Origin of the sequence: Mesorhizobium sp. CA4, assembly GCF_020165075.1 — a bacterium.
Taxonomy (GTDB): Bacteria; Pseudomonadota; Alphaproteobacteria; order Rhizobiales; family Rhizobiaceae; genus Mesorhizobium.
The window spans coordinates 1-55,839 of the sequence record NZ_JAIUHK010000034.1 but is presented as its reverse complement, the minus strand read 5'-3'; the positions used below and the strand labels follow the sequence as shown (position 1 = coordinate 55,839).

General features: G+C 63.3%; 51 protein-coding genes and 5 pseudogenes (1 of these 56 only partly in view). 24 read left to right on the top strand and 32 right to left on the bottom strand.

What is annotated here, in order from left to right; all coding sequences use genetic code 11:
* Positions 1–837: the 5' portion of a LysR family transcriptional regulator gene (locus LB528_RS24015; RefSeq protein ID WP_224716559.1), read on the bottom strand. It extends 111 nt beyond the left edge of the window; only the first 837 of its 948 coding nucleotides appear in the window; the start codon lies at positions 835–837; its stop codon lies off the left edge, out of view.
* Positions 838–950: 113 nt separating this feature from the next.
* Between LB528_RS24015 and LB528_RS24010 the strand changes: the two genes are divergently transcribed.
* Positions 951–1,610 (top strand): FMN-dependent NADH-azoreductase, encoded by a 660-nt coding sequence (locus LB528_RS24010; protein WP_224716558.1) that lies wholly within the window; start codon positions 951–953, stop codon positions 1,608–1,610.
* A 451-nt stretch (positions 1,611–2,061) separates the two neighbouring features.
* Positions 2,062–2,994, top strand: a complete 933-nt coding sequence (locus tag LB528_RS24005; RefSeq protein WP_224716572.1) for a 3-keto-5-aminohexanoate cleavage protein — start codon at positions 2,062–2,064, stop codon at positions 2,992–2,994.
* A 35-nt stretch (positions 2,995–3,029) separates the two neighbouring features.
* Here LB528_RS24005 and LB528_RS24000 read toward each other — a convergent pair whose 3' ends face one another.
* A complete protein-coding gene (locus LB528_RS24000; protein ID WP_224716557.1) occupies positions 3,030–3,323 on the bottom strand; it encodes an HlyU family transcriptional regulator in 294 nt (97 codons plus the stop codon).
* 50 nt (positions 3,324–3,373) lie between these two features.
* Complete coding sequence (locus LB528_RS23995; protein WP_224716556.1) at positions 3,374–4,015, bottom strand: TetR/AcrR family transcriptional regulator; 642 nt, start codon at positions 4,013–4,015, stop codon at positions 3,374–3,376.
* Positions 4,016–4,207: 192 nt separating this feature from the next.
* On the opposite strand from LB528_RS23995, the gene LB528_RS23990 reads away from it, so the two are divergent.
* Both LB528_RS23990 and LB528_RS23985 read left to right on the top strand, forming a co-directional pair.
* Positions 4,208–4,864 carry a PspA/IM30 family protein gene (locus LB528_RS23990; protein WP_224716555.1) on the top strand — a complete coding sequence of 219 codons (657 nt, stop codon included), beginning with the start codon at positions 4,208–4,210 and terminating at the stop codon, positions 4,862–4,864.
* A 59-nt stretch (positions 4,865–4,923) separates the two neighbouring features.
* Positions 4,924–5,184, top strand: a complete 261-nt coding sequence (locus LB528_RS23985) for a YiaA/YiaB family inner membrane protein (RefSeq protein WP_224716554.1) — start codon at positions 4,924–4,926, stop codon at positions 5,182–5,184.
* A 78-nt stretch (positions 5,185–5,262) separates the two neighbouring features.
* Here the strand turns inward: LB528_RS23985 and LB528_RS23980 are convergent, their stop codons facing one another.
* From LB528_RS23980 to dnaG, 5 genes and pseudogenes are all read right to left on the bottom strand, one after another.
* Entirely contained in the window at positions 5,263–5,934 is a 672-nt protein-coding gene (locus LB528_RS23980; protein ID WP_224716553.1) for a PadR family transcriptional regulator, read from the bottom strand.
* 138 nt (positions 5,935–6,072) lie between these two features.
* Positions 6,073–6,431 (bottom strand): annotated as a pseudogene (locus LB528_RS23975) (thiol-disulfide oxidoreductase DCC family protein).
* Positions 6,432–6,491: 60 nt separating this feature from the next.
* Positions 6,492–6,785, bottom strand: coding sequence for a GYD domain-containing protein (locus tag LB528_RS23970; protein WP_224517578.1), 294 nt, complete (start codon positions 6,783–6,785; stop codon positions 6,492–6,494).
* A 207-nt stretch (positions 6,786–6,992) separates the two neighbouring features.
* Positions 6,993–9,020 carry an RNA polymerase sigma factor RpoD gene (gene rpoD, locus LB528_RS23965; protein ID WP_224716552.1) on the bottom strand — a complete coding sequence of 676 codons (2,028 nt, stop codon included), beginning with the start codon at positions 9,018–9,020 and terminating at the stop codon, positions 6,993–6,995.
* 419 nt (positions 9,021–9,439) lie between these two features.
* Entirely contained in the window at positions 9,440–11,386 is a 1,947-nt protein-coding gene (gene dnaG, locus LB528_RS23960; RefSeq protein WP_224716551.1) for a DNA primase, read from the bottom strand.
* A 442-nt stretch (positions 11,387–11,828) separates the two neighbouring features.
* On the opposite strand from dnaG, the gene LB528_RS23955 reads away from it, so the two are divergent.
* The 3 genes from LB528_RS23955 (at position 11,829) to LB528_RS23945 (ending at position 15,106) form a co-directional block, all read left to right on the top strand.
* Positions 11,829–13,493: a Na/Pi cotransporter family protein gene (locus LB528_RS23955; protein WP_224716550.1), complete on the top strand. Its 1,665-nt coding sequence runs from the start codon at positions 11,829–11,831 to the stop codon at positions 13,491–13,493.
* Positions 13,494–13,587: 94 nt separating this feature from the next.
* Positions 13,588–13,797, top strand: a complete 210-nt coding sequence (locus LB528_RS23950; RefSeq protein WP_095766624.1) for a DUF2061 domain-containing protein — start codon at positions 13,588–13,590, stop codon at positions 13,795–13,797.
* Between the two features lie 127 nt (positions 13,798–13,924).
* Positions 13,925–15,106 (top strand): MFS transporter, encoded by a 1,182-nt coding sequence (locus LB528_RS23945; protein ID WP_224716549.1) that lies wholly within the window; start codon positions 13,925–13,927, stop codon positions 15,104–15,106.
* 1 nt (position 15,107) lies between these two features.
* Here the strand turns inward: LB528_RS23945 and LB528_RS23940 are convergent, their stop codons facing one another.
* Both LB528_RS23940 and LB528_RS23935 read right to left on the bottom strand, forming a co-directional pair.
* Entirely contained in the window at positions 15,108–15,665 is a 558-nt protein-coding gene (locus LB528_RS23940) for a GNAT family N-acetyltransferase (protein ID WP_224716548.1), read from the bottom strand.
* A 45-nt stretch (positions 15,666–15,710) separates the two neighbouring features.
* Positions 15,711–16,421 carry a DNA helicase gene (locus tag LB528_RS23935; protein ID WP_224716547.1) on the bottom strand — a complete coding sequence of 237 codons (711 nt, stop codon included), beginning with the start codon at positions 16,419–16,421 and terminating at the stop codon, positions 15,711–15,713.
* 283 nt (positions 16,422–16,704) lie between these two features.
* Between LB528_RS23935 and LB528_RS23930 the strand changes: the two genes are divergently transcribed.
* Positions 16,705–17,703, top strand: a complete 999-nt coding sequence (locus LB528_RS23930) for a murein L,D-transpeptidase catalytic domain family protein (RefSeq protein WP_224716546.1) — start codon at positions 16,705–16,707, stop codon at positions 17,701–17,703.
* A gap of 9 nt (positions 17,704–17,712) precedes the next feature.
* Here the strand turns inward: LB528_RS23930 and LB528_RS23925 are convergent, their stop codons facing one another.
* Positions 17,713–18,162 carry a GatB/YqeY domain-containing protein gene (locus LB528_RS23925; protein ID WP_112126870.1) on the bottom strand — a complete coding sequence of 150 codons (450 nt, stop codon included), beginning with the start codon at positions 18,160–18,162 and terminating at the stop codon, positions 17,713–17,715.
* Between the two features lie 271 nt (positions 18,163–18,433).
* Between LB528_RS23925 and carA the strand changes: the two genes are divergently transcribed.
* Positions 18,434–19,639 carry a glutamine-hydrolyzing carbamoyl-phosphate synthase small subunit gene (gene carA / locus LB528_RS23920; RefSeq protein ID WP_224716545.1) on the top strand — a complete coding sequence of 402 codons (1,206 nt, stop codon included), beginning with the start codon at positions 18,434–18,436 and terminating at the stop codon, positions 19,637–19,639.
* A 14-nt stretch (positions 19,640–19,653) separates the two neighbouring features.
* On the opposite strand, the gene LB528_RS23915 is transcribed toward carA, so the two are convergent.
* The 3 genes from LB528_RS23915 to mntR all read right to left on the bottom strand — a co-directional run bounded on the left by LB528_RS23915 (position 19,654) and on the right by mntR (position 22,574).
* A complete protein-coding gene (locus LB528_RS23915; protein WP_224517596.1) occupies positions 19,654–20,922 on the bottom strand; it encodes a TCR/Tet family MFS transporter in 1,269 nt (422 codons plus the stop codon).
* Between the two features lie 149 nt (positions 20,923–21,071).
* Positions 21,072–21,968 (bottom strand): neutral zinc metallopeptidase, encoded by an 897-nt coding sequence (locus tag LB528_RS23910; protein WP_224517598.1) that lies wholly within the window; start codon positions 21,966–21,968, stop codon positions 21,072–21,074.
* Positions 21,969–22,118: 150 nt separating this feature from the next.
* The gene (mntR, locus tag LB528_RS23905; protein ID WP_224716544.1) at positions 22,119–22,574 is read right to left on the bottom strand and encodes a manganese-binding transcriptional regulator MntR; all 456 of its coding nucleotides are present in this window, start codon (positions 22,572–22,574) and stop codon (positions 22,119–22,121) included.
* Positions 22,575–22,869: 295 nt separating this feature from the next.
* On the opposite strand from mntR, the gene LB528_RS23900 reads away from it, so the two are divergent.
* From LB528_RS23900 to LB528_RS23885, 4 genes are all read left to right on the top strand, one after another.
* Positions 22,870–24,228, top strand: coding sequence for an Nramp family divalent metal transporter (locus LB528_RS23900; protein ID WP_224716543.1), 1,359 nt, complete (start codon positions 22,870–22,872; stop codon positions 24,226–24,228).
* A 36-nt stretch (positions 24,229–24,264) separates the two neighbouring features.
* Complete coding sequence (locus LB528_RS23895) at positions 24,265–25,107, top strand: protein-L-isoaspartate O-methyltransferase family protein (RefSeq protein ID WP_224716542.1); 843 nt, start codon at positions 24,265–24,267, stop codon at positions 25,105–25,107.
* Positions 25,108–25,218: 111 nt separating this feature from the next.
* Positions 25,219–25,869: a dihydrofolate reductase family protein gene (locus tag LB528_RS23890; protein WP_224716541.1), complete on the top strand. Its 651-nt coding sequence runs from the start codon at positions 25,219–25,221 to the stop codon at positions 25,867–25,869.
* An 81-nt stretch (positions 25,870–25,950) separates the two neighbouring features.
* Complete coding sequence (locus tag LB528_RS23885) at positions 25,951–26,628, top strand: glutathione S-transferase family protein (protein ID WP_224716540.1); 678 nt, start codon at positions 25,951–25,953, stop codon at positions 26,626–26,628.
* On the opposite strand, the pseudogene LB528_RS23880 reads toward LB528_RS23885, so the two are convergent.
* Positions 26,522–26,746, bottom strand: a pseudogene (locus tag LB528_RS23880) (LysR family transcriptional regulator); the annotation flags it as partial. The gene LB528_RS23885 and the pseudogene LB528_RS23880 sit on opposite strands and share 107 nt — an antisense overlap.
* Positions 26,747–26,844: 98 nt before the next feature.
* Here LB528_RS23880 and LB528_RS23875 point away from each other — a divergent pair.
* Positions 26,845–27,444: a LysE family translocator gene (locus tag LB528_RS23875; protein WP_224716539.1), complete on the top strand. Its 600-nt coding sequence runs from the start codon at positions 26,845–26,847 to the stop codon at positions 27,442–27,444.
* A 93-nt stretch (positions 27,445–27,537) separates the two neighbouring features.
* Here LB528_RS23875 and LB528_RS23870 read toward each other — a convergent pair whose 3' ends face one another.
* Positions 27,538–28,716, bottom strand: a complete 1,179-nt coding sequence (locus tag LB528_RS23870; RefSeq protein ID WP_224716538.1) for an MFS transporter — start codon at positions 28,714–28,716, stop codon at positions 27,538–27,540.
* A 192-nt stretch (positions 28,717–28,908) separates the two neighbouring features.
* Between LB528_RS23870 and LB528_RS23865 the strand changes: the two genes are divergently transcribed.
* From LB528_RS23865 to carB, 4 genes and pseudogenes are all read left to right on the top strand, one after another.
* Positions 28,909–29,265 carry an ArsR/SmtB family transcription factor gene (locus LB528_RS23865; RefSeq protein ID WP_224716537.1) on the top strand — a complete coding sequence of 119 codons (357 nt, stop codon included), beginning with the start codon at positions 28,909–28,911 and terminating at the stop codon, positions 29,263–29,265.
* A gap of 37 nt (positions 29,266–29,302) precedes the next feature.
* Positions 29,303–30,113: pseudogene (locus LB528_RS30470) on the top strand (metallophosphoesterase family protein).
* Positions 30,097–30,924, top strand: coding sequence for an SH3 domain-containing protein (locus LB528_RS23850; protein WP_224716534.1), 828 nt, complete (start codon positions 30,097–30,099; stop codon positions 30,922–30,924). The pseudogene LB528_RS30470 and the gene LB528_RS23850 overlap by 17 nt, the downstream one beginning before the upstream one ends.
* A gap of 262 nt (positions 30,925–31,186) precedes the next feature.
* A complete protein-coding gene (gene carB / locus LB528_RS23845) occupies positions 31,187–34,690 on the top strand; it encodes a carbamoyl-phosphate synthase large subunit (protein WP_224716533.1) in 3,504 nt (1,167 codons plus the stop codon).
* A gap of 24 nt (positions 34,691–34,714) precedes the next feature.
* On the opposite strand, the gene LB528_RS23840 is transcribed toward carB, so the two are convergent.
* The 10 genes and pseudogenes from LB528_RS23840 to LB528_RS23790 all read right to left on the bottom strand — a co-directional run bounded on the left by LB528_RS23840 (position 34,715) and on the right by LB528_RS23790 (position 43,466).
* On the bottom strand, positions 34,715–35,734 hold the full coding sequence (locus LB528_RS23840) for a P-loop ATPase, Sll1717 family (protein WP_224716532.1): 1,020 nt from the start codon (positions 35,732–35,734) through the stop codon (positions 34,715–34,717).
* Positions 35,731–36,186 (bottom strand): hypothetical protein, encoded by a 456-nt coding sequence (locus tag LB528_RS23835; protein ID WP_224716531.1) that lies wholly within the window; start codon positions 36,184–36,186, stop codon positions 35,731–35,733. Before LB528_RS23835 ends, LB528_RS23840 begins: the two co-directional genes overlap by 4 nt.
* Before the next feature lie 141 nt (positions 36,187–36,327).
* Positions 36,328–36,719: pseudogene (locus LB528_RS30465) on the bottom strand (RidA family protein).
* Positions 36,720–36,940: 221 nt separating this feature from the next.
* Positions 36,941–37,495: a DUF4142 domain-containing protein gene (locus LB528_RS23820; RefSeq protein WP_224716530.1), complete on the bottom strand. Its 555-nt coding sequence runs from the start codon at positions 37,493–37,495 to the stop codon at positions 36,941–36,943.
* 114 nt (positions 37,496–37,609) lie between these two features.
* Complete coding sequence (locus LB528_RS23815) at positions 37,610–38,365, bottom strand: DUF899 family protein (RefSeq protein ID WP_224716529.1); 756 nt, start codon at positions 38,363–38,365, stop codon at positions 37,610–37,612.
* Positions 38,366–38,482: 117 nt separating this feature from the next.
* Entirely contained in the window at positions 38,483–39,301 is an 819-nt protein-coding gene (locus LB528_RS23810) for a carbohydrate ABC transporter permease (RefSeq protein ID WP_224716570.1), read from the bottom strand.
* 7 nt (positions 39,302–39,308) lie between these two features.
* Positions 39,309–40,223: a carbohydrate ABC transporter permease gene (locus tag LB528_RS23805; protein WP_224716528.1), complete on the bottom strand. Its 915-nt coding sequence runs from the start codon at positions 40,221–40,223 to the stop codon at positions 39,309–39,311.
* A gap of 23 nt (positions 40,224–40,246) precedes the next feature.
* Positions 40,247–41,503: an ABC transporter substrate-binding protein gene (locus LB528_RS23800; RefSeq protein WP_224716527.1), complete on the bottom strand. Its 1,257-nt coding sequence runs from the start codon at positions 41,501–41,503 to the stop codon at positions 40,247–40,249.
* A 423-nt stretch (positions 41,504–41,926) separates the two neighbouring features.
* Positions 41,927–42,423, bottom strand: a pseudogene (locus LB528_RS23795) (GNAT family N-acetyltransferase).
* A 35-nt stretch (positions 42,424–42,458) separates the two neighbouring features.
* Positions 42,459–43,466, bottom strand: coding sequence for a lytic transglycosylase domain-containing protein (locus tag LB528_RS23790; protein WP_224716525.1), 1,008 nt, complete (start codon positions 43,464–43,466; stop codon positions 42,459–42,461).
* Between the two features lie 165 nt (positions 43,467–43,631).
* Here LB528_RS23790 and LB528_RS23785 point away from each other — a divergent pair, with 165 nt between their 5' ends.
* Positions 43,632–44,201 carry a methylated-DNA--[protein]-cysteine S-methyltransferase gene (locus LB528_RS23785; RefSeq protein WP_224716524.1) on the top strand — a complete coding sequence of 190 codons (570 nt, stop codon included), beginning with the start codon at positions 43,632–43,634 and terminating at the stop codon, positions 44,199–44,201.
* Positions 44,202–44,212: 11 nt separating this feature from the next.
* On the opposite strand, the gene LB528_RS23780 is transcribed toward LB528_RS23785, so the two are convergent.
* Positions 44,213–44,539: a hypothetical protein gene (locus LB528_RS23780; RefSeq protein ID WP_224716523.1), complete on the bottom strand. Its 327-nt coding sequence runs from the start codon at positions 44,537–44,539 to the stop codon at positions 44,213–44,215.
* A 384-nt stretch (positions 44,540–44,923) separates the two neighbouring features.
* Here LB528_RS23780 and LB528_RS23775 point away from each other — a divergent pair, with 384 nt between their 5' ends.
* Positions 44,924–45,136 (top strand): cold-shock protein, encoded by a 213-nt coding sequence (locus LB528_RS23775; protein WP_027168154.1) that lies wholly within the window; start codon positions 44,924–44,926, stop codon positions 45,134–45,136.
* Between the two features lie 452 nt (positions 45,137–45,588).
* Here LB528_RS23775 and LB528_RS23770 read toward each other — a convergent pair whose 3' ends face one another.
* The 3 genes from LB528_RS23770 to LB528_RS23760 all read right to left on the bottom strand — a co-directional run bounded on the left by LB528_RS23770 (position 45,589) and on the right by LB528_RS23760 (position 48,071).
* On the bottom strand, positions 45,589–46,197 hold the full coding sequence (locus tag LB528_RS23770; RefSeq protein ID WP_224716522.1) for a glutathione S-transferase family protein: 609 nt from the start codon (positions 46,195–46,197) through the stop codon (positions 45,589–45,591).
* Between the two features lie 126 nt (positions 46,198–46,323).
* Positions 46,324–47,184 (bottom strand): EAL domain-containing protein, encoded by an 861-nt coding sequence (locus LB528_RS23765; RefSeq protein ID WP_224716521.1) that lies wholly within the window; start codon positions 47,182–47,184, stop codon positions 46,324–46,326.
* On the bottom strand, positions 47,181–48,071 hold the full coding sequence (locus LB528_RS23760) for an EAL domain-containing protein (RefSeq protein ID WP_224716520.1): 891 nt from the start codon (positions 48,069–48,071) through the stop codon (positions 47,181–47,183). Before LB528_RS23760 ends, LB528_RS23765 begins: the two co-directional genes overlap by 4 nt.
* Positions 48,072–48,761: 690 nt before the next feature.
* On the opposite strand from LB528_RS23760, the gene LB528_RS23755 reads away from it, so the two are divergent.
* Positions 48,762–49,964, top strand: a complete 1,203-nt coding sequence (locus LB528_RS23755) for a pyridoxal phosphate-dependent aminotransferase (RefSeq protein ID WP_224716519.1) — start codon at positions 48,762–48,764, stop codon at positions 49,962–49,964.
* 62 nt (positions 49,965–50,026) lie between these two features.
* Here the strand turns inward: LB528_RS23755 and LB528_RS23750 are convergent, their stop codons facing one another.
* Together LB528_RS23750 and LB528_RS23745 are read right to left on the bottom strand one after the other, a co-directional pair.
* On the bottom strand, positions 50,027–50,422 hold the full coding sequence (locus LB528_RS23750; RefSeq protein ID WP_224716518.1) for a cupin domain-containing protein: 396 nt from the start codon (positions 50,420–50,422) through the stop codon (positions 50,027–50,029).
* A gap of 41 nt (positions 50,423–50,463) precedes the next feature.
* Positions 50,464–51,015, bottom strand: coding sequence for a methyltransferase family protein (locus LB528_RS23745; RefSeq protein WP_224517649.1), 552 nt, complete (start codon positions 51,013–51,015; stop codon positions 50,464–50,466).
* A 151-nt stretch (positions 51,016–51,166) separates the two neighbouring features.
* Between LB528_RS23745 and LB528_RS23740 the strand changes: the two genes are divergently transcribed.
* The 3 genes from LB528_RS23740 to LB528_RS23730 all read left to right on the top strand — a co-directional run bounded on the left by LB528_RS23740 (position 51,167) and on the right by LB528_RS23730 (position 55,699).
* Positions 51,167–52,024 (top strand): alpha/beta fold hydrolase, encoded by an 858-nt coding sequence (locus tag LB528_RS23740; RefSeq protein WP_224716517.1) that lies wholly within the window; start codon positions 51,167–51,169, stop codon positions 52,022–52,024.
* A gap of 343 nt (positions 52,025–52,367) precedes the next feature.
* Positions 52,368–54,416: an elongation factor G gene (locus LB528_RS23735; protein ID WP_224517653.1), complete on the top strand. Its 2,049-nt coding sequence runs from the start codon at positions 52,368–52,370 to the stop codon at positions 54,414–54,416.
* 785 nt (positions 54,417–55,201) lie between these two features.
* On the top strand, positions 55,202–55,699 hold the full coding sequence (locus LB528_RS23730) for a methyltransferase family protein (protein ID WP_224716516.1): 498 nt from the start codon (positions 55,202–55,204) through the stop codon (positions 55,697–55,699).
* The last annotated feature ends 140 nt before the right edge of the window (positions 55,700–55,839 follow it).

The window sequence follows — 55,839 nt, the reverse complement described above, 5'->3', positions numbered from 1 at the left end:
GGGGCTGCGGTCGTTGCGGTGCATGGCGTACATCGGTGAACGGACTTCGCGGTAAGGCTCGAGATCGAGCTCGACCAGCCGGCCGCTGGCCAGGTCGTCGGCGATCAGCCAGCGCGGCAGGCCGCCCCAGCCAAGCCCCTCGCGCATCAGCGCGTGCTTGGTGCGCAAGTCCGTCAGCCGCCAAGTGCGATAGGCAAACACGCCATAGTCGCGGCCGCGCGTCCGCTCCGACTGGTCGGTGACGACAAGCTGGATATGCTCGCGCAGATCCTCGAGCTCGACCGGCTTCGGCAGTTTCGCCAGCGGATGATCGGGTGCGGCAGCCGGCACCAGCGAGATGAAGCCGACGCGCAGCAGATTGACATCGGCATCGCCTTGCAGGCCGCCGAAGCCGAGATCCGCCTGGCCGTTGACGACTTGGTCGACGATCAGGCCAAGCGAGCCGATATAAAGCCGCAGCATGACCGCCGGGAATTGCGCCTCGAAGGCCTTGAGCACGCGCACTAGCGCCGGTGAGGGCAGCGCCACGTCGACAGATATCGCCACTTCCGCTTCCAGCCCTTGCCGGTAGCCGTCGGCACGCGAACGGATGCGCTGCAGCACGCCGATCATTCGCCGCGCATCTTCCAGCATCGCCTTGCCGACGTCGGTCAGCTGCGGCTCGCGCACGCCCTCGCGCTCGAACAATTTCAGGCCGAGCTGCGCTTCGAGATTGGCGATGCCATAGCTTACCACCGACTGCGCCCGGTTGAGCTTGCGCCCCGCGGCAGAGAAGCTGCCGGTGTCGGCCACCGCCACCAGAATTTGGAGCTGATCCAATGTTGGGTTCGGCTGCATGCTTCCCATCCATATTGTTGATGGATTGTATGCACATTATACCCATTATCCTGATGAGGCAGCAATCCCATATTGGCGGGGAAGTTTCAATCCAACCCCAAGGGGACACCGCCATGTCTATTCTTCTCGTTACCTCCAGCCCGCGCGGCGCCGCTTCGCACTCGACCCGCGTCGCTACCGACCTTGCCCGGAAGCTCGCTGCCACCGATCCGTCCAACACGCTCGTCGTGCGCGATCTGGTCGCCAACCCGCTGCCGCATATCGATCCCGACTACGCCACCGGCATCTACACGCCCGCCGAAGCCCGCACCGCGCGCCAGGCCGAGGTCGTCGGCGTTTCCGACGCCGTGCTCGACGAGCTTTTCGCCGCCGATACCGTGATCCTTGCCACCGGCTTCATCAACTTCAACATCTCCTCGACGTTGAAATCTTGGGTCGACCACGTAGCCCGCTCGGGCAAGAGCTTTGCTTACGGCGAGAACGGCCCGAAGGGCCTCGTCAACGGCAAGAAGGTCTATATCGTGCTCGCTTCCGGCGGCATCTACTCCGAAGGCGCCGCGGTGCAAATGGACCATGCAGTTCCCTATCTGCGCAGCGTGCTCGGCTTCCTCGGCATGACCGATATCGAAGTGATCCGCGTCGAGGGTGTCGGCATGGGCGCCGACGCCGTCACCGCCGCGCTTGCCAAGGCCACCGCCAAGGTCGACGCGATCGCCGCCGCCACGGCTGGCCAGGTCGCCGCCACGGCTGGCCAGGTCGCCGCCGCGGCCTGACCGCCGATGCCGGAAATAAAAAGAGGCAGGCGCCCGCCAGCGCCTGCCTCCTTTTGCATTTTCGCCCGCGCTATAGCGGCGGCAGCACCACGGCTGGATGGCGCTCCTTGCGCAGGACCAGCCTCACGGCGCCGGGCGCGATCCGATATCCTCCTGTGCCGACAGCGATCCGCCGGCCGCCAGCGCAAACAGCTGGAGCGACTTTTTCTTCCCCCTGGTCCTGACCACCTCCGACAATTTGAAGACACTGCCGCAAGGGCTGACCGTGTTCGTCGGCGAATTCACCACCGACTGGGGGGTGCTGTTCACCGGGCTGACACTGGCGGCACCTGCCGACTACCTTGCTCTATATCGTGCTGTCGAAGCAGTTCATTTCCGGCATCACGCAAGGCGCGGTCAAATAGGCACGGTCAAACAGGCGCAGTCCAACAACGAAGTCAGGGCATCAAAAGTGGCGAACCAGAACAAGATCATCATCACCTGCGCGGTCACAGGCTCGATCCACACGCCGTCAATGTCGCCGCATCTGCCGGTGACGGCTGAGGAAATCGCCACTGCCGCGATCGAAGCGGCCGAAGCGGGTGCCGCGATCGTCCATCTTCACGCCCGCAACCCGTTCGACGGGCGCCCCGATCAGTCGACCGAGGCGTTCGCCCCGTTCCTGCAGGTCATCAAGCAGCGCTCCAACTGTGTGGTCAACATCACCACCGGGGGTGCGGCGACGATGAGCGTTGAGGAGCGCGTCAGGCCGGCCAAGGTGTTCGCGCCCGAAGTTGCGTCGCTCAACATGGGCTCGATGAATTTCGCGCTGTTCCCGATGCTGGAGCGCTTCAAGACCTTCGAGCATGACTGGGAGCGGCCCTATCTGGAATCCTCGCGCGACCGCATCTTCCGCAACACTTTTGGTGACATCGAGCACATATTGCGCACCTGCGCCGACAACGGCACGCGCTTCGAGATCGAGTGCTATGACATCGGCCATCTCTACACGCTGGCGCATTTCGTCGAGCGCGGCCTGGTCAAGGCGCCGTTCTTCGTCCAGAGCGTGTTCGGCATCCTGGGTGGCATCGGTACGCACCCGGAGGACGTCGCGCACATGAAGCGCACGGCCGACCGCCTGTTCGGCGATGACTATCAATGGTCGGTGCTGGGCGCCGGCCGCCATCAATTGCCGATCGCCACGCAAGCGATTGCGCTGGGCGGCAATGTACGTGTCGGCCTGGAGGACTCGCTATGGATCGGCAAGGGCAAGCTCGCCCGCTCCAGCGCCGAACAGGTGACCAAGGTGCGCCAGATCATCGAAGGCCTCGGCGCATCGATCGCCACGCCCGACGAGGCGCGGCAGATTCTCCAGCTCAAGGGCGGCGACAAGGTCTCGTTCTGAGCTAGGAGAAGCTGGCCGGCGCAGCCGAAGTACCTTCAGCCGAACATCCGCTCGCCCTGCTCGTCGACGAGCTGGATGCCTTTCTTGATCGAGATGTCGACGGCGTCGTCCAGCCCGGCGAAGCGGTCGGCGCGGATGAAGCGATGCTCTTTCATCACACCATCCACTTCCTTCGAGACGACGCCGCAGGTCTGGTACTGGCCCTCGGCCTTGTAGGGCGTCGCGCTGATCAGGAATCCCTTGTGCTCGACCTGCTTGGCCGGCTTGGCGGTGCCGGTCTCCGTTGCTTCGCCACCGCCGCCGCCAAAAAGCTTCTTCAGAAAAGACATTTTTCAAAACTCCCATTCACGTGGGCACCAAGGATTCGCGGCGCCCCTTGTTACGCAGGCTTTGTCTCAGCATGCGCGAATGCGCCGCCGTGTTCCAGCCCCTTGACGAAAACGCCGACCAGAAGCTCGATCTGATGCCAGATCTCTTCGGCCTGCCTGCTGTCCGAATTCGCCACATAGCCGCTGGTCACAATGCCATGCACGCTTGACCACAAGGTCCGTGCCGCAAGCGCGCGGCGGTTGTCGTCGAGACCGAAATCACCTGCCTTGAGCACGCCGGCGACGATGTCGAAGAGTGCATCGAGCAGCGCGTCATAGGCATCGGGGCCAGGCTGCGTCGCGCGGCGGCGGTTGAAGGCAAGCACCGCCGGCCAACTGCCGGGATGCGCCTCGACGAAGCGCACATAGGCCGCCGCCATGGCCAGGATGCGATGCTGGACATCGGTCACCCCTTGCCTTTCGAGATCGGCCATGGCCGCCAGACCCGTCGCGCCGAGCCGGTCGAGCAGCCGCATGTTGACGGCGCGGTGCACCTCGTCGAGATCGGCAAAGAGGTTATAGACGGATCCGACGGAGATGCCGGCCTGCTCGGCGATGGTGCGCGCCTTCAGATTGTCGGCCCCGCCCTCGTTGAGCAGCGCCTCGGCAATGGCGAGCACCTTCTCGCTCATCTCTTCCTTGTCCAGCGCCATGCTCTTGCCTGTCCTTATATCCGGAGCCGCTCGTCGGCCCGGATTCATTCCATTTGCCTGCATTTACCATGTCCTGCGTCTCATGAACAGCGTTCAAAGTATCTCTTGAACAATGTTCATTTCCTGTTATTTTGAGTTGTGAACAACGTTCACGTAAACAGGGAGAAGACCATGCTTAGCCTGATCAAGACATTGCTGGACGGCGCCAGCGCACGGGCCGAGGACAATCTGAAGGATCGTTTTGCGATCGACCTTCTGGCCCAGCGCATCCGCGACGCGGAGGTGGGACTCGCCGCCGCCAAGCAGACGCTCGCCTCGCTGATCGTGCGCCAGCGTACCGAGCAGACCAGCCTCGACCAGCTCGACCGCCGCATCGCCGATCTGGAAACCCGTACCCTCAGCGCGCTCTCGGCCAACAACCAGGCGCTTGCCGAAGGCGGCGCTTCCGCGATCGCCGAGCTCGAGAACGAGCGCGAGGTCCGTCGCGCCACGGTCAAAAGCCTGAGCGAGAAGACCTTGCGGATGCGTCTGTCCGTAGAACAGGCGCATCGACGCATCATCGATCTCAACCAGGGCATGATCTCGGCCCGGGCGATCGATGCCGAACGCAAGGCGCAGTCGCGCCTCAACCGTTCGATCGGCCGCACCGCGAGCATCAACGAAGCGGAGGAACTGCTGGCCCGCATCAAGGAAAGCAGCGACCCGTTCGAGGAAGCCGACATCCTCGACGAAATCGATGGCGAGCTGCGCCACGAGGCGATCCGTGAGCGCCTCGCCGAAGCAGGTCATGGACCGGCCACCAAGGTACGCGCTGAGGACGTCCTGGCGCGCCTCAAATCCCTGAACTGAACCCGCTATTTCCGAAACAGATCAAATCCCGAAACAGACCAAATCCAAGGAGCAATACGATGAACGGCAATCAGACCTATATTTTGTTCAACACGGTATCGGTGGGCGCAGCCTACTTCATGCTGGCGCTGTCGCTGTGGCTGGCGCCGGTCGACCTCTCGACCAAAGGCTACTGGGCGATGGGCGTGCTGCTGCTCACCGGCGGCCTGGTTAACCTGGTCAAGTACCGCACCGACGAGCGGATCGCGGCCGAGACCACCGCCAAGATCGAGAAGGCGCGCAACGAGAAGCTGATCAGCGAATATGTCGGCAAGGAATGATCCCCTGCCCTTGCGGTCGCGAACTGAATGCGAAAGCCCGGAGCGATCCGGGCTTTTGGAGCTTCCTATGAGAATGTCTTAGCGACGAGCCAAGGCCTCGATCGCCTCGGCGGCGTCTTCCAGGATGCTGATCGCCTCGGCCTGCTTGTCTTCCGGCGCGTCGGCGATGTCGCCCAGCGCGGCACGCAGCCGGTGGCGCAGCGCGCGGAACCGGTCGCGCGTTTCCGAACGGCCGCGGCGCCCCTCGTCCTTGTCGTCGCCCCAGCCGAACCATTCGCGCGCCGCGGCCATCTTGCGGCCGAAGCGCTCGAGATGATCGAGCACGCTGTCGATCATCTCGCGGTTCTCTTCGAGATGCGCCCTGCCGGCCTCGGTGATCGAAAACACCTTCTTGTTGCCTTCGCTCGAGGATACCGCATAGCCCGCCTCTTCCAGGAAGGTCAGCGTCGGATAGACCACGCCCGGGCTCGGGCTGTAGATGCCGCTGGTGCGCTCCTCCAGCGCCTTGATGATGTCGTAGCCGTGGCGCGGCGCATCGGCCAGCAGCGACAGCGTGATCAGCTTGAGATCGCCGTCGGCCAGCATGCGCCCGGCGCGGAACATGTCGCCCGGGCCGCCGCGCCCCCCGCCCCTGCCGCCATGGCCGAACGGGCCAAAGCTGCCGCCGCTGCGGCCTCCGAATTTGCCGGCCATATGCATGAACATGCGCTCGCCGAAATGGCTGTGCCCCAAGTGACCGTGTTTGTGCATGGATTGCTCCTTGAGTTATATCTTACGATATATCTTACGTAAGACTGACCGTGTTCTGAGTCAAGATATATCTTACGATGTATCGCAGCCTTGGCCAAGAGCTGCCCGTCATGCACGGAGAGGGTCGGAGCAAGCCGCCTACCAATGGCCCTTGCGGCGGTTCCAGGCATAGAGAAGGTCCGCGAAGCGGTCATAGGCGAAGCGTGCCAGGGGCAGCGCGATGGGGTTGCCGAACAAGCTCGCCAGCCATTCCTCGCGATCGCCACATCGGCGCCGACCAGCAGTCGCCCGCTGGCATCGGTCGCATGCAGACGCCGGCGGATATCCTCCAGCGAGGCGCCGAAGGCGGAGAGCGCCTCGGGTTCGAAATTGATGTCGCGGAATTCGACGCGGCCCGCCTTCATCGCCTCGATGAGCCGCCGCTTCTGTCGGTTGATGCCGGCGTCGCACACCGGACAGCGTGTGTTGTACCAGACGGTCAGCAACGGCTCGGGCATGGCGCGACTATCGGGAATGCGGCGCGGCTTCGCAACAGCCACGCCGCTCCCTTCAGCCAGTTACCCGAGCGAGCTGATGATCTCGCGATAGGCGAATTCCGGAAACGCCTTCATCGTCCGCGTTTTGACATTGCCGCCCGAAGACAACAGCAGCGCGAAGCGGGCAAGCACTGCATCGTCCGGCGCTTCGACGATGGCGACCATGTCGCATTCGCCCATGGTCAAGTAGAATGATTTGAAGGAGCCGCCCATTTCCCCCAGCAGCTTCTTGGCGGCATCGAGCCGCTTCGGCGACTCCCGAACATTCTTGGCGCCGAGCTCAGTCCAGTTGATCAATATGATATAGGTCGTCATGGCACACCTCCCACCGGGAGCCACGGAGCGCGACGCCTGGCCACTGCGACCGGCGCCGGGGCGGGCATCCGGCTTGTCGCCCACAAATGCATCCGACCCCGGAATTATCCTCCTGTCGGGCAAACCCGGCAAGGCGGCATGAGAGGCAGCCGAAAAACGCAAAAGGGCGCCGAGACGCCCTTTCGATCTCGTATGATTGCGTTCCGCTCAGCTGTCCAGGAAGCTTCTGAGCTTGCGAGACCTGCTCGGATGCTTGAGCTTGCGCAGCGCCTTGGCTTCGATCTGGCGGATACGCTCGCGCGTCACCGAGAACTGCTGGCCGACTTCCTCCAGCGTATGATCAGTGTTCATGCCGATGCCGAAACGCATGCGCAGGACGCGTTCCTCGCGCGGCGTCAGCGAGGCAAGCACCCGTGTCGTCGTCTCGCGCAGATTGGCCTGGATCGCCGCGTCGATCGGCAGGATCGCCATCTTGTCCTCGATGAAGTCGCCGAGATGCGAATCCTCCTCGTCGCCGACAGGCGTTTCGAGCGAGATCGGCTCCTTGGCGATCTTCAGCACCTTGCGCACTTTTTCCAGCGGCATGGCGAGCTTCTCGGCCAACTCCTCCGGTGTCGGCTCGCGGCCGATCTCGTGCAACATCTGGCGCGAGGTGCGCACGATCTTGTTGATCGTCTCGATCATGTGCACCGGAATGCGGATGGTGCGCGCCTGATCGGCGATCGAGCGGGTGATGGCCTGCCTGATCCACCAAGTCGCATAGGTCGAGAACTTGTAGCCGCGGCGGTACTCGAATTTGTCGACCGCCTTCATCAGGCCGATATTGCCTTCCTGGATGAGATCCAGGAACTGCAGGCCGCGGTTGGTGTATTTCTTGGCGATGGAGATGACCAGGCGAAGGTTCGCCTCGACCATTTCCTTCTTGGCGATCGCGGCCTCGCGCTCGCCCTTCTGCACCTGGTTGACGATCTTGCGGAATTCCAGGATCGAGATCGCCGTTTCGGTGGCGAGGTTCTGGATCTCGGCGCGCAGCTCCTTGATCGTGTCCTTCTCGTTCTTGGTGAATTCCTTCCAGCCGCGCGAGGTCAGGTTGGCGATCGAACGGGTCCAGTTCGGATCGAGCTCCGAGCCCTGATACTCCTTGAGGAATTCCTCGCGGCGCACGCCATAGCTTTCGGCGAGGCGCAAAAGCTTGCCCTCGTTCTGCACCAGGCGCTTGTTGATGTCGTAGAGCTGCTCGACCAGTGCCTCGATGCGCGCGGAGTTGAGCGACAGCGACTTCACCGCCTTTATCAGTTGGTCTTTCAGTTCCTTCAGGCGGCGGTCCTGGCTGGGCGAGAGCGTGCCGGCAGCGGCCAGGCGGTTCTCGACCTGCTGGTCCTGCAGCTTGCGGAGCTTCTTGTAGGTGTCGGCGATGACGTCGAGCGTCTCCATCACCTGCGGGCGCAGTTCCGCTTCCATTGCGGCCAGCGACAGGCTCGCCTCGTCCTCGTCGTCTTCCTCTTCCTCCAGCCCGCGCGTGTCGCCGCCGACATTGGTGATGTCGTCTTCTTCCTCGCGAGCCGCCACGCGGCCGCGCGGCTTCTCCTCGGGTTTGGCCGCTTCCTCGACGCGTTCGACCACAGGCGCCTGCTTGGCCTCGGGGCCGGCATAGGTCGCCTCGAGGTCGATGATCTCGCGCAGCAGGATCTTGGATTCGTTGAGCTCGTCGCGCCAGATGATAATGGCCTGGAAGGTCAGCGGGCTTTCGCACAGGCCCGCGATCATCGTTTCGCGGCCGGCCTCGATGCGCTTGGCGATGGCGATTTCGCCCTCGCGCGACAGCAGCTCGACCGAGCCCATCTCGCGCAGATACATGCGCACCGGGTCGTCGGTGCGGTCGGTCGGCTCTTTCTTGGTGGTCGTGGTTGCAACGGCGGTGCCGGTCTGCTCGGCAAGCTCGTTGGCGTCTTCCTCGGCGTCGGCGGCCGGCTCGGCTTCCGCCTCCTCGCCCACCTCGTCGTCCTCGACGACATTGATGCCCATGTCACTCAGCATCGCATTGATGTCTTCGATGCGGTCCGGATCCGTCTCTTCCGAGGGCAGCACCGCGTTGAGCTCGTCGAGCGTGACATAGCCGCGTTTCTTCGCGGCTTTGATCATCTTCTTGACAGCATCGTCGGAAAGGTCGAGCAGAGGGCCATCGGTGGCGCCTTCGCGTTCGGTCTCGACCTCTTCCTTTTCCTTTGTCGCCATTCTTTGTCGTCTCCAAGCGGCCGCTATCGAGGCCGCGTAAACTGTCGGACCGGTTTGCCGGATGTGCGCCGGAACGCTTTCTACCGGTCCGGCAACCGCGTCATCTCTTTTTGTTTGTGCATGTCGCCCAAAACCGGCTTCCCACTTTTGGGCGACATGCATTAAGTCCAGCTTAACCGTGATATCTGGAGCAGGCACTTTGCCTGTCCAGCCATCACCAGTACCTCACATCGCTCAAATTTCCCGCCGACGCCGGGGCACGGTTAACGTTTCGAATCGTCCTGATTCCGCCAATCTGCCAGAAGGTCAAGCGCCTCTGGCATGATTCGCATGAAAAAAGCGAATCAATTACCCGACTTAGAGGCGTCGATTCGACGCGCTGCGCATTTCATTTCCATTTCAATGGGTGGTGTTCGGCCTCAAACGCGGCCAACCCTGCCCGATGAAACGCCGAACCCTTCGATCAGCGCTTCCGTTGCCTGCACATCGTTGAATTGCGCTTGAATCTCGACGAGATGCCGGAAGTTTTCGTCCGAAGGGTCTGCATCGAGCGCCGCCTGCGCCTGTTTCAGCTCTCTATGTAATGTGCGGGCGCTACGCTGCAAGTGCATCGCCTGGTTGAAGGCGTCGCGGGCGTCGTCGAGCGCCGCGGTTTCGAGCGCCGGCCATTGCCGCGCGCGCTTAATCAATTCCACCGCCCGCTCCCAGATGCCGCTGCATCCGGCGCGCTCGATGGTGGCGATGACCGCGCCGCGCTCGTCGGCCGCGTCATGCGCCATGGCGTCGAGAATGGCCGCGTGCAGCTTGCGCAAATCCGAATTGGCGAGGTCGAGGAATTCGACATGCGCGAAATTCTCGTCGATCAGCGCCGGATGGTTGACCAGGGCCACGATGATCGTCGCCTCGCGCACCGACATGCCCTCGCCGCCACGCTTGACCAGCGCCGACTGGCCGAGGCTTTCGGTTATCGCGATGCGGCCGCTTCCGCCCTTGGCGAACTGCCCGCCAGGTGCCGCGGCCTTGCCCGGGCCGCGATCTCCCGGCCGGCCGCCATCCTGCCGGGCCTGCCTGGTGTCGCGCTGGGCGCCAAAGAAGCTCCGCACCCGTTCGCGCATCACCTGTTGATATTCGTAGCGAACACTCTCGTCCCGGATACGGCTGGCGAGTTCACCCAGCCTTTTTCCCAGCTCGGCGCGTCGCTCCGGCGTTTCGAAGACGCCGCCAGCGGTCTCCCGCATCCACAGAAGGTCGACAAGCGGTCGCGCCTCCGCCAGCACCGCCCGGAAGGCATCCGGCCCTTCGGCCTTGACCAGGTCGTCCGGGTCCTTGCCTTCCGGCAGCAGCGCAAACCGTGCCGAGCGCCCGGCCTGGACGGAGGGGAGCGCCAGATCCGCAGCACGCCATGCCGCTTTCAACCCGGCCTTGTCGCCGTCGAAGCACAGCACCGGCTCCGGCGCCATGCGCCACAGAAGCTCGAGCTGGTTTTCGGTGAGCGCCGTGCCGAGTGGCGCCACGGCGTTCTCGAAGCCGGCCTGCGCCAGCGCGATCACGTCCATATAGCCTTCGACCGCGATCACCGTGCCGCCTTTTGCCAGGGCTTTGCGGGCGCGCGCGAAATTGTAGAGCACGTTGCCCTTGTGGAAGAGCTCGGTCTCCGGCGAGTTCATGTATTTGGCCAAGGCATCGGGCGCCAGCGCCCGTCCGCCGAAGGCGATGATCCTCCCGCGCGAATCCGGGATCGGAAACATGATGCGGTCGCGGAACCAGTCATAGGAGACCGGAATGTCGTCGCCGTGCCGCACCAGGCCGCAGGCCTCGATATCGGCCTTCGGCACGCCCTTGGCGGCAAGATGTTCCTTGAGCGCGTTGCGGCTGTCGGGCGCATAGCCCAGCCGGAACGATTGCTGCGTTGCCGGCGTCAGCCCGCGGTCGCGCAGATAGGCGCGGGCTTTGGCACCCTCGGCGCTCTGCAGCCGCTCCTGGAAGAAGACCGTCGCCATTTCCATGACGTCCGTCAGGCTGGCGCGTTCCTTCTCGCGCCGCTCCTGCGCTTCGTCCCGCACCGGCATCGGCACGCCGGCCATTTCGGCGATCTTCTCGACCGCCTCGGGGAAACTCATGCCGTCTAGCTCGGTGAGGAATTTGAAGTGATCGCCCGAAACTGAACAGCCGAAGCAGTGGTAACGGCCCTTCTTGTCCTCGCAATGGAAGGACGGACTCTTCTCGCCGTGGAACGGACAGCAGGCCCAGTAGTCGCCCCGCGACGCATTGGTCTTCTTCCTGTCCCACGCGACGCGCGTGCCGATGACCTGCGAAATCGGCACACGGTCGCGTATCTCGTCGAGGAAGGCGGGCGGAAAGCGCATCGGGGAAACTCGTTTGCCCTCCATATAATCAAGCCGCCCGGCAACGGCGACTCTGGTTGGCCCATCGTACCCGCTTTTCACAGACGAAAAGAAGGCGGCCGGGTGACCGCCTTCTGAATTTCCGGGTTGTCGCGGATTACCTCGCGGTGACCACGCCGAAGATGAATAGTTTCTGAGGCTTTGCGCCGACCGCTTCAACAACGCTTCGGATCGCCCCGGCCACGCGGCCTGGCGTCGGCCGCTATGAAGCGAAGCGCGGTCGCAGGCGCATGCAACCAATGTTTTCTCCATTCATTTCCGACATGCGCTGTCGAGCCGAGACGATCATCGCATCAGAAAAATCTATTATTCGGCTAATCTTAACTGGTATATTTCGACTCGTTGAAATGAATAAGATTCGTACCCCTCTCCGCACCGCCGGTGCCAACTCGCGAGTTCGGCTGTGAGCGGCTCTGTCGTCCTCCTGCACCTTGCCGGCGCGGTGGCGCTGATGCTGTTCGCCACCCGCATGGTCAAGACAGGGGTCGAGCGCGCCTATGGCGACGTGCTGCGACACAGGCTGCGCGCCACCATGCGCAACCCGATCATGGCGGTGCTGGCCGGCTGTGGGCTGGCGGTCGCGCTGCAGAGCTCGACGGCGGTGACGCTGCTGGTCGGCTCCTTCGCCGGAGCCGGCATCGTTTCGGGCGCCGCCGGGCAATTGGCAGTGCGCGGCGCCGAGATCGGTTCGGCGCTGGTGGCCAAGCTGCTCACCTTTGACCTCACGCTTCTGGTGCCGCTTTGCCTGATCGCCGGCACGGTCATGTTCATGGCCACCGAGCGGCGCGACTGGCGTCAGATGGGCCGCATTCTAATCGGTGTCGGCCTGCTGATCCTGTCCCTGGAGATGATCGGCCAGGCGTCGGAGCCGTTGCGCAACAGCCAGTTGATGCCGTTGATCATCAATTATTTCTCGGGTGATTCCGTCACCACCTATCTGTTGGCCGCGCTGGTCACTTGGCTGTTCCAGTCGAGCATCGCCGCGGTGCTGCTGATGGCGACGCTGGCGGGCCGCGGGCTGATCACCCCGGAGCTCGGCGTGGTCCTGGTGCTCGGCGTCAACCTTGGCTCGTCGCTGATTGCGCCGATGCTGACGCGGTCGGCACCGCCGGAGGTGCGCATCGTGCCGATAGGCAACCTCTTGATGCGCGGCCTCGGCTCGCTGATCATGCTGGTCCTGATCATGACCTTCAAGCCGGATGTCGCCTTCCTTGGCAAGACCGCGCCGGATCAGATCGTCAACGCCCATATCCTGTTCAACGTGCTGATCCTGCTCGCCGGACTGCCGCTGGCCGGCGTCGTCTACCGCGCTTCCGAAAAGATCGTGGCGCTGGGCAGCAAGCCTCAACCCGCCGCTGCGCTCGAGGTCGTGGAGCTTTCCGCACTCAATGAGAGCGCCCTCGACACGCCGAGCCAGGCGCTGGCCAACGCGACGCGCGAGGTGGTGCGGGTCTGCGAGACGGTCGAGATCATGCTGAAGCGCATCATCGAGCTTTACGAGGATGCCGATCCCGCCAAGATCAAGGCGCTTGCCGCGCTCGACGACCGCGTCGACAGGAAGCACGCCGCGATCAAGCTCTACCTCGCCAAGATCACCAGGAATCCGCTGACCGAGGACGAGGCATTGCGGTGCCAGGAGCTGATCGGCGCCTGCGTCAAGCTGGAGCAGGTCGGCGACATCATCGTGCGCAACATGCTGGTGCATGTCAGGAAGAAGCTGGAGCGTTGCCTGGAATTCACGCCTGAAGGGTGGCAGGAGCTTTGCGCCTTCCATTCCTCGGTGCTGGCCAACGCGCGCCTTGCCTTCAACGTTCTGGTCTCGCGCGACCCGGAAACCGCCAGGCAATTGGTTCTGGAGAAGGACCTGCTGCGCGAGCGCGAGAAGGAAACCAGCGCCAGCCATTTCCAGCGCCTGCGCGAAGGCACCGCCAAAAGCGTCGAGACGAGCTCGATCCACCTCGACACGATCCGCGACCTGAAGCAGATCAACTCGCTGCTTGCCTCTATCGCCTATCCGGTGCTCGAGGAGCGCGGCCTGCTTGGCGGCTCGCGGCTGAAGGCGAGCTGAGGCGATCGAGCACAGCCGAAAAATTAGTCTTTGCTCATCCCCGCTGCTGTCGGCTAAGGATCGCCTGAGGACCTGTTGGGAGGACGATCGGTCGATGGACACGCATTCGCGCAGCTTCGCCAAGGCGCTTTCATGGCGCGCCACCGGCACGATCGACACGATGATCATATCGCTGGTGGTCACCGGCAGCATCAAGCTCGCGGCCACCATCGGGCTCACCGAAGTCGTCACCAAGTCGCTGCTTTACTATCTCCATGAACGGGCTTGGCTGAAGATCCCGTATGGACGCAAGACAGCCGCGTAGTCGGAGCGACGGGCCGGCATCGAACGGTCCAGTCAAGAAAAGCTAAAGCGCCATCGCCAATTTCTGCATTGCCGCAACCGCCCGAGCGTGGTTTGAGACCATACATTCCTCGCATATGTTTTGAACCATGCTGCCGCTGATTGCCCTTTTCCTTGCCGGCTTTGCCTTCGGCACCACCGAATTCGTCATTGCCGGCGTGCTGCCGGAGGTGGCGCAGGGTCTCGGCGTTTCGGTGCCGACCGCCGGCTATCTCGTCTCCGGCTATGCCTGCGGCATCGCGATCGGCGGCCCTCTGCTGGCGCTCACGACCAGCAAAGTCTCACGCAAGACGCTGCTGATAGGGCTCACGATCGCTTTCACACTCGGTCAGGTGGCCTGCGCACTGGCGCCCGACTTCACCTCGATGCTTCTGCTGCGTATTGCGACCGCCGTGGCGCATGGCTGCTATTTCGGCATCGCCATGGTGGTTGCGGTCAGCCTAGTGCGCGAGGACCAGCGCGGCCGGGCGGTCGCGGTCATTCTCTCGGGGTTGACGGTTTCCAATGTCATCGGCGTGCCCGCCGGCACCGCGATCGGCAGCCTGTGGGGTTGGCGCGCGACCTTCTGGGTGATGGGCGCGCTGGGCATCATCGCAATTGTCGCCATGCTGGCGCTGTTGCCGCGCAGGGCGGGCGCCGCGAACCGGCCTGCCGGGCTGGCGCGCGAAGTTCGTGTACTCGGCCGCCAACAGGTCTGGACGTCGCTGATCCTGATGCTGATGCTGATGATCGGCCAGTTTGCACTGTTCACCTACATCACGCCGATGCTGCTCGAAGTGACCGGCCTCGACGAGAGCCTGATCCCGTGGGTGCTTTTGCTCAACGGCGTCGGCGCCACGATCGGCGTTCTGGTCGGCGGCAAGCTCGCCGACTGGAAGCTGATGCCCTCGCTTATCGTCATGCTCGCCCTGCAGGCGGTGGCGCTCGGCGCCATCCATCTTGTCAGCCCCTACCCCGTGCCGATGATCGCGGCAATCGTCATCTGGGGCGGTCTCAACTTCGCCATCGGCGCGCCGATCCAGACACGCATCCTCGCCTGGACGGCCGATGCCTCCAACCTCGCTTCCTCGCTGATCCCGTCCGGGTTCAACGTCGGCATCGCCCTCGCCGCGTCGCTTGGCGCGGCGATGCTCAATGCCGGCCTGGGCTATCGCAGCCTGCCGCTCGCCGGTGTGCTCGCCATGCTGGTGGCGGTCGTGGTGGCTTTTGCGTCGCAGACCTGGGAATGGCGCAGCCGCGCGACACCGCCGCTGCCGGCGGCCGCGGAATAATTTAAAGATCGACCCGGAACCTCAGGCTCTCTGCGCCGCCATAGGCTGCAATTTTGGCAAACCGCCCGATCAGCCTGCCGCCATTGGCAAGCACCACTTTGTGCGAGGCAGGATTGTCGAGATCACTGGTGATCTCGACATAATCGAGCCCGACCGCCCTCGCCTCGTTCAGCATCAGCCGCAGCGCTTCGGTGGCATAGCCGCGGTTGCGCTTCCACGGCACCACCGCATAGCCGATATGGCCAAGCACATGCGAGGGCAGCTCCGACGTGCCCTTCTGCCAGCGAAAGCCGATAGAGCCGGCGGCCTCGCCGTCCCAGATCCAGCGCCGGAATCCAGGCAGCCGCGCGACCTCGGTGCCGTCGGGCAAAGCGATGGGCGGCCCCTTCGCTTCGGGGTCGTCAAGGCCGGCGAGAAATTCAACGGGATCTTTCTCGATCGCCTCGAGTTGCTCGCGCGTCGCCTCGAGGAGCCGCACATTGTCGGGCGACCATCCACGCTCGAGCGCCGCCTTGTAGGACGGCAAATGTTCGAGCGCAGGTTTGACGATCTCGATCATGCTTCGTTTCCCGGTCGAGACTGGCATGGGAGTGGCATGGACCGCTCAAGTCGCCTGAAACTGGATTTCGCCCTTGTTCAGGAAACAGGCCTTGTCGAACAGCGACAGGTCCAGCGGGTTCGGCAGCCGGATATCTTCTATATCCGGGAACGGTTTCCGGGTGGGATCATATGATCTGTGGACCTGGGAGATGAAGACCAGCACCAGTCCGCGTTCCCGGGCAAACGATCGCAAGGTGCGTATCTGGACCATGAGCTCGGGATTCTCGCGCTTCTGGTCGAGCAATTGCAGATAGTCGATCACCGCGAGCGTGCCGCGCGGCGCCGACTGCAACGCCTCGATGATGTAGGCGGCGCTGATGGCGTCAGAATTGTCGAAGGTGAACAGGTGGTCGAAATCGGCAGGCTGGACGCCGATGTCACGGAACCGATCGAGGATGTCGGCGTGCATGTATTCCAGAGTGAAGAATACGGCGCGACTGCCTTGCTTCATGGCCGCCACGGCAAGATCGAGGCTCATCAGCGTCTTCCCCTGCCCCGGCCGCGCCGCCACGAGCACCATGTCGCCGGGCATAAGCCGCGCCAGCAGCCTGTCGCCGGGCTCAGCCTCCGCGGCCTTGGCCGCAAGCAGGCTCCAGGTGGCAAAGCCTTCTTCACCGGCAACGCGGTCGAGCGCCTGATGAAGCGGAACATTTTCCCGGCGGGACAGGAGCTTCGCCTGGCGTTTCAGATGATAGACGGGTGCGGAAAGCCGCATCGAAAAACCTCCTGCCGCGAGCAGTCTTGGCAATCCCTCCTTATGTCTGGCGCTCGAACAGTCGGTCGGGTGATCGACTACCCTGCATGAACGATGCTTTCCCGGTGGAGGGGGGAGGCGTGGGCGCGCCGGAATCAGATCATAGCTCAATCGAAGCGGGCCGAAAATCCGACCTCCAAAAGGTGTCGCTAAACTAGAAGTGTTTCGCCGATGGATGCGAGACCTTCTATGATCGGCCCGGGTGATTCACGCGGACGAGACATTTCGACAGGAGGGGCAAAGGGTGCGGTTGAGGTCTGTTCCGCTGGGCGCGGCCATCTTCTGTCTTGTCGCGGTCCTGGCCGCTTTGACGGCATCGGTCAGCTCATTCGCCGCTTTGCGGCCGTCGACCATTCCCGACTGGCTGCAGCGCCATGTCGGCGACGGCGAGGGCCAGATCTCGCAGGTCGTGCTGGAGCGGGCGCGCGCGCTCTACCAGAAGAAGGTCAGCGAAGGTTCGGTCAGCAACCCCTGCTACTTCGCCATGGATGCGACGCGTCCCGGCGACCTCGGCAACAGCGTGCTCGGCCAGCGTTATTACATCATCTGCGAGGCCAAGCAGCTCTTCCGCGCGGTTTCCTCGGGTCATGGCGGCGGCCGCAATCTCAAGGGCATTGCCGATTTCTCCAACGGCAGGCGCTGCGCGAAGAATTTCGGCAACGCGATGGACTCCGAGCTCACAGCCGGCGGCGCCTATATGACCGCGGAGGCCAAGACGTCCTTCAAGGGCTACTACCGTGTCGGCGCGCAGAACGCGGCGTTCATGCGCACCTTCATCCAGTTCGACGGCGAAGGCGAAGCGGCAAACGCCAGGCAGCGCGTGATCGGCGGCCATCCAGCCGCGATCTTGAAGGGCCTGTGCATGCGCAAGAGCCCGCAAAGCTCCTACGCCGATCATGACGGCCTGGTTCCGTTCGGCAAGCTGGTGAACTATGCCGGCGGCCGCAGCAATGGCTGCACCAGCTGGTCGCCCGCCGATGCCGAGCAGATCATCCCCCTCGTGAAGAACAACCCGACGACGCTCTACATCTATCCGGAATCGCGCGACATCGCCGCTGTCGCGCGGGCCAAGGCTGCCGGCCAGGCGCTCTCAAGCGCGGGTACCTATTGGAACGCCTCCTGCCTGAAGGAGATCGGCACCCCCAGATTCTGGCCGAAGAAGACACTGGAGCCGATCATCGCCCAGTACAAGAAGGATCATCCGGCGCCGCCGCCGCAGCCGGTGCCGATCTGCAAGGACTGAGGCTGCCGTCTATTGCAGCAGACCTTTGATGATGGCGCTCGCCTTGGCGAAGTCCATCTGGCCGGCATATTTCTGCTTCAGCGCGCCGATCACCTTGCCCATGTCCTTCTGGCTGGCGGCACCGGTCGCCGCGATCGCCTCGCGCGCTGCCGCGGTGATCGCCGCGTCGTCGAGCTGTGTCGGCAGGAACTCGCGGATGATCTCCATCTCGCCGCGCTCCTGCGCCGCCAGTTCCGGCCGCTTGCCGTCTTCGAACGCCTTGGCCGATTCCTCGCGCTGCTTCACCATCTTGGCGAGGATCTGCAGGATCTCCTCCTCGCTCGCCGGCGGCTTGCCGGCGCCGCGATTGGCGATGTCGCGGTCGTGGATAGCGGCCTGGATCAGCCGCAGCGTCGGCAGGCGGTGCTTGTCCTGCGCCTTCATCGCGCTCTTCATGGATTCGGCGATTTTCTCGCGCATCGTGCTTCTCCTTCGAATGCAGCGGACAATAGCTTTGCCGAACAGCTAACGCAAATTCCGCCAAGCCGCTGATATTGCTGGACGAAAGCAAATCGGCTGTGGTTAGGGGGCACCGCATTGACCGCTCCCGCGCCTTCGCCTATGTACTGAGCCTCGCATGAACTGAAACTTTGGTTGCGCGCAGGCTCGCGAATTCGCCGCCGCGCGCCGTTTGTTGCGCGGATCGTCCCGCTTACGGGACAATTTCGAAACAGCCTCTAGGAGTGCCGCCATGGCCACGACCACCGCCCCCTGGGCCACCGAAAAGCCGACCGCCCTTCTGGTGCTTGCCGACGGCACGGTGATCGAAGGCCGCGGCCTCGGCGCCACCGGATCGGCCGTTGCGGAAGTGTGCTTCAACACCGCTCTGACCGGTTATGAGGAAATCCTCACCGATCCGTCCTATGCCGGCCAGATCGTCACCTTCACCTTCCCGCATATTGGCAATGTCGGCACCAATGACGAGGACATCGAGGACTTGCATCCGGCGGCCCGCGCCGGCGCCGTCGGCGCGATCTTCAAGGCCAATGTCACAGACCCGTCCAACTATCGCGCCGCCGGCCATCTCGACCACTGGCTGAAGCGGCGCGGCATGGTCGCGCTGTCCGGCATCGACACCCGCGCGCTCACCGTGCTGATCCGCGAGAAGGGCATGCCCAATGCCGTCATCGCGCATGCGCCCGATGGCGTCTTCGACATCGAGGACTTGAAGCGGCAGGCGGCTGCCTGGTCGGGCCTGATCGGCCTCGATCTCGCCAAGGAGGTCACGTCGGGCCAGTCCTCGGTCTGGCGCGAGACGCCCTGGGTCTGGAACGAAGGCTATGGCGAGCAGGACGCGCCGTCGATGCATGTCGTCGCCGTCGACTATGGCGTCAAGCGCAACATTCTGCGCCTGCTGGCAGGGCTCGGCGCCAAGGTCACCGTCGTGCCGGCCAAGACCGGCGCCGACGAGATCCTCGCCATGCAGCCGGACGGCATCTTCCTGTCGAACGGCCCCGGCGATCCGGAAGCGACCGGCGAATATGCCGTGCCGGTGATCCAGAGCCTCTTGAAGACCGACATTCCGGTGTTCGGCATCTGCCTCGGCCACCAGATGCTGGCTCTGGCGCTCGGCGGCAAGACCGAGAAGATGCACCAGGGCCACCACGGCGCCAACCATCCGGTCAAGGACCACACCACCGGCAAGGTCGAGATCGTCTCGATGAACCACGGTTTCGCCGTCGACGCGGACTCGCTGCCCGAAGGCGTCGAGGAAACCCATGTGTCGCTCTTCGACGGCTCCAACTGCGGCATCGCGCTGACCGGCCGGCCTGTGTTCTCGGTCCAGCACCATCCCGAGGCCTCGCCCGGCCCGCAGGATTCGCATTACCTGTTCCGGCGTTTCGTCAACCTGATCCGCGAGCGGCGCGGCGAGGAAGCGCTGGCCGAATGCGCCTAGCCTAAACCACCAGCCTAAGCAGCGTCCGTCACCGGTTCCTGCGTGTGCATGCGCTCGACTTCCTTCGGCGTCGGCTTGGCCACCTTCGTCACGAAGACGATCACCGCCAGCGTCAGGAAAATTGCGCCCAGCACATAGGGCGCGCCGCCGAACACGACGGGTGCGGCCGGGCTCGTGAACCATGAAAAGGTCGCCGTGTAGAGCAACGGCGTGATGATCGAGGTGATCGAGAAGATCGAGGTCATCGCGCCCTGCAATTCGCCCTGCGCCGAAGGCGGCACCTTGGCGGCGGCGAGGCTCCTGAGCGGCGGGTCTGCCAGCGCTTCCAGGCAACCGGCCACGATCACCGCATAGATCATCCAGCCTTGGGTCGAGAACGCATAACCGAAGGCGCTGAGCGCGGTGAAGGTCAGTCCGATCGCAGCTGTCCTCCACTCGCCAAGTTTCGGAATGATCCGCGGCAACACCGTCGCCATGATGATCGCTCCGCACAAGCCGAAGGCGCCAAGCGAGAAGCCGATCTGCTGCTGGTTCCAGCCATAGCGGTAATTCGAGACGAATGCCCAGACCGCCGGATACATCATATGGCCGAGCGTCATCAGGAAAAAGACCAGCCCGATCCAGCCGATGCCTGGATAATTGCGCATCTGCATGAGCGTGCCGACCGGATTGGCGCGCTTCCATTCGAAGGGCCGGCGGTGCTTTTCGTCCAGCGTTTCCGGCAGGAGGAACATCGCGATCAGGAAATTTACGAAGGCAAGTGCGGCAGCGAAATAGAACGGTACGCGCGGCCCGAACGTGCCGAGCAGACCGCCCAGCACCGGGCCAATGACGAAGCCGACGCCGAAGGCGATGCCGAGCAGGCCGAAATTCTTCGCCCGGTTCTCGTCGTTCGAGATGTCGGCGATGAAGGCGGATGTCGTCGAATAGCTGGCGCCGGAAATACCGGCGAGCACGCGGCCGATGAACAGCATCGGATAGGACCAGGCGATGGCGCAGATCAGGTTGTCGATCGAGAAGGTCAGCACCGAGGCAAGCAGGACCGGCCGACGACCGAAGCGGTCGCTCAAGCCGCCGATGATCGGCGCGAAGAAGAACTGCATCGCAGCATAGACGAAGAACAGCCAGCCGCCCTCGATGGCAGCCTGGCTCACGCTGACGCCGCTCAGCTCCTCCAGATAGGCCGGCAGCACCGGCATGATGATGCCGAAGCCGATGACGTCGAGCAGCAGCGTCGTGAAAACGAGCGCGAGGCCCCGCTTGGCGGTTTTCGGGTCGATCATGGCGATAAGCTCCTCAGGCCGCCCGAGGCGGGCGGCAACTTATAGGCGACGTTGCCGGCGGGAACAATACGCGAACGCCTTATCCTGACATCCCTTGCCAGCGGCCTTCGATCGCGGATCGTCAGTGGAAAAGAGGTGGACGCGCCGCCTCAGATCGGGCCGCTCATCGTGTTGCAGTCGGACAGCTTGCCACTCTTGAAGCCGCGTGCCAGCCAGGTCTGCCGCTGCTGCGAAGTGCCATGATTGAAGCTCTCCGGCACGACATAACCTTGCATCCTCTTCTGCAGCGTGTCGTCGCCGATCTGCTTGGCCGCATTGAGCGCACTTTCGATGTCCCCCTGTTCCAAGATGCCCTTTTGCTGCGTGTAGTGCGCCCACACGCCGGCGAAGCAATCGGCCTGAAGCTCAATGCGTACCGAGAGCTGGTTGGCGTCGACCTCGCTCATGCCTTGCCGCAACTGATTGAACTTGCCCATGATGCCGGTGAGGTTCTGCACATGGTGGCCGACCTCGTGCGCCACAACATAGGCGCGCGCGAACTCGCCGGAAGCGCCGAACTGCTGGTCGAGCTGCTGGAAGAAGGTCATGTCGAGATAGACTTTGTGATCGCCCGGGCAGTAGAACGGCCCGGCCGCCGCCGAGGCGAAGCCGCAGGCCGAGCGGACCTGGCCGCTGAACAGCACCAGCTTGGGATCTTCATAGGTCAGGCCCTGGGATTTGAAAATGCCGGTCCAGGTGTCCTCGGTGTCGGCAAGCACGGTCGCGACGAACTGCTTCATCTCGTCATTGGCGGGCGAGCCGCCATTTTGCGAACCGGTGTCTTCAGTGATCTGGCCGCCGCCATCGCCCAGGATCTGCGATGGATCGAAGCCGAAATACCATCCGGCGAGCACGATCAGGACGACCAGGATGATGCTGCCGCCGCCACCGGTACGTCCGCCGATCGGGATGCGGAACTGGCCGCCACCGCCCAATCCGCCGCCAGGCCCGCTGTCGCTGCGGTCATCCTCGATGTTGTCGCTCTGACGGCGGCCTCTCCAAAGCATGGCAACTCCTCGCAATGCGAACGTCAGGAGGAACCGGCCCGCAACCGTCCCCTTCAGACAATTATCGCAACGAATACGTCAAGTCACAGTATTTTTCGCCAGGTCGGTACCGACACTCTGCCGCCCTGCAGCGCTGTATCGATCCCGAACTCAACGTGCGGGGGTCATCGCCCGGCGGAAAGCTTCCAGGGTTTCGGCGCTGACATGGTGCTCGATGCCCTCTGCGTCGATGCGCGCCGTCTCGGCGCTGACGCCCAGCGAGCGCAGGAAGGCCTCCACAGTCTGGTGGCGGACGCGGCTTTCCTCGGCGACCTTGCGGCCGGACTCGGTCAGGAACACGCCGCGATAGGGCTTCCGCGAGACCAGCCCGTCGGCGCACAGCCTGGTCAGCATCTTTGCCACCGTCGGCTGCGCCACGCCGAGCCTTGCTGCGATATCCACCTGCCGCGCCTCGTTGCCGTCCTCGATCAGGTCGGCGATCAGCTCGACATAGTCCTCCACTAGCGCGCTGCGGCGCGCCTCGCGCGTCTGCCGGAATCCTTCCGAATGGATCTCGGCATCGGGAAGCGGCTCTTCGCGTCGAACCGGTTTGTTCCTAAGCGCCAATATGCGCTCCTCCTGGCCTGTCCCAGAGCATGATGCCGAAAAGTGTGAAGGGGTTTCGGACGGCACCATGCCCCTATCTCTTCGACTGAATCGGGATCGTATCCATAACACGAACCCCTGATGGTCCGGCCGTTTATTTGCATTCCCGCCCGGGCGCAACCGGCGTTTGCGGTCGCCCGCGTCCAGACTTGCTCCGGCGTATCACGAAAGCATGAACAATGAAATATAGCCTATTGCATAATGTTGAGCCATGGCGTACATGAAAGGAACATTCGACAATTCCGGCGGAAATCCCATGTCCGATGCCGATGCAGCAACCGTAGCCCGACCCGCATGGCGATTTGACAGGCCCGACGACGAGCCGCCCAGCCTGCGCGAGGTGAATGCTTCGATCGCGGTGCCACAGACCGGCGTCTGGTTCCGCCGCCTGTTTGCCTTCATGGGACCGGGCTATATGGTCTCGGTCGGTTACATGGATCCGGGCAACTGGGCGACCGATCTCGCCGGCGGCGCGCAGTTCGGCTACACGCTGCTTTTCATCATCATGCTGTCCAACCTGATGGCGATCCTGCTGCAGGCGCTTGCCGCGCGTCTTGGCATCGCCACCGGCCGCGACCTCGCCCAGGCCTGCCGCGCCTACTATCCGCGCCCTGTCAATCTGGTGCTCTGGATGGCCTGCGAGCTGGCGATCATCGCCTGCGACCTCGCCGAGGTGATCGGCACGGCGATCGCGCTGCAGCTTCTGTTCGGCATTCCGCTGATCGGCGGCGCCATGCTGACCGCGCTCGACGCCTTCCTGGTGCTTCTCTTGATGAACAAGGGCTTCCGCTATCTCGAAGCCTTCGTCATCGCCTTGCTGATCATCATCTTCGGCTGCTTTGCCATCCAGATCTTCGTCGCCGCGCCGCCGGCCGGCACGATCCTGCATTCGATGTTCGTGCCGTCGTCGCAGATCGTCACCAATCCGGCGATGCTCTACATCGCCATCGGCATCATCGGCGCCACCGTGATGCCGCACAATCTCTATCTGCACTCCTCGATCGTGCAGACCCGCGCCTATGAGCGCACCGACAGCGGTAAGCGCGACGCCATCAAATGGGCAACGACGGATTCGACCATCGCGCTGATTCTGGCGCTGTTCGTCAATGCGTCGATCCTGATCGTTGCGGCGGTCGCCTTCCACGATACCGGCCATAACGACGTTGCCGAGATCGGTCAGGCTTTCGAGCTGCTGTCGCCGCTGCTGGTCCTGAGCATCGCCTCGATCCTGTTCGCGGTCGCGCTGCTTGCCTCCGGCCTGAACTCGACCGTCACCGCGACGCTCGCCGGCCAGATCGTGATGGAAGGCTTTTTGCGGCTGCGCATCCCGCAATGGGCGCGGCGCCTTATGACGCGCGGCATCGCCATCGTCCCGGTGGTGGTCATCACCGCGCTCTATGGCGAAAAGGGCACGGCCCAGCTGCTTGTGTTCAGCCAGGTGGTGCTGTCGATGCAACTGCCCTTCGCGGTCATCCCGCTGGTGCAGTTCGTGTCCGACCGCAAGAAGATGGGCAGTTTCGCCATACCGCGTGCCGTCGCGGTCCTGGCCTGGGTGGTGGCCGCAATCATCCTCGTTCTCAACGTCAAGCTGCTCTACGACACCTTCGCCGGCTGACCGCGACATTCCAGCCGGACGCGCTATCTTGGCGCTATGGCCAAACCGGACGAAGCCCGCAGATTCTACGCCAGGCTGATGGCTGCGCAGGCCCGGTCGGCCGATCCGCGCATCGAGGAGGTGTTCGCCTCGGTACCGCGTGAGGCTTTCCTGGGTCCGGGGCCATGGACTGTCTTTGCCGGCGAAGGCCGGTTCGAGACACCGAGCGCCGATCCTGGCTACATCTACCAGAATGTCCTCGTCGTGCTCGATGCCGACAAGGGCATCAACAATGGCGAGCCGATGCTGCACGCGATGTGGCTCGGCAAGGTCGAGCCGAAGCCGGGCGAGCACGTTACCCATATCGGCGCCGGCACAGGCTATTACACGGCGCTGCTGGCGAGACTGGTCGAGCCGGGCGGCGGCGTCACCGCCTTCGAGATCGAGGCCGATCTTGCCGCGCGCGCCAAGGCGAACCTTGCCCGATACGCCAACGTCGAAATTATCCAGGGCAACGCCGTCGCCAAGCCGTTGCCGCCCTCCGATATCATCTATGTCAATGCCGGCGTAGTCGCGCCGCCCACCGCATGGCTGAAAGCGCTGAAACCCGGCGGCCGCATGGTCTTTCCCTGGCGCCCTTCCGAAACGGTCGGCCTCGCGGTCCTCATAACCCGCCTGGAAAACGGCCTTGCTTGCAGGCCCTTCATGGGCTCCTGGTTCATCCCTTGCGTCGGCGCCTCCACCGCCGAGCCGGGCGCGAAAATACCGACACGCGAGCGCGCCGCGCGCACCCGCTCGATCTGGCTGAGGAAAGACAAGACGCCCGACCGCACCGCCACTGCCGTCTTCGGCGAGGTCTGGTTCTCGTCACGCACCATTCGCGCCGACAACACGCGATAGAAATTCGCGGGGCCGAGTCGGAAAGCGGCCTTGCCGTCCGTCCTTGGAGCAATTCCAGGAAAGACAGAAATCCGGCCGCGATGGCGCGGATCAGCGAAAAGGAGAAGACAGATGCGCAAGATCATCGCCGCCACGTTCGTCAGCCTCGACGGCGTCATGCAGGCGCCGGGCGGGCCGGAAGAGGATCCGGTCGGCGGCTTCAAATTCGGCGGCTGGACCTTCCATTATTTTGACGAGGTGGCAGGCGCGGCCATGGAGGAACTGTTCTCCAAACCCTTCGACCTGCTGCTCGGCCGCAGAACCTACGACATCTTCGCCGCGTACTGGCCGTATCAGAACGACGCCATCGCCGACGTCTTCAACCCTGCGACCAAGTATGTGGCGACGCACCGCCCGGAGTCGCTGACCTGGCAGAACACCCAGTCGCTCGGCCCCGACATCATTGAGCGGATTAACGAACTCAAGCGGGAAGACGGGCCGGACCTGCTCATCCAGGGATCGGGCAATCTGATCCAGACCCTGCTGGCCCACGGGCTGATCGACGAGATCCGGCTGATGACCTTCCCGCTGGTGCTGGGCAAGGGTAAGCGGCTGTTCGGCGACAACGCAATGCCGGCGGCCTTCAAGCTCGTCAAATCGCAGGCTTCCACCACCGGCGTCATCATGGCGACCTATGAGCGCGGAGGCGAAATCCGTACGGGCTCGTTTGCCCAGCAGGAGCCTTCCCAGGCCGAGCTCGAACGGCGCAGGACCTGGAAGTAGCACAAGGCTGTCGCGCGGCGGGCCAGACCTGCCGCGCATTGCCTCTCTTTCAAACGACGATTGAACGGTCAGGAGCCGCCGATGATGCCCACCATCACCGCCTTTGAACGATCGCCCGATGGCGGCAGAGGGCTCGCGCGTGACATGCAAGTCCGTTGGGCGCTCGAGGAAGTCGGTCAGCCCTATGATGTCCGCCTCGTTTCGTTCAATGCGATGAAGCAACGCGCGCATCTTGCGATCAATCCATTCGGCAGTATCCCGACCTACCAAGAAGGCGATCTCGCTCTGTTCGAGTCAGGCGCGATCGTCCTCCACATCGCGGTGCGTCACGCGGGCCTGTTGCCCGACGATGCGAACGCCCGGGCGCGCGCGGTCGCCTGGATGTTCGCCGCGTACAGCACAGTGGAGCCGCCGATCCTCGAGCGCGCAACGGCCGTGATCCTCGAGCGCGATGCGCCGTGGCACGATGAGCGCCTGCCCCTGGTCGATGACCGGATCCGCAAGCGGCTGGCCGAGCTCTCCCGCCATCTCGGCGATTCCGACTGGCTCGATGGCGCGTTCAGCGCCGGCGACCTTGTCATGGTGGGCGTGCTGCGCCGGCTGCAGAGATCGGGACTGCTGAACGAGTTCCCGAACGTTGCCGCCTATGTCGCAGGCGCCTGGCCTTGTCGAGCAGTCGCTCGCCGGAGCGCGTCAGCCTCAGGCCGCGGCGGTCGCGCTCGAACAGGCTCTGGCCGAGCACCTCCTCCAGCCGCTTGACCTGTTGGCTGACGGCGCCTTGCGTCAGGTGAAGCGCATTGGCGGCCGCCGTCATGCTGGCCTTATCGGCGGCGGTGACGAAGGTGCGGATGAGAGTCGTGTCGAGGTCGCGGATCATAATAACATTATAATTGCTAATGGAAGCCATATCAAACATTGCGTTTACTGATGCCGCCAAGCGCCTCAGCATGCCTGCTCCTCGATTGGGAAGCTCGCATGTCAAACACCATCATCCCGCTGGTCCTGTTCGCGCTGATCTCCACCTCGACGCCTGGCATCGCCACGACATTGTCGACCGCGTCCGGCGCGCAATTCGGCTTTCGCCGGTCGGTGCCGCTGATGGCCGGCAGCGCTGCGGGGCTGGCTACCGTGGCAGCCGCGGGCGCGGCAGGCCTGGCTGGACTTCTAGCCGCCATTCCATCCCTGCAGCTTGCCATGAAGATCGCCGGCTCGCTCTATCTGATCTGGCTGGCGATCAAGATCGGCCGCAGCGGTCCGCCCAACCTCGATATCAGCATGGCCAAGCCGAACAGCTTTTTCGGCGGCGCCGGCATCCAGTGGGTGAATCCGAAAGGCTGGGCAATGGGGCTCGGCGCCGCCGCATCTTTCGCGGCCCTGGCGGATGGTCCGCTGCAACTCGCACTGCTGCTGGGTGCCGTGTTCGGGCTGACCGCAGCGTTCTCGCTGTCGCTGTGGTGCGTGGCGGGAACCCTGCTTGCCCGCCTGCTCAAGACCGAGCGCCAATGGCGTGCGCTCAACATCGTGCTCGGCCTTTTGCTGGCCGCCTCGATCCTGCAGATGTGGCGGCCAGCTTAAGAGAGGATCGGACGGCGAAGTGCGCCGGCCGGCGCAAGACCGACAGCCGTCCCTTCGAACTGAGGAGGCGGCCGTCAACCAAGCTTTGACTGGTTATTCCGCCGGCATCGCCACGGGGCGGGCCAACATCCGGCCGGCAAGCACGACGCCCAGCCCGACGATCGGGAACACGGCCGCGACCAGGCCGAGATCGGCCGGGGCGCCGAAGCGCAGCACCGCGGCTCCGACCACCGCGCCCAGCGCAACGCCGAGATAGAGCGCCGAGGCGTTGAGCGACAAGACGATCGGCGCGGCATCCGGCGCTATCTTTATGATGCGGCTCGCCTGCGCCGGCGGGAAGGCCCAGCCGACAATGCCCCACGGCACCATCATAGCCATCAGCGCCGGCCCGGCGATCGACTGCGGCAGGAAGGTCGGGATCAGCGAGAAGGTGGCGAGCATCGCGGCGGAGAGGGCCAGCGACCAGGCGACGGTTCGGGTGGGGCCGAAGCGGTCGGCGGCCTGCCCGCCGGCGATGTTGCCGATGACGGCGCCGACACCGAAAGCGAGCAGCATGCCCGGCAGCGCGATCGGGGAGAGCCCGCCGCTTTCAATGGCCAAGGGCGCGATGAAGGCAAAGACGGTGAAGGCTCCGATCAGCGCCAGCACCGTGGTCAGCAGGATCGGCATCACGCCGGGCCGCACAGCCGCCGCCAGCCGCGCTCTCAGCGGCAGCTTGGTGCCGACGATGCCGCGCGGCAACCGGTACCACAGGATCGCTCCGGCCAGCGCGCCGAGCCCGGCGATGGCGAAGAAAGTGCCGCGCCAGCCGGCGATCGCCGCGACCAGCGCGCCGAGCGGCGCGCCGACCGCGACGGCCACCGTGGTGCCGCCGACGACGACGGCGATGGCGCGTGCCCGGTGGTGGTCGTCGACCAGCGCCACCGCCGTGCCTTGCGCGGTCGCCGCGAACAGGCCGGACGACAGCGCCATCACGATGCGGGCGATCAAAAGCAGCTCGAAGGACGAACTGAGCGCGGCAGCAACATTACCAAGGACGAAGAACACCAGCGTCCACAAGATGACGCGCCGCCGGTCCCATTCCCCGGTCAGCGTCGCCAGCACCGGCGCGCCGAACGCATAGGCGAGCGCGAAGGCGGTGATCAGCGAGCCGGCGAGCGGCACGGATATGCCGGCGTCAGTGGCGATGTCGGGAAGAAGGCTGGAGATGACGAAGCCTTCGGTCGAGATCGCGAACGATCCGAGCGCAAGCCAGAAGATCCGCTTGTCCATGGAAGCTGTCCTTAGTTCAAAAGTTATTGAACAATTGGACATAGCGGGGCATGATGTCAACCGAGCCGGGAGAAAATAGCTGAACCCTGCTGACAGCACTGTGTCAGGACGGGCCGAAAGGAAGAGGCTATGTCTGTCGGCAGAAAAGGAAGCCGCGTTGAAGTTCGTGCCGTTTGTGCTTAATTCTGGGCCATGAGCCTGCCCCATCCAACCGCCGACCAGATCAGCCTGCCGATCGTGCTCGCCGTGCTCGGCGACCCGACCCGGCTTGCCATCGTGCGCTATCTGGCTCGCAAGGAAGGCGTGCCGCTGAACTGCAGCAAGTTCCTCGACCTCGCCTCCAAGACCAATCTCAGCTACCACCTTGCCAAGCTGCGCGAGGCGGGCGTCACCCGCAGCGAGGCGGTCGGCACCAGCCGGTTGATCACGCTGCGCCGCGACGACCTCGACAAGCGCTTCCCCGGCCTGCTCGACAGCGTGATCGCCGCGGCTGACGGCGACAAGGATCTGCCGGCGGTCGGCACCTCCGAGATGGAACTCGAGGCCTGATTGCGGCACTGACGAAATTGCCTGTCATGGAGCTCTCATGCGGATCGCTGTAGTGGCCGACATCCACGGCAACGTGCTCGCCTTGGACGCTGTGCTCGACGATCTGAACCAGCGAGGCGGCGCCGACATCATCGTCAATCTCGGCGACTGCGTCTCCGGCCCGCTCTGGCCGCGCGAGACGATGGAACGTTTGCAGGCGCTCAACCTGCCGACGGTGCGCGGCAATCACGACCGCCGCGTGGCGCAGGACACAGCCGATGAAGTCATGTGGCCGTCCGATCGCTACGCCCGGGGACGGCTGACAGCGCCACAGCGCGAGGCGTTGCTCGCCCTGCCGCTCACATTGGAGGTCGTGCCCGGCGTCATAGCCTTCCACGCCCGGCCGGACCATGACGAAAAATAATCTTGCCGACGCCATTGTCGATGGCCAGTTGGTGCGCGCGCCGCTCGCCGCGATCAGGCGCCGGCTGAAGCCGCTCGATCCGGCCTGCCGCCTCGTGCTGTGCGGCCACAGCCACCGCAACGAGCTGATCCGCATCCCCGACGGTCCGGTCATCTTCAACCCCGGCAGCGTCGGCTGCCCCGCCTATGACGATGACACGCCGCCGGCGCATGTCTCCGAGCAAGGCTCGCCGCACGCCCGCTACGGCATCGTCGAGCTGGACGTGCCCGGCCGCGCCGACCGCTTCGCGGCGATCGCTGTGGACTACGACCATGAAGCCGCCGCAAAGCAGGCCGAACAGGCGGGACGGCCAGAATGGGCACACGCGCTGCGGACCGGATTTATGAGGATTGAGCGGAGTTCATATCCCGATCGAGCGGAGCCTATGCATGAAGCGCAGGGTTAGGCTCCCATCGACGCTGCTCTTCGTCGCTCCATTGCTGGCGGCGGCCCTGCCGGCCGTGGCCCAGGATGCGCCGGGACCGATCGTTTCGATTATCGGCGGCCTGGCGCCGGACGATCTCCTCAATATCCGCGTCACCGCTTCGCCGAGTGGAAAGGTGGCGGCGCGGCTGCCCAACGGCACGGCCGTGAAGAATTACGGCTGCAACGTCGTCAACGGCTATCCCTGGTGCAAGGTCGAGGATACGCAGGACGCGCATATCGTCGGTTGGGCGCCCGCCCGCTATCTCAGCCCCAACAACCCTGCGCCGGCGCCTGAAGATGCCGCCGCGCCGGCGACGGATGCAAACCTGCCAGGGGAAGCCAACGCGCCCGAGTCTTCCGAAGAACCGCAGCCGGACATTGCGGCGCGCCTGGGCCGCAGCGAGCCAGCCGCTCCGCCAACGGCAATCGATATCAGCGTAATCGCCATGCGGGATGCCTACGCCCTCGCCTTCGCGGCCTCGGCAACCTCTCAGGCCGATGCCCCTGCCCCCGATGCCAGCGGCATCCCCTGCGCCCGCCATGTCGGCCAGCCGATGACCCGCTGCGAAATCAGTGTCGCGCATGAGGGCGGCGACAGCGTCGTGACCGTGACCTGGCCGGACGGCGGCACCCGCCTCATCAATTTCCGCGACGGCAAGCCCGCCGGCTGCGACTCCTCCGACGAATTCCGTTTCACCCGCGAAGGCAGCCTCAACATGATCCGCATTGGCGTTTCCGAGCGCTTCGAGATCACGGACGCACTGGCGTTGGGTACTGATACAGGGGAATAAGGCAGTAGGGCAGTAGGGAAGAGAGCCCCTACTGCCCTACTGCCCTACTGCCCTACTGCCCTACTGCCCTACTGCCCTACTGCCCTACTGCCCTACTCCCCTACTCCCCTACTCCCCTACTCCCTCATTTTCGGGGTTACATCCGCCAAAACTCTTCCCTATAAGGCCCTCCTAGCCTGATACCAGAATCGCAAGCACAACCGGCCGGGTCCTTCCCGCCCGGTTTTTCGTGCAAGCTGCTCGCCGAACGGAACCCGTAGACATGCCAAGACGCACCGACATCAAGTCGATCCTGATCATCGGGGCCGGCCCCATCGTCATCGGCCAGGCTTGCGAGTTCGACTATTCCGGCACCCAGGCCTGCAAGGCGCTGAAGGAAGAGGGCTTCCGCGTCATCCTGGTCAACTCCAATCCGGCCACCATCATGACCGATCCGGAGCTGGCCGACGCCACCTATATCGAGCCGATCACGCCCGAAGTGGTGGCCAAGATCATCGCCAAGGAGCGGCCGGATGCGCTGCTGCCGACCATGGGCGGCCAGACCGCGCTCAACACCGCGCTGTCGCTGCGCCGCATGGGCGTGCTCGAGCGCTATCAAGTGGAGATGATCGGCGCCGACGCGGCCGCCATCGACAAGGCCGAGGACCGCGCGCTGTTCCGCGAGGCGATGAGCAAGATCGGGCTGGAGACGCCGAAGTCGATGCTGGCCAACGCCACCGACGTCAAGAACGCCGACCGCAAGACGCATGAGGCCGAGCGCGCCGCGCTGAAGGCCGAACATCCCGAAAACCTCGACGCCGCGCTCGATGCGCTGGAAACCCGCTGGAACCTCGGCGAAGGCGACCGCAAGCAGCGCTATATCAGCCACGCCATGGCGATCGCCGCCCAGGCGCTCGACCATGTCGGCCTGCCGGCCATCATCCGCCCCTCCTTCACCATGGGCGGCACCGGCGGCGGCATCGCCTACAACCGCGCCGAATTCTACGACATCGTCCAGTCCGGCCTCGACGCCTCGCCCACCACCGAGGTGCTGATCGAGGAGAGCGTGCTCGGCTGGAAGGAGTACGAGATGGAGGTCGTCCGCGACAGGGCGGACAACTGCATCATCATCTGCTCGATCGAGAACCTCGATCCGATGGGCGTGCATACCGGCGATTCCATCACCGTCGCGCCGGCGCTGACGCTGACTGACAAGGAATATCAGATGATGCGCAACGCCTCGATCGCGGTGCTGCGCGAGATCGGCGTCGAGACCGGCGGCTCCAACGTGCAGTTCGCCGTCAACCCGGCCGACGGCCGGCTGGTGGTCATCGAGATGAACCCGCGCGTCTCGCGCTCGTCGGCGCTTGCCTCGAAGGCCACCGGCTTCCCGATCGCCAAGGTCGCGGCCAAGCTTGCCGTCGGCTACACGCTGGACGAGCTGGAGAACGATATCACCGGCGGCGCAACGCCGGCCTCGTTCGAGCCCACCATCGATTACGTGGTGACGAAGATCCCGCGCTTTGCCTTCGAGAAATTCCCCGGCGCCGAGCCGGTGCTGACCACCGCCATGAAGTCGGTGGGCGAAGTAATGGCCATCGGCCGCACCTTCCAGGAATCGCTGCAGAAGGCTTTGCGCGGACTGGAAACGGGCCTCACCGGATTGGATGAGATCGAGATTCCGGGCCTTGGCCACGGGAGCACCGCCGCCAGCCACACCGACGACCGCAACGCGATCCGCGCCGCGCTCGGCACGCCGACGCCGGACCGGCTGCGCATGGTGGCGCAGGCGATCCGCATGGGCACCTCGCTGGAAGACGTGCACGCCATGTGCAAGATCGACCCGTGGTTCCTCGAGCAGATCGCCGGCATCATCGCCATGGAGGAACGCGTCCGCGAGCACGGCCTGCCGCAGGATGCCGTCAATCTGCGCATGCTGAAGGCGATGGGTTTTTCCGACGCCCGCCTCGCGTCGCTGACGAAGACCGACGCGGAAGCGATTCAGAAGGCTAGGCAAAAGCTCGACGTTCATCCGGTCTACAAGCGCATCGACACCTGCGCGGCCGAATTCGCCTCGCCGACCGCCTATATGTACTCGACCTATGAAGTGCCCTTCGTCGGCGAGCCCGCAAACGAGGCGCGCGTGTCGTCGCGCAAGAAGGTCGTCATCCTCGGCGGCGGCCCGAACCGCATCGGCCAGGGCATCGAGTTCGACTATTGCTGCTGCCACGCCGCCTTCGCGCTGCGCGACGCCGGCTATGAAGCGATCATGGTCAACTGCAACCCGGAGACGGTCTCGACCGACTACGACACTTCCGACCGCCTCTATTTCGATCCGCTGACGGCGGAGGACGTGCTGGAGATCCTGCGCGCCGAGCAGGCGTCCGGCGAGTTGGTCGGCGTCATCGTCCAGTTCGGCGGCCAGACGCCGCTGAAGCTGGCCGACGCGCTGGAGAAGGCCGGCATCCCGATCCTCGGCACCTCGCCCGACATGATCGACTTGGCGGAGGACCGCGACCGCTTCCAGAAGCTCCTGCACAAGCTGAACCTCAGCCAGCCGAAGAACGGCATCGCCTATTCGGTCGAGCAGGCGCGCCTCGTCGCCGGCGAGCTCGGCTTCCCGCTGGTAGTGCGCCCGTCCTATGTGCTCGGCGGCCGCGCCATGCAGATCATCCACGACGAAGGCATGCTGCAGACCTATCTGCTCGACACCGTGCCCGGCCTTGTGCCGGAGGACATCAAGCAGAAATACCCCAATGACAAGACCGGCCAGATCAACACGCTGCTGGGCAAGAACCCGCTGCTGTTCGACACCTATCTCTCCGGCGCCATCGAAGTCGATGTCGATTGCCTGTGCGACGGCAAGGATACTTTCGTCTCCGGCATTCTGGAGCATATCGAGGAAGCCGGTATCCATTCGGGCGATAGCGCCTGCTCGCTCCCCGTTCACTCGCTGCCCTCCGACCTCGTCGACGAGCTGGAGCGCCAGACGGCGGCCCTGGCCCGCGCGCTCAATGTCGGCGGCCTGATGAATGTGCAGTATGCGATCAAGGACGGCACGGTCTATGTGCTGGAGGTCAACCCCCGCGCCTCGCGCACCGTGCCCTTCGTCGCCAAGACCATCGGGCGTCCGATCGCGAAAATCGCCGCGCGCATCATGGCCGGCGAGACGCTGGAAAACGCCTTCGCCCATTACGGCGCCATGCCCGACGCGCGCAACCCGGGCCACATCGCGGTCAAGGAAGCCGTCTTCCCCTTCGCGCGCTTCCCCGGCGTCGACATCCTGCTCGGCCCGGAGATGCGCTCGACCGGCGAGGTGATGGGCCTCGACCGCGATTTCGCGCTGGCCTTCGCCAAGAGCCAGCTCGGAGCCGGTGTCGATCTCCCCCGCTCCGGCACGCTGTTCGTCTCGGTGCGCGACGAGGACAAGAAGGGCATCCTGCCGGCCGTCAAACGCCTCGCCGGCCAGGGTTTTAAAGTGCTCGCCACGTCCGGCACCGCCCGCTTCCTTGCCGAGAACGGCGTGGTCGCCGAAAAGATCAACAAGGTCCTCGAAGGCCGCCCCCACATCGAGGACGCCATCCGCAACCGCCAGGTCCAGATCGTCTTCAACACCACCGACGGCCAGAAGGCGGTGTCGGACTCGAAGTCGCTAAGGCGCGCGACGCTGATGCAGAAGGTGCCGTATTACACGACGCTGTCGGGAGCTGCGGCCGTGGCGGAGGCGATTGTGGCGTTAAGGGCGGGGAACCTCGAGGTGCGGCCGCTGCAGGAGTATTTTGGGTGAGGCCTTAACCTATTGATGTGATAGCTAAAATGCTTTTCCCTGGGTGATGTTTAAGCCTTCACGGTAAAGCATAGGTATTTTGTAGCTAGCCCCAATTTCTTCCAGGAAGCCTAGTTCAACCAACCTACGTATGCGAGACATCGCATCTGCTTCTGAGAGGCCCAAGAGTTTCGCGATGGTCTGACGGTTCTGCTCGGCTTTCTGGTCGCGAAACTGCTCAAGGGAAGCCACTAAGTCGCCACCCGCTTCCGCAAAAAGGGTATCTTGAACACGATCTGCGCTCAGCTTCTTTTGAGCCTTCCGAAGTGACTCTGACTCGATAAGCGGGTCGTTACTAACGAAAGGTCGGCCATCGCGTTCCTCGCGTCTGAATTGCGCTTGAAGCGCATTAAGGACAAGGTCCAGCAAATTTCGAGGAGGACGAATGTTGTTTCCATCCCGAATTCTCGACATAATCCAGGTCAAAGTTTCAGGCTTTCTAGTTCCACTATCAACCTGACTCGGAAATACTTTATAAAATAGATCCTTGTCACCTCTGTCGTCAGAAAGAAAACCTATCGAATTCATAAACTTTTTTTTGCGAATTCTTCGACAAAGCATGTTTAAGAGGTCATCTTCCTCCCATACAATTTCTACCTTCTTCGAATTAATATGGGTAAGGTTTACAAAGCCACCTTCCGTAATTTTTCGGAAAAGATCTTTTCTCACAAAAAGCTTTAATCTCAAAAAATCAAGAGAAGTCATATCTAGATAAGTTCTAAATAACGCTCTAAGAGCGGGGACCTCCACATCCTGATAACCTTGGAATGCCTCATCAAGACGGTCTAGAAGAACCCACAGTTTTATGTCACACGCTTTGAGCGCATCGTTTAGTACCTGGAGAAAATGGTCCGAGTAAACTACCGATCCATCACCACCTTTGCCATCAAACTCTGCTCTGCCCGTTATCGATGGAAGGCCATACTCTGTCACAGAACCTGTCAATTCGGCGGCTGAAAATTTCTTGAGCTTAACAAAAATTCCAACCACTGTTTCAAAAATCAATGAGGGATTTGGATCTGCGTTGCGAAGACCTGTTTGCTCCAGAAGACCAGCAAGCTCCTCGTCTTCTGGTTGTAATTTTCACCAAATATATCGAGTGCCCAATTACCAGCTAGAGAGAAAAAGTACGCTTTCCATAGCGTACGATACTGAGCCTCATTTTGATCAGGGATTTGGGCAAGGCGCTGAAAGATTGGGTTGCCTTGCGGATTGAAGGCTGGCAACAATTCCGTGTCGTCCAGAACATTGTACGATCTGTAGTTATTTGACAGCAGTCTAAATATAGCTGTTTTGCCGGTTCCCTTGTCTCCGGCAACTATATCATATTCCCCGCCAATTATCGACTGGAACGTATCTGTTTCAACAAAATATTCTTCCAAATCATCATCAAATTCGGCAACAGACTTGCCAATCTTCAATTTTGAAAGAACTGATTTTGCGGCAATTTCTTCCATTGTCTGCCTCCCCAAAAAGCAAGCTAGACAATTTTCGGGTTTCCTGTCCAGCTTTTACTACCGGCAGCGGTCCAAGGTTCCCGCCCCTATCACGATCCGCCCTGAGCAGCATTTCACCGCCCCTTGACCGGGAGCAACTCCTCACGCCACCGCCACGCACTCGATCTCGATATCGAACTCCATAGGCCATGACGCCACCGGCACGAAACTCCGTGCCGGTGGGTTGGTCGAAAAATACTTCGCATAGACCCGGTTGATGGCGTTGTAGAAGCCGGAATTGACGGCGTAGATGCGCACCATCACCACCTTGTCCAGCGAGCTGCCGGCCGCTTCCAGGCAATGCTTCAGCGCCTTCAGCGACGCTTCGGTCTGCGTTTCGATGTCGCCGCGCCCATCTCGCCGGTCACCATGTCCACCGGCGGCGTCGCCGAGATGAACACGAAGCCGTTGGCCCGCACCGCCGTCGAGCACGGTAGGCCGAGCGCGCGCACCTTGGCCGACATCACGGGCACTTCGATGACTTCCTTGTCCATGGCGGTCCTCCCTTTGCTGCGCGCGAGCTTATCGCGGCAGCGAGGGAACGCCAGCCTTCCCTTCCCCCCTTGTGGGGGAAGGTGGATCGGCGCGCTAGCGCCGAGACGGATGAGGGGTGTTCCAGCGGAATGAGACGCTGGCATTCCCTGGAGCACCCCTCATCCGACCGAGCTTCGCTCGGCCACCTTCTCCCACAGGGGGAGAAGGCAAGTGCGCCCCCTCACTGATGCGCCACCGCCAGTTCCTTCACGTGCTTCTCGTGCATCTTAAGCACCGGCAGCGTCTTCTTGGCGAATTCCTTCATCGCCGGGTCGTCGCCTGAATTGGCATAGGTGGAAAACAGCGCCACAGCGTCCTTATGCGCGTCGGCCTGCATCTTGATGTATTTGGCGTCGAATTCCTTGCCGCTCGCAGCCTTCAAGTCGTCGATCAGCTGCTGCTCCTTCGGCTGCAGCGCGGGACCGGCCGGCTTGATCGACGCCGTGGTCTGGCCCTGGCTGAGCGCCGTCTTGAAATCCTCGGCCGCCTTGCTGTGATCCTTGATCATCTGCGCGGCGAAAGCCTTGACGTCGGCCGACGCCGACTTCTCTTGCGCCAGCTTGCTCGACTCGATCTCGAACATGTTGGCATTCGGCACCGTCGTGACGAAGGTCTGGGTGTCGAGCTTGTTCTCGGTCACCATCGGTCCGACGGCATCTGAATTGTCCGACTGGGCGAACGCGGCGGGCGCGCCGGCAAGAAGCGCGACGGCGACCAGGGGCAGCAGCGTTTTCATCTCGATCTCCGATCCGAAACAGCCCCTCCGCCTTTCCCAACGCGGCACCGGCCCCAGGGTTGCCTAAGAGGTTGCCTCGAAAGGAAGCGCGCGGGCCGGGCGCCCGCATCGCCATCAGTGGCAGTGCTCGCCGGCGGCGTGCCCGGCATATTGCAGCTGCTCGTGCCAGTTCGGCCGACCTTCGGGCGTGAAATCCATCAGGTTCCACAGGATCTCGCAGGTGCCGATGCCGCGCGGGTCCTGTCCCGGGTCCGATGGCGCGAAGTCTAGCTCCGACGACCAGAAATGGCGTATGCCGTCACCATCGCGGTGGAACACCGAAAGCAGCGGTATCTGCGCGCCCTCGGCCGTCTCGGAATTGTAGTCGCGCTTGAAAGCGCTGCCGGCCGACGAGACGAGCCGCATGTTTCGCCAGCCGCGGTCGCGGCCGAGCGCCGTCAGATTGTCGAGCGCGGTCTTCGCCACCACGGCGAAGTTGAAGCCCGCCGCTTCGAGATGGCCGATCGCGCCGTCGAACTGGTCGAGCAGCGCCGTGCAGGACGGGCATGGCTGGTCCTGCCGCGCAAGCTTCGCCGTCTCGCCGCTCGCCGCCACCTCGCGCGTCTCCTGCGGATGGCGCGGGAACATCATCTGATAGAGGATCAGCGTATCCTTGCCCGGCGCGAACAGGTCCGACAGCTTGACTTTCGCCGGCTGGCCCTGGTCGTCCAGGGCGTCGAACACATAGTCCTGCGGCACCAAACCGCCCGGCGGCAAAGCGCGCCTTGCCTCCGCCACCGCTTCCATGGCGCGGCGCAGCTCGATTTCCTTGCGCAGCAATTTTTCGCGCGCGGTGCGATATTTGGCGGATTCATTGGGAAAGGTGATCATGATCGTCTCCTGGCGCCGGCGTCCCGGCGCGGGTTGCTCTACGATCCAAGGACGGCTCGCCGCGACCTGATCCGACATTTCGGCACACGCTTTCCGGTCACTTTTTTCGCGTCGCATCTAGCCTTTGACGCCGCCAGCCGTGAGACCCGAGACAATCCTGCGCTGGAAGACCAGCACCAGCGCCACCAGCGGCACGGTGACGATCACCGAGGCGGCCATGATGTTGCCCCACGGAATTTCGAACTGCGAATTGCCTGACAGAAGCGCGATCGCCACCGGCACGGTGCGCTGCGTGTTGGTGGAGGTGAAGGTGAAGGTGAACAGGAATTCGTTCCAGGCGCTGATGAAGGCAAGCAGCCCGGTGGTGGCGAGCGCCGGCCACATCAGCGGCAGGAAGATGCGCGTGAGGATGGTCCAGGGCCCGGCGCCGTCGAGGATCGCCGCCTCCTCGATCTCGACCGGCAGGTCGCGCACGAAAGTGGTGAGCACCCAGACCGTGAACGGCAGGGTGAAGATCATGTAGGACAGGATGAGCGCCAAGAGCGAATTGTAGAGATGCAGCGCCCGGATGATCTCGAACAGCCCGGCAAGTGCCGCGACCTGCGGAAACATCGACACCGACAGGATGGCGAGCATCAGCACCGAGCGCCCGCGGAAACGAATGCGCGCCAGCGCATAGGCCGCGGTGACGCCGAGCAGCAGCGAGATCGCCACGACCGCGCCGGAGACGATCAGCGAATTGACGAGATTGCGCAGGAAGGGACCTTCGGTCAGCACATTGCGGTAATTGGCAAGGCTGAACGATTGCGGCCAGAGGCCCGCCTGGAACAGCTCTGTTCCCGATTTCAGGCTGGTGACGATTGCGTAGTAGAACGGAAACACCGCGACGAAAACGATCGCCAGGAGTAGCAGGTAGAAGCCGGCGCGCTTCAGCATCTTCACATCAGCGCCCTCCGTCGAAACTCAGCCGGCCGATGCGGATATAGGCGATGGTGAGCAGGCCAATGATCAGGAAAAGCAGGGTCGAGGCGGAAGAGCCATAGGCGAACTTGTCGAACTCGAACAGGTTCTCGCGCGCGAAGATCGACATCGACTTGGTCTGCACATTGTTCGGCGTCAGCACGTAGATCAGGTCGAATATGCGCAGCGCGTCGAGCGCGCGGAAAATCACCGCCACCATCACCGCCGGCCGGATCAGCGGCAAGGTCACCCGCCAGAAGATCTGCCACGCGTTCGCGCCGTCGAGCTTCGCCACCTCGAGGATCTCGCGCGGCAGCATCTGCAGGGCCGCCAGGATCAGCAGCGCCATGAACGGCGTCGTCTTCCAGATGTCGACGATCAGCACGGCGATCATCGCGGTGTCGGCATTGGCGGTCCAGGCGATCTTGGTGTCAATCAGGCCGAGATTGAGAAGCGCGACATTGATGATGCCGAACTGGTCGTTGAGCATCCACTGCCACATCTTGGCCGAGACGATGGTCGGGATCGCCCAGGGAACGAGGATCGCGGCCCGCACGATGCCGCGCCCGGGAAATTCGGTGTTGAGCGCAAGCGCCACGATCATGCCCAGCACCGTCTCGCAGGCCACCGACACCACGGCGAAGCGCACCGTGTTCCACACCGCGCGCCACCAGACCGGATCGACGAGCAGCCCGTCATAGAGCAGGCGCCCGCTCGGCAGGCGCAGCACCGAGAAGTAATTGTCGAAGCCCACCCATTGCCGCGCGTCGAGGTCCGCTAGCGAAGCATCGGTGAAACCGTAATAGACCGTGCGCAGGAACGGCCAGCCGGCGACGGCGGCGAGCACGAGAAGCATCGGCGCGAGGAACAGCCAGGCTGTGCGCACGCGTCGGCGCATCAGCGGCGATCGCCTTGCCGCGCTCACCAGCCCTTGCCTTTCAGCCTGGTCAGCCTCGCCCCGAGATCGGCCAGGTTGTCGGCGGCGGCGCCTTGGCCGGAGATCGTGTCGTGCACGGCAGTCCAGAACTGGCTGGATGCTTCGTTGTACTTGATCCTGGCGGTTGCCGACGGCCTTGGCTGCGCGTTGAGAAAAATCTCTTTCCAGCGCGGCACGATCGGCTGCTGCCGGGCGACGTCGGGGTCGTCATAGAGCGCCGGGATGGTCGGCAGGTTGGACGTTCTCAGCGTCCGGTATTTCTGCATCTCGCGCGACGCGATGAACTTGACCAGCTCGATCGCCTCACCTGGATGTTTCGAATATCTGGACACCGCAAGGTTCCAACCGCCCAGCGTGGCGACCGGCCGCCCGCCTTCGCCGGCCGGCAGCGGCGCCACGTCGAACTTGCCCTTGATCGGCGAATTCTCGCTGTTGCCCAGCGCATAGGCGTATGGCCAGTTGCGCATGAAGACGGCATTGCCGGTCTGCCAGACGCCGCGCGTTTCTTCCTCCTGATAGGCGAGCACGCCCGGCGGCGCTATCGTGCCGATCCAGCCCTTGACCATGTCGAGCGCCGCGGCCGCCTTTGGATTGCCTATGGAGATTTCACCGTCCGGCTCGATGATCCGACCGCCGCCATTCGACATCACCCATTCGAGCGCGTTGCAGGTCAGCCCCTCATAGGCGTTGCCCTGGAAGACGAAGCCCCAGATGTCCTTGTTGTCGGCCGCCCGCTCCTTGTTCATCACGAGCTTCGCGGTATCGGCGAGCTCCTTCCAGGTGGTCGGAACCTTGGCGCCATATTTGTCGAGCAGATCCTTGCGGTAATAGAGCGCCGGCGCGTCGGTGAAGATCGGCAGCGCGACCAGCCTGCCGTTGACCGTCTGCGATTGGATGATCGACGGGAAATGCTCTCCCACCACATCCCTTGTCGCCTCGGTCAGGTCGACCAGCTGGCTGGCAAGCTGCGGCGCCCAGATCACGTCGGTCTGGTAGACGTCGATATCGCTGCTGCCGGCGGCGAGCCAGAGCCGGTACTGGCCGAACTGGTCGGTGGTCGAAGGCGGAATGACGACGATATCGACCTTGTTGCCGCTCTTCTTCTCGTAACGATCGAGTATCTCGCGCAGCACCTTGATGCCGTTGCCCGTATCACCCGACACGATCGACAGTTCCACGGCTCGCGCTTGAACAGCGCCGAGCAGGATGCCGGCGGCCAGGAATGCTGAAGCGAGCTTCACGGGATTGCGGACCTCCCTGCGCGACCGGCGACGCACAGGTCGCGGCTCATCAAGGCCCCCGCGTTGAATGCGCGACGCCGCTTAGGGTTCCCGCGTTGTGCGTGGCCGACCGGGCCAGCAGGTCGGTGAAGCCGATCCCGGTTGGCTCGACCGCGTCGGCGGCCCGTTCCGTCCGCCTCGCTTCACGCAAAGCGGACGGGCTCCGAAACCCCCGCCCCGGAGCCCGCCTGGGAGTGGCTGACGCATGCCGGCACAGCCTCCTCCGACGCCTTGCCCGCGTCGATCCGCCGATCGGCCGCCCGGCACGACGACGAATTAGCATGCCCTAACGTCAGCCTATGTGAAGGAGTTCACAATGTCCGGGCGCAGGCGATTGCAACGCCGCGCCGGGAGCCTCCAATACGGGCCGCCGCGCTTTGCGCGTCAGCCTTCCCAGTCGACCGGGATCATGCCGAGCCGCTCGTAGAGCCTGAAGGCCGCGGTGTTCTTGACAATATTGGCCTTGAGATCGACATGGGTCGCCCCGCGCTCACGAAAGGTCAGGAACACTTGCCGCATCAGCGCCTCGCCGAGGCCCTGCCGTCTCGATTCCGGATGGACGGCGAGATCCCTGACGAAACCGGATGTCCAGCAGAGCGCCGCGCCCGCCAGCAGCCCCTTGCCGTCGATCGCCAGGAAACAGAGAGCGGGATTGAACTCCGTATCGCCGGCAATGCGCGGCCACCACTCGTCGAACGGCCCGTCGGTGCCGTCGTCGAACACCTCTTCCAGCAGCGCGTGCAAAGCATGTGCATCACGGTGCTCGAACCCGCGCATTACGAAGCCCTCCGGCCAATGCGGCGCGGTGAGCGTATCATCGAGGACCTGCGCAGGCGGATGTCGTTGGGAGCCGGCGGGCGGGGCGTCGTGTTCTCGTGCATGGCGCTGTCTCGAAACGCCGCGCGGGACCGTCCGCTCAGGCGTCGGGTTGCAGGCGATGCCGCTTGCGGTCGGAGCCAAGCCCCGTCGCCTCGAGCAGGCCCTTGCGCTTGGCGTCGTAGTAGTAACCGGTCTGGTAGAGCGTGTCGGCCCGCTTGGCGTTGCCGCCCGAAACCAGCCAGGCGCCGCGCAGATATTTCACCGCGTATTTGAGGTTGGTCTCGGCGTCGAACAGGCCGGTCGCCGGTCCGTCATAGCCCATGCCGCGCGCCGTCGCGTGCTTGATCTGCATAAGCCCCCAATGGCCATGATTGTAGGCTTTCGGGTTGAAGGTGCTCTCGCGGTTGACGACATGGCGCACCAGCTCGACCGGCACTTCATAGATCGCCGAATATTTCTCGATCAGCCGCTCGATCTCGCCGCGCGGGCCGCTGGCGTGCTGCTCGGGTTGGCCGGGTGCCGCAAGCAGCGCCGGATTTTCCGGCATCATATAGGCGACCTGCTGGACGCCGGGCATCGGGGCGACTTTCGCCGACTGGCCGGTGACCGGCATGGCGACGCCTGCGGTCGTATAGACCGCCGCTCGGCTGATGGATGCCGCTCGGCTGATGGATCCTGGGCCGGTCGGCGAGCCGCCGGCCGTCAGCACCGGCGGCGGCGGAAACTGGCCGGCCATCGGCGTCGCTCCGGCGAAAGCCGCGGGCTGAGCCAGCGCCGCAGCGGACGCGCCGGGCTGGACAGGCGGCGGCAAAAGCGCGCTTTGCGTCGCGGGCGCGCTTTGCGTCGCGGGCGCGCCTGGCGTGGTCGCCATGGCGACGGCATCGCCAGCCAGCGCCGCGGTCTGCACCTGCGCGAGACCCGAAGGTTCCGGCAGCACGGCCACCGTTTCGGGCAGCGCGAGCGTCGGCGTATCGTCCGCGACGGCAGGCGTCGAGGCTTCCGCAAGCGCGGGCGCGGCCTTCATCTGCGAGGTCGAGGTACAGCCGCTGAGACCAGCAGCGGCTACGAGCACGCTGAGCGCGGTGAATATGATTTTAGCTGGCAAGCCGTGCGGGTCCGGTTTGTCGGTTGTTAAGGAGTCCTTACACCAGCGATTCACACCCGGCAATCGGGGCCACCCGGCGGTTTTCGGGTGGCGACAACAGGGCCGAAGTGCCATATTGTTCTGGATATGTACTCGTTTTTCGCTGTTTTGCCGAAGGAATACGCCATGAAACCCACATCCCAGATCACGGCCGGCCACGCAGTGTTAGTAACAGTGATCGGCTTTATGGGCATTGCCTGGAGCGAGAAGGGCCTGATCCGGCTTTGCCTGCCGGAGCGCAGCCGCGAAGCGGTCGAGCGCCGGCTGCTTCGCCACCCCGGCGTCTCAGCCTCGACAGACCAGCCGTCCTGGGTGGTCGATCTGATCGCCAAGATCAAGGCCTATGCGGCCGGCGAGGACGTCGACTTCTCGAGCGTGCCGGTCGATCTCGACGGCGTCGACGATTTCCGCCTCGCCATCTACGACGCGGCGCGCAAGCTCGGCTTCGGCGAGACCACCACCTATGGCGAACTGGCCAAGCGCGCCGGCCATGCGGGCCTTCCGCGCGAAACGGGCGCGGCGCTAGGCGCCAATCCGGTGCCGCTGGTCATTCCGTGCCATCGCATCCTAGCGGCCGGCGGCAAGATCGGCGGCTTCTCCGCGCCCGGCGGCTCGGCCACCAAGGAAAGGATGCTGGCCATGGAAGGCGTTCGCGTCGGCCCGCCGCCGGCGGCGCAGGCTTCGTTCGGGTTCTAAGGCGCTGCGTATCAGTCCTGCAGGAACCGGCGCCGGAAACGCCGCTCGAAATCCGGACGCTTGCAGACATAGACGATGCAGGACCGGGTGTCGGCGCTCGGCACGTAGGCGCGTGCCCTCACTTCGCCCGCGTTGCAGAAACGCTCGTCGCGCACATAGCGGTCGTAGAGCGGCAGCCCCGGCACGCGCGTCGACTGGTAGCGCAGGATGACGGCGCCCTGTCTGGCGATCGTCGCCTGCACCCGGTCGCAGCTCATGCGCGTCGGATCGTAGCGCGTCACCGCCTGCGCTTCCGCGGCCAGCAGCAGGAAGCAAGCGGCAAGCAGGAATGTTTTCATGGTCCCTCTCCTAAAGCAATCCAGGAAAAGTGCGTAGCGGTTTTCCGTCCGGAATTGGGTCAAATCAGATGCTTGGAGAGCGGTTGGCCGTTTCCGTGAAACGGCCAACCGCTCTCGTACGGCAAGCATCTCATCCCTCCACAACGCGGGGCCGCTGTCAAAACTTCCATCCGCCGCTTGCACTCCGCTCGATCCGGCATGCGGGCGGCGTCCAAGCAACCCATCTTGTTTTCTTGCTCAAACTATCCTATATCCGCAGCATTGAATTTGGCCGATCGATCGGGCCGCGATCTTCGCGTTTGCTGACGTCTATCTCCAAAATTTCGATACCGCCGGCCGGACGTTGGTCCGGTCAAACAAAAGCAAATGTGAAGGGCATTCTATATGGCAACTGGTACGGTCAAGTGGTTCAACGCCACCAAAGGCTACGGCTTCATCCAACCTGACAATGGCGGCGCGGACGTTTTCGTCCACATCTCCGCTGTCGAACGCGCTGGGATGACGAGCCTGGCTGAAGGCCAGAAGATCAACTTCGAGATCGAGCAGGACCGCCGCACCGGCAAGTCCGCTGCTGGGTCTCTGAGCAAGGCAGCCTGATTTGGCTTAAGCGTTTTGCGGCAGGCTTTACCGCCGGCGACGCGAAATGCGACTAAGTAAGGCGCGCACTGGGCGAAGGTTCGGGGCGCGCGGCAAGTCACGGATGTACTGACGGTCGCGCGAGAAGCGCGCCGGAGCGAAAAGACCCGACAAGCTGGAACAGCAGATAGCTGCCAGTCCGGACCGGACGCTCCCGATCAGGCTACCGGCACAGGAAGGCGGGCATTGCCCGCCTTTTTTGTTGTCTGAAATCTGGCGAGTTGCCTCCTTCTCCCCGTTCACGGGGAGAAGTGCCCGGCAGGGCGATGAGGGGCAGCGCCAACGTTTCAGGACTGTCATTTTGGCTGAATTGGTAAGGCCGGCGCAGCCCCTCATCTGGCTGCCGCCATCTTCTCCCGGTGAACGGGGGAAGGAAGCTGTCCCCCAGCCTTTCGCCAATCGCCAGCGCTGCCTTAAGGCACCCAGTCGATCGGCACATGTCCCTTATCCGCCTCCACCCGCTTCAGCCAGGCGGCGACGGCCGGATAGGCGTCGAGCTGGAAGCCACCCATCCCGGCGGTGTGGGTATAGGCGTACAAGGCGATGTCGGCGACGCTATAGGCGCTGCCGGCGAAGAATTCGTTCCGCTGCAGATGCTGGTCCATAACACCGAGCGCCTTGTTGCCGCGCTCCAGCGTCTGCGCCAATCGTTCCGGCGTCGCGTCCTTCGCCCGTTCCGGGAAGGTCAGCAGCGCCTTGCGCACCGCGATGTAGGGCTCATGGCTGTATTGTTCGAAGAACAGCCATTGGTAAGCCAGCGCGCGTTCATACTTGTCGGCCGGCAGGAATCGCGTGCCTTCGGCAAGATAAAGCAGGATGGCGTTGCTCTCAGTGAGGCGCCTGCCGTCGTCGAGCTCGAGCATCGGCACCATCGCGTTCGGATTCTTGGCGACGTAGTCCGGTTTGCGCGTTTCGCCGGTATGCGAGCTCACCTCGACCCGGGTGAAGGGAATGCCGAGCTTCGCCATCAACAGCCGCGGCTTGTAGCAATTGCCGCTGTCGGCCATGTCGTAAAGGATCATCCCACATACCTCGCACGTCGCCTGAAGCCCATTTCAGCACGGCTCTAACGCGCTCGGGCGGGACCATCCAGTGATTTGTTTTCAAGAAGAACCATCAGCGGCGCTGATACGTTTTCCGGTTCTGCATCAGCGATACTGATGCAGGGGCACGACCTTGTTGCCGGCGCCGAGCAGGGCGTCGACGGAAAGCGGTTCTTCGTTGAAGATCGTGCCGGCAAGCGCCGGGCGGGCGAGATGGAAACCCTGCATGAGGTCGACGCCGCCCTCGAGCGCGACGCGCAAATGCTGGGCGTTCTCGATGCCTTCGACCAGCACTTTGGCGCCTCGCTCGTGCAGCGTCGCCACCAGCGGCCGGAAGAAGCGCTCGGCGGCGGCATGGCGGCAGAGCTCGCCAAACCAGGCGCCATCGATCTTGACGATGTCGGGCGCAAGCAGATCGATGCGCGCCTCGGTCGAATGTCCCGTGCCGAAATCGTCGATGGCGATGCGGATGCCGTCGCGCCGCATTTCGCGCACCAGGCTGGCAAGAACGTGGTCGTCCGCTGCCTGCTCGGTGATTTCGCAGACCAGCAGGCCGGGCTCCAGCTCGAAATCGCCGAGATGCCTGGTCATCAGCCGGATCTCGGCCAGCGCTCGTCCGGGATGGTCGTTGACGTTCGGATTATAATTGAAGAACAGCGTCAATCCCTCGACGCCGATGTTGCGGTAGTTGCCGAGATGCAGCATCCGGCACATTGTTTCGACAAACAGCCGATCGGAGGCGGGAACGCCGCCGAAGAAGATCGATGGGGCGATAGGGTCCGCGATACGCCGCGGCTCGATCAGCCCCTCGACGGCAATCGCCCTGAGCACCTTGCCTTCCGGCGCGAAGATCGGCTGATAGGCGCTCCACAGCCGGAACTCGCCATAGACGCCGAACTGGAGGCCGATCTCGTCGGCAAAGATCGCCTCGGCGACATTGCGCCGTCTGTCCGGTTGTCCGCTCATGGCGCGACCTTGCGCCCGAACGCTCTTGCCGGCCGCGCCTGCGGCGCCGGGGCTGGGCTTGCAGCGACTTGCGCCTTGCTTTCTTCGGCCGAAGGCTGCGCGACCTCGCCGAAGACGCGAAAGCTGGTGAGGGCAAGTTCCGGCCGGGCAAGCACATAGCCTTGTACCATGGAGGCGCCGGACCTTTCGGCAAGCTCCAGCTGCCAACCTTCCTCGATACCTTCGAAGACGGTGCGGATACCCTGGTCCTCGAAGCTCTGCACCATCGCGGTCAGCAACGCGAAACCTGCGCCGGACTCCATCAGACGGGTGATCCAATGCGCATCGAATTTGACGATGTCGGGCTTGAGCTCCTTGATCCGGGTGATGTCTGAATCATCGGCGCCATAGTCGTCCACCGCGACGCGGAAGCCGTTGGCCCTGAGCGCCTCAACGAAAGCGTACAGCGTTTCCTGCGAAGCCGACTTCTGCTCGGTGACCTCGCAGACGATGCGGCGCGGATCAATGCCGGCTTCGTGCAGCACCAGCCGCATGTCGCGCAGGGCCTTGTCGGCGATGTGGCGATCGGTGAAAACCGACGGATCGAAATTGACGAAGATGGACGCCTCTTGCGGCAGGCAGGCGCCGGCGTTCAGAAGATGCAGCGTGCGCGTCAACGCCTCGATATGCAGCCGGTCGGCCGCCGGGCAGGTGCCGAAAAACGTCACCGGCGACTGCGGCTCGCCATCGCGGAACGGCCGGATCAGCCCCTCGAAAGCGGCGACCGAAAGCTTGCCCTCCTTGAAGGCGAAGATCGGCTGGAACGCGCTCTGCAGCGTATAGATGCCCCAGACACCCGTGGAGGTGCCGTCATCGTGACGGATGATGTGTTCACTGACCCGAACCATTTGATTTCTCATCAGAATCTTCGGACCATGACCATCCGGCCACAACTGAGTCACACGGAACATCGGAAGTGGCATCAATTCGCAAGCGTAACGGCAAATGAAACGTCCAAGTCAGACGCCGGGGGAATGAATTCCGGTCGAAGTCCTTTCTCGTCAAGGCTGATGTCCTCGAATAGGCACGGGAGATCGAACGGTCTTTGGACCGCCAAGAGCTAGGACCCGACAGGAAGACACTCAAATCGATCACCCTGGCTGAACTCGTCACTCGATACAAAAACGAAGTCCTACCCAAGGAAGCGTTCAGCGAGGTTCGAAACGATCCTGCTGGACAGGTTCCTCCGTTACCCTATCGCGGCGAAAACCCTGAACGTCCTTCAATCGAAGGATTTCGCATAGTACCGTGACCAAAGGCTTAAGGAGAATTCGGGATCACAGGTCGTCCGGTGACAGCGAAGTCACTTCGGAGGGAACTCGCCCCGCTCTACCACATGTTCAAGGTCGCCAAGACCGAATGGCATATCCCGACACGGACCCGCTTGAAGACCTCTATCTGCCTGCCAGTCTACAGAGGGCAATGCTCACGCCTCCTTGACCTCTGGCTTATCGCACAATGCTTGCGCTTGGCGCGATGATGCGACATGAGAGGCGCCGCGGCCGCTCCTGGCCGCTTTTCCTAGGAGACATCTTGTCATGGCCTTTCTTGCCGACGCTCTTTCCCGCGTTAAGCCTTCCGCGACCATCGCGGTGACGCAGAAAGCGCGCGAGCTGAAAAATGCCGGCCGTGACGTGATCGGCCTGGGCGCCGGCGAGCCGGACTTCGATACGCCCGACAACATCAAGACCGCGGCGATCGAGGCGATCCGCCGCGGCGAGACCAAATATCCGCCGGTCTCCGGCATCGTGCCGCTGCGCGAGGCGATCGCGAAAAAATTCAGGCGCGAGAACAATCTCGACTACCGGCCGGAGCAGACCATCGTCGGCACCGGCGGCAAGCAGATCCTGTTCAACGCCTTCATGGCGACGCTGAACCCGGGCGACGAGGTCATCATTCCCCGCCCCTACTGGGTGAGCTATCCCGAAATGGTGGCGATCTGCGGCGGCACGTCGGTCTTCGCCGACACTTCGATCGACAACGGTTTCAAGCTGACGGCGGAAGTGTTGGAAAAGGCGATCACGCCGAAAACCAAATGGCTGCTGATGAATTCGCCGTCCAACCCGTCGGGCGCCGCCTACACGGAGGCCGAGCTGCGCGCGCTGGCCGACGTGCTGCTCAAGCATCCCCATGTCTGGACACTGACCGACGACATGTATGAGCACCTGACCTATGGCGACTTCGTCTTCAAGACCATCGCCGAGGTCGAGCCGAACCTTTATGAGCGCACGCTGACCATGAACGGCGTGTCGAAAGCCTATGCCATGACCGGCTGGCGCATCGGCTACGCCGCGGGCCCGGTGGCGCTGATCAAGGCGATGGACATGATCCAGGGCCAGCAGACCTCGGGCGCCTGCACCATCGCGCAGTGGGCTTCCGTCGAGGCGCTCAACGGCCCGCAGGATTTCATCGCCAGGAACAAGGCGATCTTCCAAGGCCGGCGCGATCTCGTGGTCTCGATGCTCAACCAGGCGCGCGGCATCTCCTGCCCCTCGCCGGAAGGCGCATTCTACGTCTATCCGTCGTGCGCTGAGCTGATCGGCAAAAAGACCAAGACGGGCAAGGTGATCGATAATGACGAGGCCTTCTGCTCCGAACTGCTCGAGGCCGAAGGCGTCGCGGTGGTGTTCGGCTCGGCCTTCGGCCTCGGCCCGAACTTCCGCATCTCTTACGCCACGTCGGAGGCGCTGCTCGAGGAAGCCTGCACGCGCATCCAGCGCTTCACCGCATCGCTGATCTGATCGACGCGAACTCACCAAGCGAGGAAAACCCGGCTTCGAGCCGGGTTTTTCTTGGAGGGCGTTCAGCCGCCATATTGCTCGTCGGAAACCTGCTCCAGCCAGTCGGCGTGGACGCCGTCCAGCGCCTCCTGCATGGCGATGTGGGTCATGGCGGTTTTCCGGCCGGCGCCATGCCAGTGTTTTTCGCCCGGCGCGAAGGAAACGACATCCCCTGCCCTGATCTCCTGCACAGCGCCGCCCCAGCTTTGCGCCAGACCGGCGCCGGCGGTGACATAGAGCGTCTGTCCAAGCGGATGCGTATGCCAATGCGTGCGCGCGCCGGGCTCAAAACTGACCAGCGTGGCTCTGAGCCGCGCCGGCGCTTCCTCCTCGATGATCGGCGTCTGCAGCACCCGCCCGGTGAAATAAGTCTGAGGCGCGACCATCGTCGCCACGCCGCCGCACGCAATGATCTTCATCTGGCAATCCTTCCATTGGGGAGAACCCTGCCCTGTGTCGGCTACCACCCCAGCCGCGGCCAGAACAGGCCGGCTCGATCGCGATAGGCCTGGTAATCGCCCGCCAACGGCGTACGCGAAAATTTCTTTTCTTCGCCCAGCGCCGCAACCGCATAGAGGACGGCGATCCCGGCGACCGGCACCACCGCCCAGATCGACCAGGTCGCGATCCCCCATCCAATCCAGAAGATGATGTATGACGAGTAGAAAGGGTGGCGGATGTAGCGGTAGGGGCCACCGGTCAGCAGGCTGTGCGGATTATCGGGCGCGAAGGCGAAGTGCAGCCGCGCCTTCCGCGAGGTGACGATCGCCCACCAGAAGAGAGCAGAGCTTGCCAGTTCGACGGCGAGCCCGGCGAGCTTTGCCGGAACCGGCTGCGATTGGATCCACAGGATGGCGAGAAAGAAAAGCGTCGTAGCAATCACCGCTGCCGAAATCACCATGGCGCCTGGGAACATGGCCTGCAATTGGAAATGCGCCCGCATCGACCAGACATATTGGCCAATGGTCGCGATGCTGCAAATCGAGACAAGAAGATCGAGGAGTGGTTCCATCGTAGGGGGTTTCCGCCGGTGCTTGCCATCCAGCCGGTAGCCACGCCGGCCGTTTATTTCCAGGAACCCTCTCTTAACCACATGCTTAAAGAAGATATAGAGCCCCGGATGCGATGTTGCCCACCAGCCACATCCGAGGATCTAATCCAGCATGAGCGTCACTGACCGCCTGATCCGTACGCCGCAGGCCGATTTGCGCCTCAGCCAGTCGTCCGGTTCCGGCATGCCCATCGTCATGATCCACGGCTCGGGCAGTTCGCGCGCCGTCTTTGCGCGTCAGTTCGACAGTCCGCTCGCCGATGCCCACCGGCTGATCGCTTTCGACCTTCCCGGCCATGGCGACTCCTCCGATGCTCGCGACCCGGCCGCAACCTATACGATCACCGGCCTCGCCCAGACCACAGCCCGCCTTCTCGATGCCCTGAACATCGGCCACGCCATCATCTTCGGCTGGTCCCTTGGCGGCCATGTAGCGATTGAACTTGCCAGCTTCCATCACGCGGTGAACGGTCTGGTGTTGACCGGGGCGCCGCCGGTGTCGAGGGGGCCGCTCGGCATGCTGCGTGGCTTTCATGCCAACTGGGACATGCTGCTCACCTCCAAGAAAGTTTACTTCGAACGCGACATCGAGCGCTTTGAGGCGTTTTGCTTCGGCGGCAGCGCAAGTCCGTCTTTCCGCGAGGCCATAAGGCGCACCGACGGCAGGCTGCGCTCGGGCGTGGCGTTCGGCATGTTTGCCGGCAAGGGCGCCGACCAGAAGCAGGTGGTCGAGAACGCCCCGTTCCCGGTCGCGGTGATCAATGGAGAGCATGACCCGCTCGTGCGGCTGAGCTACTTCGAGACAGTGGCCTACGCCTCGCTCTGGGAACGGTGCCATGTCATATCCGGCGCCGGCCATGCACCTTTCTGGGAAAAGCCGGACCTGTTCAATCCGCTGCTGTCACGCTTTGCCGAGAGGGTAGTGAAGCAGAGCGCAGCCATGCCGGTGCGCCGAACCGAGGCCGGCTGAGCCTTTATTGACATCTTCCGATTCCGGCTTCTGAACTACCATCATCGATGGGTGGCGCGGACGGGCCAATTGGCAGGTGCCGGCTTGGCTTCTAGCGGCTGCGGTCTTGCCCTCACAGGCTGAAAAACAGGAAATCGCGACCTGCCTAACTCAAGCTGGCGAACATTCTATTTTCCTTGCCCTCCTGTCTAACCCGTGTGACGATGGCTTTGGGAAGAGGTGAAAACCCGCCCGCGACGGCCGAACAGGCCGGCCGCCGCTCTGCACAGGGTGCGATCGGACGCAAACCGGTTTCCACTTTTGCTGATCGCTCCTTGGGAAACGCCTGAGTGGAGGTTCAGCCATGGGTACTCGCGCCGGAGGACGACGCACGGGACCGAAATGCATTGCCATAGTCGGTCCCTTCGCAAGCGGTAAGACGACACTTCTCGAAGCCATCCTCGCCCGCACGGGCGCCATCCCCCGCCAGAACCCCGTTTCGTCGGGCAACACCGTTTCCGATCATTCGCCCGAAGCCCGCGCTCACGGCATGAGCGTCGAGGCGACCTTCGCCACCACCGATTTCATGGGCGAGCAGATCACATTCGTCGACTGCCCCGGCTCCATCGAATTCGCCTTCGAGGCCGAACCCGTGCTCGCCGCCTGCGACCTCGCGGTCGTCGTCGCCGAGGCCGACGAGAAGAAGATCCCGGCGCTGCAGCTCATCATGCGCAAGCTCGACGATCTCGCCATTCCGCGCGTCCTGTTCCTCAACAAGGTCGACAAGGCGGTCGCGGGCGTGCGCGAGACGCTGAAGATGCTGCAGCCGGCAAGCACGGTACCTCTGCTGCTGCGCCAGATTCCGGTGCGCAAGGACGGCATCGTCATCGGATCGATCGATCTGGCGCTGGAACGCGCCTACATCTATCGCGAATACGCCGAAAGCCAGGTCGCCGAGATCCCGAACGATGACAAGGCGCGCGAGCTGGAGGCGCGCTTCTCCATGCTGGAGACGCTCGCCGACCATGACGATCACCTGATGGAGCAGTTGCTGGAGGAGATCGAGCCGCCGAAAGACGCGATCTTCGACGATCTCTCGGCCGATCTGCGCGCCGGCGCGGTGACGCCGGTGCTGATCGGCACGGCCGAGAAAGGCAACGGCGTGCTGCGCCTGTTGAAAGCCATTCGCCATGACGCGCCGGACGTCGAGGCGACGCGGACGCGCCTTGGCGCGCCGGACGGCCAGACGGTGGTGCAGGTGATGAAGACTATCCACACCGCGCATGGCGGCAAGCTTTCGGTATCGCGGGTGCTTTCCGGCCAATTGGCCGACGCGGCGGAGCTCTTCCTGTCCAATGGCGACACGGCGAAGGTCTCCGGCATCTACAGGATGCTCGGCAAGGACCAGATCAAGCAGACATCGGCCAAGGCCGGCGACACGGTCGCGCTCGGCAAGCTCGACAACGTCAAGACCGGCCAGACGCTGAGCTCGGTCAAGGGCGGCATCCGGCCATTGGTCACATTGGAGCCGCCGCAGCCCGTCTTTGCCTTCGCGCTTCGTCCCAAGGAGCGCAAGGACGAGGTCAAGATGTCGGCGGCGATCCAGCGGCTCGCCGAGGAAGACCCATCGCTCAGCCTGCGCCACAACCAGGACTCCGCCGAAACCGTCCTGTCGGGCCACGGCGAGATGCATCTACGCGTGGTGCGCGAGCGCCTCGAGGGCAAGAACCAGATTCCCATCGAGGGCCATGCGCCGGCGGTGCCTTACCGCGAAACTATCCGCAAATCGGCGCAGCAGCGCGGCCGCCACAAAAAGCAGTCGGGCGGCCACGGCCAATTCGGCGACGTTGTGATCGAGATCAAGCCGCTGCCGCGCGGTTCCGGCTTCCAATTCTCCGACACCATCACCGGCGGCGTGGTGCCGAAAACCTATATCCAGTCGGTGGAGACCGGCATTCGCGACTATCTCAAGACCGGCCCGCTCGGCTTCCCGGTCGTCGATGTCGCCGTCAACCTGTCGGACGGCTCCTACCATGCGGTCGATTCATCCGACATGGCCTTCCAGATGGCGGCGAAGCTCGCGATGAAGGAAGGCATGGCCGCCTGTTCGCCCGTCCTGCTCGAGCCGATCATGAAGGTCGAGATCGTCACGCCTTCCGACGCGACCTCGAAGATAATCGCGCTGATCCCGCAGCGGCGCGGCCAGATCCTCGGCTATGACGCAAGGCCGGACTGGCCGGGCTGGGATGTTGTCGAGGCGACCATGCCCCAGGCCGAAATCGGAGACCTGATCATCGAGCTGCGCTCGGCCACCGCCGGCGTCGCCAGCTACAAGGCCACTTTCGATCACATGGCCGAGCTCACCGGCAGGCTGGCCGACGAGGCAATGAACGCCAACGGCAAAGCCGCCTAAGCAATTCCAGGAAAAGCGTGGGCGGTTTCCGTCCGGAATTGCGTAAGAACAATGAGATAGTGCGGTTCGCTGTTCCCGTGAAACGGTGAACCGCACTAGCAGGTCGGCCTGCCTGACAGACTTCTGTTGGAGATATGAAAAACGGCGTCCGGATGATCCGGACGCCGTTCCTATCGCGGACCGTTTTCCTGGGAGGCAACGGCTGGTCCGCCGCATCCGGAAAAAAGGTTCGGACGCGGCGCTTGCCTGAGCCCGGTCTTTCGAGTGATGCCCCCATCTCCCGAACCGACCAACCGCGTCCTATCGTCTACTTAAACGATAGAGTGGGTCTGCAACATGTTACCCGATGTTACATGTCACTGTTACGCGGTGGATCCAGTCGTTTTCTTGCCGGCTCGAAGGCGTGCGGGCAACAAAAAAGCCGGATCAATAAAGATCCGGCTGAGTTTGATTGGAAGTGCCGATTAAGGCTAACCTCCAGAGGGGAACACTCGAGGGCGCTAATGGGAGGAGAACGCGCCCTGGAGATGTGACTATATATGTGCTTATCATGCCCAAGAAACAAGCATCTATTTTGCAACACACGCATGCAAAAAGACGCAGGCTGTGGTCCAACCTGTTCCTGGAACCCATAGGACCAGAAAAATCGCCGATTCCGGGGCGCTTCTGGCTCTAAAGCGACTGCTTAAATGTAAAATCGAGCCGATTTTGCTCGGAAATAGCGAGTCGGTGAAATGGTGTCGATTTCGGCACGCCAAGTTTATTTTTATGGCAGGAGACGGCTAATGCGAACTTTTTCAGCAATCGCCGGCAGCGCGCTATTCCTTGTCGCGGCACCCCGCGTTGTCGCCGGACTGGCGCCCTGGCTGTTGACCGATCATTATCGCAAACCGCTTTCGGCCCTGCCGGGCTTGGTGCCTGCGGGCTGGATTCTTGTGATCGGAGCGGCCACCATCCTGCTTCATGCCTTCGCCCGCTTTGCCCTCGAGGGCCTGGGCACGCCCGCTCCCGTCGCGCCGACCGAGAAGCTGGTCGTCGGCGGCATCTACCGCCATGTGCGCAACCCTATGTATGTCGCGGTGCTGGCGATCATCCTTGGCCAGGCACTGATCTTCTCGAGCTGGGCGGTACTGGTCCACGGCCTCGTCGCCGCGGCAGCGATGATCTCCTTCGTCAACCTCTATGAAGAGCCGACGCTCGCCAGCCGCTATGGCGAACAATACGAGGTCTATCGGCGCGCCGTGCCCGGCTGGCTGCCGCGGCTGACACCCTGGCGCGGATAAGCTGAGACCCAGGACCTGTCGAGGTTCAAGTCCCGCCGGCCCCACCTGAATTTCGACACACCCAGTCTCTCATGTTCCCTGTCAAGATTGAAGGCAAGAAGGCTCGCCTGCTTGGCAGGTTTGCCATGCAGTCGGATCGG

What these genes read in the sequence shown, in the direction of transcription:
- LB528_RS23985 (WP_224716554.1), top strand. Translation starts at nt 4,924, where the DNA reads ATGAACGGCAATCAGACCTATATTTTGTTCAACACGGTATCGGTGGGC.
- LB528_RS23735 (WP_224517653.1), top strand. Translation starts at nt 52,368, where the DNA reads ATGGGTACTCGCGCCGGAGGACGACGCACGGGACCGAAATGCATTGCC.
- LB528_RS23870 (WP_224716538.1), bottom strand. Translation starts at nt 28,716, where the DNA reads ATGGACAAGCGGATCTTCTGGCTTGCGCTCGGATCGTTCGCGATCTCG.
- rpoD (WP_224716552.1), bottom strand. Translation starts at nt 9,020, where the DNA reads ATGGCGACAAAGGAAAAGGAAGAGGTCGAGACCGAACGCGAAGGCGCC.
- LB528_RS23815 (WP_224716529.1), bottom strand. Translation starts at nt 38,365, where the DNA reads ATGATCACCTTTCCCAATGAATCCGCCAAATATCGCACCGCGCGCGAA.
- LB528_RS23750 (WP_224716518.1), bottom strand. Translation starts at nt 50,422, where the DNA reads ATGAAGATCATTGCGTGCGGCGGCGTGGCGACGATGGTCGCGCCTCAG.
- LB528_RS23950 (WP_095766624.1), top strand. Translation starts at nt 13,588, where the DNA reads ATGGACACGCATTCGCGCAGCTTCGCCAAGGCGCTTTCATGGCGCGCC.
- carA (WP_224716545.1), top strand. Translation starts at nt 18,434, where the DNA reads ATGGCCACGACCACCGCCCCCTGGGCCACCGAAAAGCCGACCGCCCTT.
- LB528_RS23760 (WP_224716520.1), bottom strand. Translation starts at nt 48,071, where the DNA reads ATGGTTCGGGTCAGTGAACACATCATCCGTCACGATGACGGCACCTCC.
- LB528_RS23850 (WP_224716534.1), top strand. Translation starts at nt 30,097, where the DNA reads ATGAAGCGCAGGGTTAGGCTCCCATCGACGCTGCTCTTCGTCGCTCCA.
- LB528_RS23780 (WP_224716523.1), bottom strand. Translation starts at nt 44,539, where the DNA reads ATGAAAACATTCCTGCTTGCCGCTTGCTTCCTGCTGCTGGCCGCGGAA.
- LB528_RS23925 (WP_112126870.1), bottom strand. Translation starts at nt 18,162, where the DNA reads ATGCGCGAGAAAATCGCCGAATCCATGAAGAGCGCGATGAAGGCGCAG.
- LB528_RS23740 (WP_224716517.1), top strand. Translation starts at nt 51,167, where the DNA reads ATGAGCGTCACTGACCGCCTGATCCGTACGCCGCAGGCCGATTTGCGC.
- LB528_RS23770 (WP_224716522.1), bottom strand. Translation starts at nt 46,197, where the DNA reads ATGATCCTTTACGACATGGCCGACAGCGGCAATTGCTACAAGCCGCGG.
- LB528_RS23875 (WP_224716539.1), top strand. Translation starts at nt 26,845, where the DNA reads ATGTCAAACACCATCATCCCGCTGGTCCTGTTCGCGCTGATCTCCACC.
- LB528_RS23895 (WP_224716542.1), top strand. Translation starts at nt 24,265, where the DNA reads ATGGCCAAACCGGACGAAGCCCGCAGATTCTACGCCAGGCTGATGGCT.
- LB528_RS23995 (WP_224716556.1), bottom strand. Translation starts at nt 4,015, where the DNA reads ATGGCGCTGGACAAGGAAGAGATGAGCGAGAAGGTGCTCGCCATTGCC.
- carB (WP_224716533.1), top strand. Translation starts at nt 31,187, where the DNA reads ATGCCAAGACGCACCGACATCAAGTCGATCCTGATCATCGGGGCCGGC.
- LB528_RS23820 (WP_224716530.1), bottom strand. Translation starts at nt 37,495, where the DNA reads ATGAAAACGCTGCTGCCCCTGGTCGCCGTCGCGCTTCTTGCCGGCGCG.
- LB528_RS23970 (WP_224517578.1), bottom strand. Translation starts at nt 6,785, where the DNA reads ATGACGACCTATATCATATTGATCAACTGGACTGAGCTCGGCGCCAAG.
- LB528_RS23835 (WP_224716531.1), bottom strand. Translation starts at nt 36,186, where the DNA reads ATGGAAGAAATTGCCGCAAAATCAGTTCTTTCAAAATTGAAGATTGGC.
- LB528_RS23900 (WP_224716543.1), top strand. Translation starts at nt 22,870, where the DNA reads ATGTCCGATGCCGATGCAGCAACCGTAGCCCGACCCGCATGGCGATTT.
- LB528_RS23805 (WP_224716528.1), bottom strand. Translation starts at nt 40,223, where the DNA reads ATGCGCCGACGCGTGCGCACAGCCTGGCTGTTCCTCGCGCCGATGCTT.
- LB528_RS23755 (WP_224716519.1), top strand. Translation starts at nt 48,762, where the DNA reads ATGGCCTTTCTTGCCGACGCTCTTTCCCGCGTTAAGCCTTCCGCGACC.
- LB528_RS24000 (WP_224716557.1), bottom strand. Translation starts at nt 3,323, where the DNA reads ATGTCTTTTCTGAAGAAGCTTTTTGGCGGCGGCGGTGGCGAAGCAACG.
- LB528_RS23810 (WP_224716570.1), bottom strand. Translation starts at nt 39,301, where the DNA reads ATGCTGAAGCGCGCCGGCTTCTACCTGCTACTCCTGGCGATCGTTTTC.
- LB528_RS23915 (WP_224517596.1), bottom strand. Translation starts at nt 20,922, where the DNA reads ATGATCGACCCGAAAACCGCCAAGCGGGGCCTCGCGCTCGTTTTCACG.
- LB528_RS23945 (WP_224716549.1), top strand. Translation starts at nt 13,925, where the DNA reads ATGCTGCCGCTGATTGCCCTTTTCCTTGCCGGCTTTGCCTTCGGCACC.
- LB528_RS23935 (WP_224716547.1), bottom strand. Translation starts at nt 16,421, where the DNA reads ATGCGGCTTTCCGCACCCGTCTATCATCTGAAACGCCAGGCGAAGCTC.
- LB528_RS23865 (WP_224716537.1), top strand. Translation starts at nt 28,909, where the DNA reads ATGAGCCTGCCCCATCCAACCGCCGACCAGATCAGCCTGCCGATCGTG.
- LB528_RS23765 (WP_224716521.1), bottom strand. Translation starts at nt 47,184, where the DNA reads ATGAGCGGACAACCGGACAGACGGCGCAATGTCGCCGAGGCGATCTTT.
- LB528_RS23890 (WP_224716541.1), top strand. Translation starts at nt 25,219, where the DNA reads ATGCGCAAGATCATCGCCGCCACGTTCGTCAGCCTCGACGGCGTCATG.
- LB528_RS24010 (WP_224716558.1), top strand. Translation starts at nt 951, where the DNA reads ATGTCTATTCTTCTCGTTACCTCCAGCCCGCGCGGCGCCGCTTCGCAC.
- LB528_RS23940 (WP_224716548.1), bottom strand. Translation starts at nt 15,665, where the DNA reads ATGATCGAGATCGTCAAACCTGCGCTCGAACATTTGCCGTCCTACAAG.
- LB528_RS23730 (WP_224716516.1), top strand. Translation starts at nt 55,202, where the DNA reads ATGCGAACTTTTTCAGCAATCGCCGGCAGCGCGCTATTCCTTGTCGCG.
- dnaG (WP_224716551.1), bottom strand. Translation starts at nt 11,386, where the DNA reads ATGCGCTTTCCGCCCGCCTTCCTCGACGAGATACGCGACCGTGTGCCG.
- LB528_RS23745 (WP_224517649.1), bottom strand. Translation starts at nt 51,015, where the DNA reads ATGGAACCACTCCTCGATCTTCTTGTCTCGATTTGCAGCATCGCGACC.
- LB528_RS23775 (WP_027168154.1), top strand. Translation starts at nt 44,924, where the DNA reads ATGGCAACTGGTACGGTCAAGTGGTTCAACGCCACCAAAGGCTACGGC.
- LB528_RS23785 (WP_224716524.1), top strand. Translation starts at nt 43,632, where the DNA reads ATGAAACCCACATCCCAGATCACGGCCGGCCACGCAGTGTTAGTAACA.
- LB528_RS23885 (WP_224716540.1), top strand. Translation starts at nt 25,951, where the DNA reads ATGATGCCCACCATCACCGCCTTTGAACGATCGCCCGATGGCGGCAGA.
- LB528_RS23980 (WP_224716553.1), bottom strand. Translation starts at nt 5,934, where the DNA reads ATGCACAAACACGGTCACTTGGGGCACAGCCATTTCGGCGAGCGCATG.
- LB528_RS23910 (WP_224517598.1), bottom strand. Translation starts at nt 21,968, where the DNA reads ATGCTTTGGAGAGGCCGCCGTCAGAGCGACAACATCGAGGATGACCGC.